Here is a 49,974-nt window from a genome sequence, read left to right on the forward strand (position 1 = left end):
TTGCAGTTCTTACTTCTTCAGGGGTAAGCGTATTAAGTGCAGTAGAGATAACTTCTAAAGTGCTTGAAAATGCTTATATAGAAACTAAATTAGAAAAAGCAAAAGAAGATATTAAAAAGGGTCATCCTATAGGAAAAACTATAGAAGACCTTAATATTTTCCCAGTTATGCTTACTCAAATGATAACAGTAGGTGAAGAAACTGGAGCTTTAGAAGATATTTTAATAAAAACTTCAGAGTATTATGACGGTGAAGTAGAAGCAGCTATAGAAAAGCTAGTTACTTTAATAGAGCCTATATTAATTATGGTTCTTGCAGTAATAGTTTTATTTATAGTAGCAGCATTACTTTTACCTATGTTTAATATGATGGATGCTATAAATGCTATGTAGGATGTGAATAAGATAAAGAAAATTAGGGGTTTTACACTTTTAGAATTAGTGGCTGTTATAGCTATTATATTAGTTCTAGTAAGTATATTTATGCCAAAGATTCAAGGATATTTTTTAGAAGCTAAAAAAGTATTAGTTATAGATCAAGCTAGAAATATAAGGATGTCAGTTATTATTTTTGAAGAAAGTAATAATAAAGAGTTTAAAGACATTTCTGTATTGGGATTTACTAATAATACAGTTGGAGCTGTTAAAAATTATTATGGGACAAGCAAACTATTAGAAGACCAAGAGATAGAAAAACTTTCAGATGATATAAGTTTAGATATAATTTATGAGATTGTTGAAAATAGACGAGATTTTAAAGTTAACTCTTCAGGTGAATTTGTAGGGCTAATTTAAAATAAATAAATTTTTGGAGGTATAATAATGGTTAAGTTAATTAGAAAGGGAAAGAAAAAGAAAGGGTTTACACTAATTGAATTAGTAGCAGTAGTTGCAATTATAGGAATACTTGCAGCAATTTTAGTACCAAAGATAGCAGGGTATATGAAAGAAGCTAAAAAGACAGCAGTTATAGATCAATCTAGAAAAGTTACAATGGCAGTTGACGCGTATAAAATGAAGGGTGGTAAAGACATAACTGATAGTACATCAGTTTATGTAGCTTTAGCAAAAGAATCTGTTGCAAGCTTAGCGTCTGGTAAAGAAGCTCAAGCAGATGCTGTAAAAGAATTAAACAAGCTTAAAATTGGAGCAGGTGCAGCGGGTGACATGACAATTAAGGATTGCTATGACATTGTAAATCAAAAAGCAGATTGTAGTGTTGATGATAATGGAGTATGGAAAAGTAATACACCAATAGCAACATCATAATAAATAAAATAAACAAAGCTCCTTTAAGGAATTAAAGGAGCTTTTTAAAAAAGAAAGGGAGAGATATGGAGTTAATTTTAGGAGTTATAATTTTTTGTTTTGGATGTATTATAGGTAGCTTTTTAAATGTTTGCATTTTTAGGATTCCAAAAGAAGAATCTATTGCATTTCCACCTTCACATTGCGGGTATTGTAAGCATAAGTTAGGTCCTAAAGATTTAGTTCCTATATTTAGCTTTTTATTTTTAAAAGGGAAATGCAGATATTGTAATACGAAGGTATCAAAACAACATCCTTTAGTAGAAGCTTTTACGGGGGTATTATTTTTAGTTTTATTTATTAAATTTGGATTTAGTTTAGAGTTTTTAAAGTTTATCTCTTTAACAGCAATTTTAATTGTTATAGGAATTATAGATTATAAGACTCAATTTGTTTATACAAGTAACATAATACTTGGAATTATATTTGGAGTTTTATTTATTATAATAAAACTTTTTACAGGAGGAGATATAAACCTTATAAATATAGCTTTAGGGGTTATAATTCCAGCACTTATTCTTTTGATTATAGTTGTTACAACTAACGCTATGGGTATGGGAGATGTTGAAATTATATTTATGGTAGGATTTTTCTTGAATATGAAGTTAAACTTACTTAATTTATTTTTATCTATAGTACTTGGAGGGATAGCTGCTATTTATCTTATGATAAGTAAAAAGAAAAGTGGAAAAGAAGAAATGGCGTTTGGTCCATACATAGCTATAAGTACCTACATTACTATATTGTTTGGAAATGATATTTTAAACTGGTATTTTGGCACGTTTTTTTAATGTAAAGGGGTGGGAGTAATGTTTGAGAAGGACTTAGTGGCTATAGATATCAATGAAGAAAGAATAGCTATTTTAGTAGGACAGAAATATAAAATTTTAGACGGTATTATCTTAGAAACACCGAGTGAAGCTTATAGTGAAGATAAAATTTTTAGCGTAGAAAAGCTTACAGAAGTTATTAAGCCTTTTATAGAAAAAAGGGCTAAGGTTAATGATTGTATGTTTGTAGTTCGTGGAAGTGATATTGTATCAAGGCATGTAACTATGCCTATGGCAAAAGAAGAAGCGATGAGAGATTCAGTAGAATTTGAACTAAAACAATTCGTAGGTGATAGGATTGAGGAATTTTATTTTGATTATGAAGTCATTCACTACGATAAAAATGAAAACAACGGTAATGCAAATGTTTTAATAGTTGCAGTTTTAAAAGAGAAAATTGATGCTTACATAGATTTAGGAAGAGCTCTTAAATTAAATGTTAAAGCTATAGATATATATGCAAATGCTTGTGCTAGAGTATTTAGAAATCTAAAAAATAATTTTAATAAAAAGATTAAATCATCAGGTGTTTTATGTATAGACGGGCATTCAAATTCAATGATTATAACAGAGTGGAATAAGCTTAATATTGAAAAATATCAAAGCTATGGGTTATATCAATCTACAGATAAATATATAAATAATCTTATAGAGTATAAAGAATATTTAGAATCAATAGATCTTATAGAAGTTCGTGAGGAAGAAGAAAAGTATGACAGATTCTTTAAATCCTTAGTAGATCAATACAACTCTCTTATTCAGTTTTACACATCAGGTAAAGTAAAAAAGAACTTAGATAGGATATACGTTTTAGGAAGCTCAACTATGATTAATGGTGTAGAGCAGTTTTTAGAAGTTAGTTTTAATACTAAAGTTTCAGACCTTCCAAGCTTTAATGATTTAAAATCTAGTGTCAAAGCACCTAAAAAAATCAATTTAAAAGACTATTTTTATGCTTATGGGTTGCTTTTAAGAAAGGAGTAATGTGATATGAGAGAACTTAATTTAGTACCACATACCTATAGTAACCAAAAGAAGCTTATAGATAGAAAAAAACATGTAGCTTTAAGTATAGCTTTAGCTTTAGTAGTTGTGGTTGCGTCTGGTGGATATATTTTTGGTAAAGAGGCACTTCTTAAGATAAAGAGAAATAATCTACAAGAGCAAGTAGACTCTAATAAAGAGCTAGTAGTTAAAAACGAAGCCTTAGTAAGAGATATAAATCTTACTAAGCAGCATATAGAAAAAGCAAAACAATTATCTGTTTTAAAAGGTAAAGATACAGACGGACTTATAGTAGAACTTTCTTCTTTATTCCCAAGTGGAGTTAAGATATCAAATATAACTTTTGCAAAGAGTGGTAATTTAGAGGCTGAAGGCTTAAGTGGAAGTTTAAATTTAACTTGTGAAGCTAAGAGCAAATCAGATGTTTCTCACCTTTGGGCTAACTTAAGAGAAAGTGATAAGTTTAGTAATTCACATATAAGTGGTCTAACAGGAAAGGACAAGGTTACATTTAACCTAAAAATAAATGCAAAAGGGGTGAATGGTGATGTTAAAGCTGAAGACAAGCAGTAGAGAGCTAACTAAAAGTGAAAAAATTATTCTAGCTTGTGCAGGGATTTTAGGAACTGTCTTTTTAATAAATACATTCATATTAACTCCTTTAAATAAAAAATTAAAACCATTAGAAGAAGATATAAAACGTCTTGAGGCTCAAGCAGAAGGACTTCAGACTATAAGTTTAGATATAGCAAAAAATGAAAAAGAGTTAACTGATTTAAAAGGAAAGTATGAGGAAGCTTCAAAAACTATTCCTAAAACTGATAGGTATCCAGAGATTATAGGAGACCTTGAAGATATGGCACTTCAAAGCAAAGTTAAGATAACAAACAGCTCTTTCGGAGAAGTTGCAGTAGTTGGAAATACAGAAAATACTAGTAATAGTACTAGTGAAAATCAAGAAAATAAGAATCAAGAAGGCGCTGAAACTTTAGGTGCTACAAGCGGGCTTTCTACTTTTACAGTAAATTTGACTTTAGACGGAAAGTTTAATGATGTTATGACATTTGTTGATAAATTAGAAACTGATAATAGAATCTTAGAAGTTCAAAATTTCACAAGTCAAAAGGACACATCAACTATAGGAGTTTTATATTATATTGCAGGTTCTAATGAAAAAGAAGATTATGACTTTAATAATGGAAGCTATGGTAAAGGTAATTTATTTGAATAACCTTCTAGTAATTTTTGGGGGTAAGCTATGAAAAATAAGAAAAAGCAAGGCTTTACATTAATCGAAATGATTGCAGGACTAACTGTATTTATTATAGTTAGTACAGCAATAATGAGTCTTATACTTACTACCTTTTCATATAATTCGATAAATAAGAAAACCTTTGATTCAAACAGTATGTCAAAAGTTTTTTATGAGGTAGTTAGAGGAAACAGACCAGGGGGAACACCTTATTTAACAAAGAATATATATAATGCGCCAGGGGCAAATTATTATATAGCATTTGATAACGAAGAGGAGTTAACTAAAGCTGTTAAAGAAAAAATTTTAAAAGAAGAAGTAATAAAGACAGGAGCACCTCAAGATACATTTACCATAGGAGATTGTTCTGATACAGATAATTTTAACTCCTTAAAAAATAAGGTGGGAGTAATGGATAATTCTTATTTAATGAAGCTTAATATAGTAAATAATCAAAACGAAAAGGTATATGAATTTACGACTACAGTTTGGAGTGTATCAAAAGGAGAGAATAGTTCTGTCCAAAGGAAATCACTTATTTCTACAGTAAGTTAGAGAGGTGAGAATTTTGAAAGTTAAGAAAAAAGGTTTTACTTTAATAGAACTTATAGCAGTTATGTTTATAGGGACTATACTTGGAAGTTTAATAATTTCTCTATACCTTTCATCTAATAGGATGCTAGTTACATCGAGTACAGAAAGTATTCTTCAAGATGAAGGTAGAATAGTTTTAGATGCTATAGAAAATGATTTAAAGGTAGCAAAAAAAGATACGATTAAAAAGTTACCTAGCGGGGATTTTGGAGTTACTTTTCAAGATAGTAGCGGGAAAATATTTTCATATGTAGCTGATTTAAGTAATAAGAAATTATCTAAAACTAAAGACAATCCGGGAGTAGAGATAGCAACGCCTACTTCAAATTTAGAAGCGTTTGAATTAAGTAAAGTAGATAATCAGTATAAATTAAAAATAAAACTTAAAAAAGGTGAAGTAGAAGAAGAATTTATATCTATGATTACACCGAGAAACAGTCAGGGAAGTCTTTAAGATACCAAAGATGCTTTAAAAATAAATAAAGCTATTTGGAGTTGTGATTAAATGAAGTATAAGAAGAAGCAAGGATCGAGTTTAGTTTTAGTAATAGGAATAGTAGCAATTTTAGTAGTGCTTTTAGGAATAGTTTCAAAAGCAATATTAAGCACAACGAGGTTAAATCAAACGACAAAAGACTCTGAAGATTTAATTTATGCAGCAGAGTCAGGGATAGAAATTGGTGTTTCTAGAATAATTAAAAATAAAAAGTTAAATTCAAATTGGGAACCTACGGCAGAAAGTGATAAAAAGATAATAGTAAGTGAATCTGAATTTAATAGTAATTCAATAAGTATTTATGCAGAAATAGAAAGATTAAAAGATAGTAATGGAAACATAAAACAAAATCATTATTTAATAGAAAGTACAGGAACTAATAGTGAGGGGAAATCTAAGACTGTTAAAGCAACCTTTGGTCAAAATTATGGTAGCGAAAGTATATTCAAAAATGTTTTATGCGCTGATAGTGTAACTATGAGTGGAGGGTCTATAAACGCTGATCCAAGCCCTATAAATATACGAGATAAAGATAATATTACAGGTGGAACAGTAGGTAAAACTGTAACTAACTATGCGTTTACTTTGCCACAATTTAATTTTGAAAAATTAAAAGATACAGATAAGAATGCTGTAGTGAAAGATGTAAATGAGATGTTATCTTATCTAAATAGCAAAATAGGACAAGGAGTAGTGAAAATAGAATTAGATTTAAGTCACCCGTACTCTGGTAAATATCCTGTCTATTTATTAAATTCAGATACTATAAACTTTAAATTTAAAGATGCAACAAGCCAAGGTGAAAAGTTTATAGTAATGTCAAATGGAGATATAAATTTTGATTTTGAAAATAGAGGTACAATAAATTTATCAAGGGCTAGTATAATAGGTAAAAGCCTAAATCTAGGGTCTAATGGTGCTATAACTTTTAACTTTGCACCACAAGGACCAGATGATAATCATCCTTTAAAGGAAAGCGATATAAGGAAACTTAATTTAGAGATAGCAAAATATGCTAGTAACTGGGAAAACAACAGTGATGTTGGAGGAAGTGGTACTGATTATTGGGGTACTATAGAATATGAATATTAAAGTTAGGGCTTAGTTTTTACTAAGCCCTAAGTTAAAAGTAATGGGGTGGATTAATGAGAAAGAAGAGAGGTAGTTCTTTATTATTAGTTTTAGGGATAACATTTATTTTAATAACAGTAGGGGGAATAGTTACAACCTCTGTTATGCATACAACAGGTCAACATAATAATGTTAAAGTAGAGAGTGACTTAACTTACGCTGCAGAAAGTGGAATAGAAAGTGCTTACTCTAGAATAAAAAGTGGGGCAATAACTTTAAAAAATGGGGATCCTAAGAAGGAATATGAAATCAATGATATATTTAATAATGAAAATATTGAGGTAAAAATTTAAGTAAGCAGAAATGATAATAAATATTTAGTAGAAAGCGAAGCTACTAAAGGAACTAAAAAGAGTAAGGTGAAAGGGACTTTAAGTGTAAATAAAAACTTTGTAGCTGGCGATAATAGTGTATTTAAATATGTTTTATGTACTAAAAAAGCAGATATAGAGTGTGGTGGAGGATTAGATGGTGTAGTTACACTTTGGAATGTTAGAGATGTAGACAACAGTAATTTTATCCAAAATGCATATGCTACTCCTTCAAATGTAACTGTAAATATGGCTAAAGAAGATTTTGTAGAACCTAATTTTACTTTCGAGAAGAGAGGTACATTAGAGATTAACAAAATTAGTGATTTAGATAGGTATGCAGATGCAAGTAAGAATCTCGGCGTTAGAAAAATTACTAAAAAAGGGATAAATATATACTTAATTAATTTAAAAGATGATAATTCATATTTAAAAATTAAGAGTAGCCCATTGATGATATTAAATACAGTAATAATAACTAATGGTAAAATTAAGGTTGGTAATGATGATTTTGGAATGACTAGTGCGCCAGGACTAACATTATCAAGTTCAACTATCCTTGCTGAAGAAATAGATATGAGAATTTCAACTTTTCATTCAGTTTATAGATTGATAGATAATGATGTTTCGGCGAATGATATTCTTACTGATAATGATATAGTACAAATAAATAATGAATTAGATGGATTTATAAATAACTGGAATAGTAATACTGGAAGCTCAGATAAAGAAGATATAATTATCGGAGATGTAGAATATATAGAATAAAAATTGCAATTTTGCCTTCAAAGTTATTGACTTTGAAAAATATCTAATTTATAATTAGTTTAATTTAATGATGGATGCACATCGAAACTCGTATATCCCCTGAATACGGCAGGGAGTATCTACCGGGAACCATAAATTTCCGACTATGAGTGAATTTGATATACAGGACAAGTCCTATTTTTTAATAGGACTAGATTTTGCATATTAACTTCACTTATGAGGTTAGTGTGCTTTTTTTATACAAAAAATTAAAGTGAAATTGCAATTATTCTTGCAAAAATAAAATTTAATGCAAGAAATATATTCAAAATAGGGAGGATCTACAATGGCAAAAATTTTAAAGCAAGCTTATACTTTTGACGATATGTTATTAGTACCAAACAAATCAGAGATATTACCTCACGAGGTTTCATTAAAAACAAAGTTAACAAAAACAATAACTTTAAACATACCACTATTAAGTGCAAGTATGGACACAGTAACTGAATCAAAAATGGCTATAGCTATGGCTAGAGAAGGTGGAATCGGAATAGTCCACAAAAACATGAGCATAGAAGCACAAGCTAAAGAAGTTGATAAAGTTAAAAGACAAGAAAACGGAGTAATAACTGATCCTATATTCTTAACACCTGATAACACTTTAGAAGATGCAGAAGAATTAATGGGTCAATACAGAATTTCAGGAGTTCCAATAACAGTTGACGGAAAACTAGTTGGAATCTTAACTAATAGAGATGTAACTTTTGAGACAGACTATACTCAAAAGATTCAAGATGTTATGACTAAAGAAAATCTAATAACAGCTCCAGAAGGTAATTCAATAGACGAAGCAAAAGAGATTTTAAGAAAGCATAAAATAGAAAAATTACCATTAGTAGATAGCGAAGGAAATTTAAAAGGGCTAATAACTATAAAAGATATAGAAAAAGCTAGAATTTTCCCAAATGCAGCAAAAGACTCAAAAGGTAGATTACTTTGCGGTGCAGCAGTAGGGGTTACAGGAGATATGATGGAAAGAGTTGATGCTCTTTACAAAGCTAAAGTTGATGTAATCACTATAGATACAGCACACGGTCACTCAAGAGGAGTTCTTGAAGCTGTTAAAAAAGTAAAAGATAAATACCCTGATTTACAAATTATAGCTGGTAACGTAGCGACTCCAGAAGCAGTTGAAGATTTAATAAAAGCTGGAGCAGATTGCGTTAAAGTTGGTATAGGACCTGGATCTATCTGTACAACTAGAGTTGTAGCAGGAGTTGGAGTTCCTCAATTAACAGCAGTTATGGATTGTGCAGAAGCTGGTAAAAAACACGGAGTTCCTGTAATAGCTGATGGAGGAATCAAATATTCGGGAGATATAGTTAAAGCTTTAGCAGCTGGTGCTTGCGCAGCTATGATGGGATCATTATTTGCAGGTTGCGAAGAGTCACCAGGAGAAATAGAAATGTATCAAGGAAGAAGCTACAAAGTTTATAGAGGAATGGGTTCTTTAGGTGCTATGGCAGCTGGTTCTAAGGATAGATACTTCCAAAGTGGAAATAAGAAATTAGTTCCTGAAGGAGTAGAAGGAAGAATACCATTTAAGGGTTCTGTGACTGATACTATATTCCAAATACTTGGTGGATTAAAATCAGGTATGGGATATCTAGGATCTAAAGATTTAGATACATTATACGAAACTGCAACTTTTGTAATTCAAACATCAGCAGGATTTAGAGAAAGTCATCCTCATGATATAAATATAACAAAAGAAGCACCGAACTATAGCGTAACTCATTAATAAAATATTCGTAATTTGAAGATTTATAATGAGAAATATGTTATAATCATCTAGTAATATTGACGGAAAACATAAAATAAACGAAAAATCTAGGAGGAAGCCATGAAAAAAGATTTAGTTTTAATAGTTGATTTTGGTGGACAATACAATCAGCTTATAGCAAGAAGAGTAAGAGAGTGTGGAGTTTATTGTGAAATTATTTCATATAAACGTACTATAGAAGAAATTAAAGAAAAAAATCCTAAAGGAATAATATTTACAGGAGGACCAAACAGCGTTTACGGTGAAGATTCTCCAAAAGTATCAGAAGAAATATTTGAATTAGGTGTTCCAGTACTTGGAATATGCTACGGAGACCAATTAATGGCTCACACTTTAGGAGGAAAAGTTTCTACAGCTCCAGTTAGAGAGTACGGAAAGACTTCTATAAACCTTGATAATACTTCAAAATTATTTAAAGGAATAAAAGAAGAAGACATTTGCTGGATGAGTCACACTGACTACATTTCAGATGCTCCAAAAGGGTTCAAAATCATAGCTAACACAGAAGTGTGTCCAATCGCAGCTATGGAAAACGAAGAAAGAAACCTTTACGGAGTTCAATTCCACCCAGAAGTTGAACATACACCATTTGGTCAAAAAATGCTTCAAAACTTCTTATATGAAATATGTAACTTAGGTAAATCATGGACTATGGCTTCATTTGCTGAAGATAAAATAAAAGAAATAAAAGAATTAGTTGGAGATAGAAAAGTTTTATGTGCATTATCAGGTGGAGTTGATTCATCAGTTGCAGCTATGATAGTTCATAAAGCTATAGGACACAACTTAACTTGTATCTTTGTAGACCACGGTTTACTTAGAAAAGACGAAGGGGATACTGTTGAAAGAGTATTCAAAAAAGAATTTGATATGAATATCATAAGAGTAAATGCTGAGGATAGATTCCTTGGAAAACTTAAAGGTGTTTCAGACCCTGAAACTAAGAGAAAAATAATCGGAGAAGAATTTATAAGAGTATTCGAAGAAGAAGCTAAAAAAGTTGGAGAAATAGACTACTTAGTACAAGGAACTATTTACCCTGATATAGTTGAAAGTGGAACTGAAACTTCAGCTGTTATAAAATCTCACCACAACGTAGGTGGTCTTCCAGAAGATATGGAATTCGATTTAATAGAGCCTTTAAGAGAATTATTTAAAGATGAGGTTAGAGCTGTAGGTGAAGAGCTTGGAATCCCTCACAAATTAGTATGGAGACAGCCTTTCCCAGGTCCAGGACTTGCAATAAGAGTTCTAGGAGACATAACTGAAGAAAAGCTTGAAATCGTAAGAGAAGCAGATGCAATCTTCAGAGAAGAAATAGCAAACGCTAACTTAGATGAAACTATATGGCAATACTTTGCTTGTCTTCCAAACATAAAATCAGTTGGAGTTATGGGAGATGAAAGAACTTACTGTCACACAATAGCTTTACGAGCTGTTACTTCAAGTGATGCTATGACTTCAGAGTGGGCTAGAATCCCTTACGAGTTATTAGATTTAGTAAGTAGAAGAATTGTAAATGAAGTTAAAGGAGTAAACAGAATTGTTTATGATATAACTTCTAAGCCACCAGCAACTATTGAGTGGGAATAAGATATATAAGTAATTAGAAATAATAAAGCCTGTTTTATAGAGTTTATTTTAATCGATAACCTATAAAATAGGCTTATTTTTATATAGTTCACCACCAAATTGCTCACCAAAACTATTGAAAAGTGGAGTAATAGCTATAATTAAAATTAATAAAACTATTTTGGCTATTAGAAATTAAATAAAAAAATTTTAAAAATCTAGACTAGAAAAGATGTCAAAGCACACCTTTTAGTAACTGCCTAACCAAAAAGTGCCTTCTTTTTTTTGTTAAAACCCTGTCTTATACTAAGTTTGTGCTTAGGGAATAGGCAAAAAATTTTAAAAATAAATTTTAATATATAAAGAGGTGTATTTACATGCAAAGATTTACAATACCAAGAGACTTATATTTTGGAGAAGACGCAGTAGATTATTTAAAAAATGCTAAAGGATCAAAGGCTATGATAGTTATTGGTTCAGAAAGATTAATAAAGGACGGAACAGTTCCTAAAGTGAGAGAAAATTTAAAGGCAGCAAATATTGAAACAATAGTTTTTTGTGGAGTTGAGAATGATCCATCAGTTGCAACAGTAAGAAAAGGTGTTGAAATGATGAATGAATTTAAGCCAGATTTAATAGTAGGTATCGGAGGAGGTTCCCCTATAGATGCTGCCAAAGCTATGTGGATTTTTTATGAGTATCCAGAGTTTACTTTTGAAGAGGCTGCTAAGCCATTTAACTTACCAGAACTAAGACAAAAAGCTAAATTCATAGCTATACCTACTACAAGTGGTACTGCTACAGAAGTTACTGCATTCTCAGTAATAACTGACAATGAAACAGGAGTTAAATATCCAATTGCAGACTATAATATAACGCCAGATATAGCTATAGTTGATACTAATTTAGTACAAACTATGCCTAAAGATTTAGTTGCAAATACTGGTATGGATGCTTTAACGCATGCTATAGAAGCTTATGTTTCAAATGCTAGAAATCCTATAACAGATGCTTTAGCAATGAAATCAATAGAAATGATCGTATCTAATTTATATAATTCATTTGAAGGACAAAATCGAGCTAGAAAAGATATGCATATAGCACAAAACTTAGCTGGAATGGCATTTTCAAATGCTATATTAGGAATAGTTCATTCAATGGCTCATAAAACAGGAAAAATATTTAATGTTCCTCATGGATTAGCTAATGCTATATATTTACCTGCGGCTATTCAATTTAATGCTAAAACTGCAAAAGATTCGTATGCAGATATTGCTAGAAGATTAGGATTAGAGGGAGATACAGAGGATGAATTAGTAGAATCATTAATTAAATTAGTTAAAGAATTAAGAACTAAAATGGGAATGGTTAATTCATTGAAAGAGTTTGGTATTTCAGAAGAAATGTTTAGAGAAAATTTAGATTCAATATCTGAAACTTCAGTTGCAGACCCTTGTACTGGTACTAACCCAAGAGAAATATCAGTAGAAGAAATGAAGAATTTATTCGAAGCTGTTTATTATGGAGAAGATGTTAATTTTTAAAGTTCACTTTAAATAAATTTAAAGTATTGTGATTAAGAGGAGATTATTTTAGGATAATCTTCTTTTTTTCTAAAGGAGGTAAAAAGAATGGAAAGATTAGAAAAATTGCAGTTAGAATCAAATAGATGCTTAAGATGTAGAAATGCAAAATGTAGTAATAATTGTCCAATAAACACACCTATACCAGAAATAATTAATTTATTTAATGATGGGAAAATAAGAGAAGCAGGTGAAATTTTATTTTGTAACAATCCACTTTCACTTGTTTGTTCGATTGTATGTCCTCATGAAAGACAATGTTACGGAAATTGTATAAGAGGAATAAATGGAGAACCGGTGAGGTTTTATGATATAGAAAACTACATATCAAAAATGTATCTTGAGAATATTGCATTAAGAGTTAATAAAAGGTTAAATGAAAAAATTGCAATAATAGGTGGAGGCCCAGCAGGTATAAGCCTAGCATTTAAATTAGCATTAAAGGGATATAACATAACTATATTTGAGAAAAATCAACAAATAGGAGGAGTTCTTAGATATGGTATACCAAACTTTAGATTAGATAAAGAAATTATAAACTTAATAGAAGGTAAATTAACTGAATTAGGCGTTAAAATAAGAACTAACGTGTCTATTTTAGAGAGTATTGAAATAGAAGATTTATTTAGAGACGGATACGAGGCGATTTTCCTTGGAATAGGTTTAGAAGAAGCTAAATCGATAAAAATAAAAGGCGAAACTAGATACAATGTTCATTATGCTATAGATTATTTAAAAGAACCAAAATCATTTAATTTAGGAAAAAATGTAGGTGTTATAGGCGCAGGTAATGTTGCGATGGATGCAGCTAGGACTATAAGAAGAACAGGTGCTAATACTACTATTTATTATAGAAGAGATTTTAGCGATATGACGGCAGCTCTAGAAGAAATAAATTCGGCTAGAGAAGAGGGGGTGAACTTCAAGGTTTTTGAATCACCAGTGGAAATAGTTGATGAAGGGCTAGTTACTATAAGTACTAAAAAGATAAAAGACCATGACTCAAAAATAGTTAGTATTGATGGTTCAGAAAAATTAAATAGATTAGATTCAGTAATAATTGCTATAAGTCAACAAGCTAAAAAGTATAATCAAAAAAGATTAGAGTTTAATGAGTTTGGATTAATTAAAACTGATGAAAATGGACAATCATCAATAGCTGGGGTATTCGCAGCAGGCGATATAGTAAGTGGGGCGAAAACTGTAGTTGAAGCAGTTAATAATAGTAAAATTATTGCTGAAAATATACATCAGTATATTGTTAATAAAAAACAATTTAAATTATGTATATAGTTTTTGAAAAGTTTAAGTATAAGATTAAAGGATTTATAAATATTGAAATGTTTATAAATCCTTTTAGTTTAAATTAAAACATAGTTACAAATTCTTTCCCCCATAAATCCATTTCTTTTAAAATAGGAAGTAGTTTTTTTCCCATATCAGTAAGTGAGTACTCTACCATAGGAGGAACTTGGTTATATATTTTTCTATTAACTAATTTATTTTTTTCTAAATCTCTTAATTGTTGAGTCAGCATTTTTTGGCTTATTTCTGGTATTATGTTTTTAAATTCGTTAAATCTAATAACATCATGTAGGCCAAGTGTCCAAATTATAAGTGACTTCCATTTACCACCTATTACTTCTAGCGTGACTTCAATTTCACATCTATAACTATGACAGCTAACTTTATTAGTTCTATCTGCAGGCATTATATCACTCCTTAAGTTTAAAGATATAATCATTATAACAAAATATAATCTATTATAAAAATAAATCATAAGTTCTAAAATATTAAGTGTATTGCATATGTAACAAAATTATATTATTATCGTATATTTTAATTATATAATATATAAAGGAGACGAAATAAAAGTACCTATAGGAACAGATGTAAGAAATATAGAAATTGATATAAAAAACTTAGGGCTTGATTCAGGGAAGGAATTGTTTAAAGGTCATACTTTCGAGGTTGGTGTAGATGAAAAATCGGATTATAATAGTTTATTTGTAGATGGTATAGCAAAAGTTAAGGGTAAAACAAATATTTTTATTAAAACTACTCAATCTAGTGTAGATAATATGAAAGCAAGAGCATTGGTGCCAGTAGAAGTAATTAGTTATAGTAAGCCAATAATAAACGGTGCAAATAATTGCAATATAACACAAGGAAATGAATTCGATCCTATGGCTGGAGTAACAGCAAAAGATACCGAGGATGGAGATTTAACAAAAGATATAAAAGTAAGTGGGGAAGTTAATACTAAAAAGCCAGGAAGCTATGAAATAACATACGAAGTAATAGACTCAGACGGTAATAAAACTACAGTTAAAAGAATAGTTAAAGTAATACTAAAAGTAGTTCAAATAAATAATGCACCTATAATATATGCAAAGGATAAAGTGTTAAAGTTAGGTGATAAATTTAATGAAATAGATGGAGTTACAGCTTTTGATAGAGAAGATGGGGATATAACTAAAAATATAAAAGTTATAGAAAATACGGTAGATACAAGTAAGGCGGGAAAATATAAAATTGTTTATGAAGTTAGTGATTCTAAAGGAGTTAAAACTATTAAAGAAGTGAGTATTGTAGTAAAAGATAATGATTATATAAATAATAATAATAATAAGCTACCTAAAACAGGATATTCATCATTAATGGTACTACTTGGAACAATAACAACAGGATTAGGAATAGTATTTTTAACTAAGAAAAAGTAAGATATACTTTTTAAATAGTACAATTTATTAGAAGTGTTAATTCTATATAGAAAAAAATGTATTAATTTTAAAATATTTAAAAAAATAAAAAAGCTTGTAAGTAATTAAATAATATGTTATACTAAATTAGTAGCGAATAGCTAACAAAAAAAGTTTCATTTAGGTAAATAGTTCTCAAAATTAGAGATTATATATCAATTTAGAATCTTTAATTTTAGGAGGAATGTTTATGTCAGATAAAACATTAAAATGCAGAGATTGCGGAAGTGAATTCATATTTTCAGTAGGAGAACAAGAATTCTACAAAGAAAAAGGATTTGAAAATGAGCCAACAAGATGTGTATCTTGTAGAAGAGCTAAGAAAGAACAAAATAGAAGATAATTTTAGATTGTTATAGGTTGTAGTTTAAACTACAACCTTTTTTTATATAAAAAAATAACTATTAGATAATTCAAGATATAGATATTTAGTGTGTATATGTAACAAAATTATATTATTATCGTATATTTTAATTATAATAATAAATTTAAGGGTAGATATGAGAAATATATTAAAAGGATTAAAAAGATTCAAAAGAAATAGATCTGAAGCTAAAAAAGTACCTAAAATAAATGAAGTTAATTATAAGTGGGCAAAACCTTTAACGTATACTTTAAAACCGACTACTATAATATATCATCATATAGCAGACGATAATATTACACCTGAAAAAATACATCAGCTGCATTTAGATAGAGGGTGGGCTGGAATAGGATATCATTTTTATATAAGAAAGGATGGTACTATATATAGGGGAAGACCTGAAAATGCAGTTGGATCACATGCTCCAGGTTATAACTCAAAAGCATTTGGTATAGCTTTAGAAGGGAATTTTAATAATCAAAAACCTACAGAAAAGCAAATTCAAAGCTTGATTGATTTATCTAATTACTTAATAGATAAATATAATATAAAAGAAATTAAAAGACATAAAGATGTTAAAAACACAGAATGTCCAGGCAGTAAGTTCCCATTTGAAGAAATTAAAGCGAAACTTAATATATGAAATAATTTTAGATTATAAAATAAAGATATCATTGATTAGAAAGCTTAATTAATGATATCTTTTAAATTTATAAATATAAAAGTAACTACAAATATAATAATAAAGTGGAATTAATATAAAGTATAATATCGATAAAGGTAATTATAGATGTGAGAACAGAGCAGGTGAAATTTAAATGTATAAACAGGTAATTAATAAATTGGAAAGCAAAGGAGTAGAATTTGAAATTGGATTATCAAATGATGAGATTAAAAGAATAGAAGAAGTTTTTAATATTGAATTTCCTAAAGAATTAAAAGAGTTATATAAAATAGCATTACCTATATCAAAAGGATTTTATAATTGGAGAAATTTTAATTATGAAAATATAAAGTTTATAAAGGAAGTTATAAAAAGACCAATAAAAGATATATATGAATTAGCGAATGAAGTATATTGGTGTGAAAAGTGGGGGGAAGAGCCTAATAATGAATTAGAAAAAGTCGAAATTATTAGAAATTTATTAAAAAAAGCTCCTAAATTAATACCCATATATGCTCATAGATATATGCCACAAGTTAATAGGATAGATACGCCAATATTTTCAATACATGATACTGATATAATTTGTTATGGCGAAAATCTAAGTTCATATTTAAAAATAGAATTTGGATATAAAAATCAAAGTGATATAGATTATGAAAAATTAAATTATATTCCTTTTTGGAGTGATCTTTTATAAAAAATAATTAATGTATATTGTTTAAATAAAGTTATCTTTTGGATATAGATTTATTTAAAAAAATTAAATGCTAATAATATTAAAAGAAATAAATTTATTGTTATAAATGTTTATATTTTACTATCTGGTTGTTACTGAGGGTTAGATAGTTGTCATAAAGCTGTAATTGTTGTTCCTCTAGTTTATTATTCAGATGGGAAAATGTATGAAAATTCATTTAAATAATGATATATAAGATATTATGCTCAAGATGTGTATGAAATATTATGTAGTACACATGGTGTATATAATCAAACAAGAGAAAAATACGTGTATGGGTAAACAGTATTTTCAATAATTAAATAATTATATGAATATTGAATAAAATTGATATTATACAAATTGAAAAGTATAAATATTATTTATCTAAAGGTTGTAGAGAATATGAAGGCGGAATATAGCATAGTTTATTTAGTATGTAATCACTGATTCTATTAATAGAAAATATAATTTAAATTATAAAGAAATAGGAATTGTTAGTAAACTTAAAAAATTATTATTTGATAGTAAATATTGGTAATTATTTGTAGGCATAAAGGTCACGTGACTAAAGGTAATAATTATATTGGTAAGGTTATAAAATGGAAATATAATTCTTGGTTAAATAGATTTATTAAGTTATTAGCTGATATTAGTAGTGATAAATATGTATTTGTGGGAATCGATAGATCAATTGAAAATTATTACAACATTTCATATTAGGACTGTATTAAAATTATTAAATAAAGCTCTAAGTTTAGGAATTATTAAATAATAAGGAGGATAATATGCTTAAAATAAAAAATATAAATATGATTTCAGAAAGTGCATTAGAAGCAGAAGTTTCAATTACAGATGGGGTTAATGAGTTGATATGTTTTTCTCAGCCATGTAATCTAGCTGTAAATCAGGTAATAACAGAGCCTGTGTATTGTTTTAATAATAGAAATGTAATTAAATCCGATAATGAAAAATTCTATATAGAAAAGCAAAAAGAAGAGTTATCTTATAATATAATTGCTAAACTAATAGCTAAAAAAAATAATTTAGCTAAGGTAGGTGAAATAGTACTACAACTAGAAGATGGTACTATTCCTATAGATATTTTAGAAGGTGAATATATAAGTTTTTATTGTCAAAGGATAGATATTTATTAAAATGAGTAAAATATTTGTAAGTATTTTTACATATAAGTATTTATACAAATTAAATATATATAAATAATTTAATGAAAGTATTAAGTAATGAATCAGTTAAAATTTAAGGAATCTGATTCATTACTTTTTTATTATAGGTTAAAATTATAGGAATCACACAAGTAGAATAAAGCATATGGTTGAATATATTTAAAATTTCCTAAAGATACCTATAAATAGTTAAATTTTACTTTTAGAATTTGAAAATTAAATTTTATATGCAATTAAACAATGCAGTAAAAATTATAAAATTATGAATGGAGGAAATTGGGAATTGATTTTTAGTAAACGAAGAGAAGCGGGATTATTGCAAGCAATAAAACATGCTGTTTATAAACCATAAATAAATGGGAGGAGTTTTTATAGTATGCTAAAAGTAATCCATAAAGAAATAGTTAAAAAAGAAAGTATTAAATTTGATATATATGTTCCAATAAATATAGAGTTTGAAGTAGAAAATATTTCAGAAGAACCAACTATATATTGGAGGACAGGGAATTTTATCGATTCATTGATTGAAATAGGAGTAGGAAAATATAAAAAAAGCAAAGAATTAAAACTTTGCTCTTTTTGTTATCCTTAATTAGAATTATCTTGGGTTTGAGTTTCTTGCTCTGGAGATGTGTTTGAAGAGCCTGAATTACTTCCGTTTGAATTGTTATCTCCACCAGTATCAGGTTTAGAGGTATTATTATCCTCGTTTGAATTATCGTTATTATTACTATTATCATTGCCATTAGAGTTATTATCGTTAGATTCATTATTATCATCTGTTACAGGTGGTTTTACAGGTTTAGTTGGTTTGTTATTTGAGTTATTGCCATTATTATTAGTATTAGACCCTGTATTTCCGCTAGGGCGATTAGGCCTATTATTAGGTCTAGTTTGAGTAGTGCTATTGTTTTGGTTTGGTCTAGTATTTGTAGTTACGTTTTGGTTAGTATTTTCTTCTGGAGCTTGGTTAGTTAAATCATTTGTATTTTCTGTTTCTTCTTCATTTTCCTTTTTTTCTGCATTGTTTAACTCTATATTTAAAGTATCCTTTATTAAAGAAGATTTAATTATGATTTGATTTTCTTCGTTTCTTTTAAATTTCGCTTTGAAACTAGGCAGTTTTAAACCGTTTATTTCTTCCGTTTCTAATGGAATTATTTTATCATTTATATTTATAAAAGGTGATGTAAAATCAATTTTTATTATGTTATCTGAAAACTTATATTCTACAGTATCTTTAGAAGGGTTTGTTATAGTTCCTTCTTTTGAAGTTGTAAGTTTTGAAAGTGAAATATAATCTGAATCTTCCTCATTAGGAGTAGCGTTTGCAGGGATAGTTACCATTCCTATAATAAAAGAAAAACAAACTAAAGAAGACAGTATTAATTTTTTTGTATTCATAATTAACCTCCAATTTTAATATTCTATAGTTTCTGAGATTCTAACTATATTAGGGTTACTTGAAGCTATACCGTAAGTAAGGTTTTCTAGGTTTGCAGTAAGTATTACGTTTTTAACTTTTGGATTTTCATCTTTTATTATCTTACTTAATAGATGTAGCTCTTCATTAAGATTATTTTCGTTTAAATCCTTTGAAGAGACTGAAACTTCTGAGATATCTCCTGTATTTGTTACGTTTTTATATTCTATATCTTTTAAAGATAAATTTTTAAAAGAGTCGTCTAATTTATCTTCTTTAAATTCATTAAAATAAAGCTTTCTATGATCTTTATTTATTTCTAATTCGTTAGTCATTCCTTCAGTATAAAAGCCATTTGAATCAGCTGAAGGGTTATCTTTATAATAAGAAATCTTTACTTTTTTGCTTTCTAATTCGTTATTTATTCTCTTAGCTAAAATTATAGAATTATGTTTATCTAAATCAGCTTTTATATTAAGTGTTGTAGTTCCATCTGTTGTATTTAAATTGATTATTTCGTAAGGCTTGTCCATAAGAGAACTTAATTTTTTAATTTCATTTTTACTTGAATTTTTATTTAAGAAAAGATAAGTGCCTAAAGAAAGGCAAATAATTAAAATAATTGCTATTGGTATAATAATTTTCTTTTTACTCATGATTACTCCTTTTTATATTAAATTTAGTTAAATTATACCATATATCTAATTTATTTTTAATTGTTCAAATAGAATTATAATTATATAAAAATCTAAATTTAAGATAATTTGTAATTTAGATAAGCTTTAAGTAAATATATTAAAAAGCTTCCTAAAAATTATTAGGAAGCTTTATCTTATTCAAATGATTTTATAACGCTTAATCTATCTTTTAACTTTTCAGAAGGTGATTTTGAGTAATCATAACTATAAATAGCACCTTCAAAATCTCCGTATGCTGAATTAGGAAGTACTATATACTTAGTTCCAAAGTTATCTTTTTCTTTAGAAACTATTTCATTTCTCTTTTCATTTGATTGTTTATCATATCCGTTTGGGAAGTCCCCTAAATTATCTCCGCAATAGATAGCTAAGTTATATTTTTCTTTAATTTTATCCCATCTTCCCTTTTATTTAAAATAAAGTCAGTTATATTTTATTTTAAAAATATAGATATTATATTGACTATATATTAAGAAAAAGAAAATTAGTAAACGTTACCAGTTTAATTTTCAAATTGATTAAAATTTTAAGAAATGGTAAACAGTTTATAGCTATAATTAAAATATGTTTAACAAATTTGATATTTATTGTACAATGTAAAGGTAATAGATTAAAACGTTATTTATATTAATTTCAAGTTATAAATATACTACATAAAGCATAATATACATTTATGTAGATTAATATTTTTAGGGAGGCAACTATTATGACTAAAAGACTATCATTAGATTTATCTAAAGTAGCTCCATATCTTCAAATGGAAGAAATAGAATATATGAGCGACTTAGTTGAATCATCACACAAAAAGTTACACGAAAAAACAGGAGCAGGAAGTGATTTCTTAGGATGGATCGACCTACCTGTAGATTACGACAAAGAAGAGTTTGCAAGAATCAAAGGCGCAGCTAAAAAGATTCAAGAAAACGCTGATGTTTTAATAGTTATCGGAATAGGTGGATCATACCTAGGAGCTAGAGCAGCTATAGAAATGTTAACTAACAATTTCTACAACGTATTAAACAAAGAAGATAGAAAAACTCCACAAATCTTCTACGTAGGAAACAACATAAGTTCAACATATATGGCTCAATTACTAAAAGCTGTAGAAGGAAAAGATATTGCAGTTAACGTAATATCAAAATCAGGAACTACAACTGAACCTGCAATAGCATTTAGAATCTTCAAAGACCTATTAGAAAAGAAATATGGTAAAGAAGAAGCTAAAAACAGAATTTTTGCTACAACAGACAAAGCTAAAGGAGCTCTTAAAACTTTAGCAGACGCTGAAGGATACGAAACTTTCGTAATCCCAGATGATGTTGGTGGAAGATTCTCAGTATTAACACCAGTTGGATTACTTCCAATTGCAGTAGCTGGAATTAATATAGATGAAATGATGCAAGGTGCAGCTGATGCTAGAGAAGAGTTTAGTAACCCTTCATTAAAAGAAAATGCATGCTACAGATATGCAGCTGTAAGAAATGCTCTTTACAATAAAGGAAAAACTATTGAGTTATTAGTTAACTACGAACCATCATTACACTATTTAAATGAATGGTGGAAACAATTATACGGAGAATCAGAAGGAAAAGATAACAAAGGTATATTCCCAGCAGCTGTTGACTTCTCAACAGACTTACACTCAATGGGACAATACATCCAAGAAGGAAGAAGAGATCTTTTCGAAACTGTTATAAACGTAGAAAGCCCTGAAGAATCAGTGACTATCGAAGCTACAGAAGATGATTTAGACGGATTAAACTTCTTAGCTGGAAAAGACATGAACTTCGTAAACCAAAAAGCTTTCCAAGGAACTTTACTTGCACACAACGATGGAGGAGTACCAAACATGGTTCTTAACGTACCAGAATTAACTCCTTACTACTCAAATAGTATACTTCTTCGAAAAAGCTTGCGGAATTAGCGGATATCTTTTAGGAGTAAATCCATTTAACCAACCAGGAGTTGAAGCTTACAAGAAAAACATGTTTGCTTTACTTGGAAAACCAGGTTATGAAGATATAAAAGCTGAATTAGAAAAGAGATTATAATCTTAGGATTTATGAAAATTTTAATTGATGGAGATGCTTGTCCTAGCATCTCCAAAATTGAATCATTAGGAAAAGAGTATTCTATAGAAGTAGAAATCTATTGTGATATAAACCACTACATAAGAAGTGATTACGCAAAAGTAATAGTTGTAGATTCAGGTTTTCAAAGTGCAGATATGTTTATAATGAATAATGTTAAAAACAAAGATATAGTTATAACTCAAGACTACGGAGTTGCGGCTATATGTTTACCTAAAGGGGCAAAGGTTTTAAGTCCTAAAGGATATATTTATTCAGAGGATAATATAGACTCTATGCTTTCACAAAGACATATACATTCTAAGCTTAGAAAAGCAGGTGTAAGAACTAAAGGTCCTAAAAAAAGAAGTATAGAAGATGAAAATAGACTAATTAAAAACTTAAGAGTTTCAATAGAAAAGAATTTAGAAAGTTAGTATTTATGTTTTTACATATAATATTAGCTTTTTTTATTATAAAAAATTCAAAATTAAATTTATAATAATAATTACATAAAAGAAATATTGTATAATAATAGAATAATCTACCTTTAAAATATTTACAAAAAATGGTATAATTTAAAATAGAATTTAGAGGATCTATTTAAAAGGGGGATTTTTTAGAAAATGAATATTTTGCTTAATAAAAGAAGTCCGCAGTCAGTAGGTAGTAATATAAAAGTAGATATAGATTGTGATGATATAATTGATTATAAAGTTCTTATAGGAAATTTAGGTCTTTGGAGCACTATAAAAGAATTTAACGAAAGTGGACAAGGGCTTTGGGTGCCAGAAGAGCCAGGAGAATATATGATTATGGTTCAAGGTAAGAAGAGAAATTCAAATAAGCCGTTTGATTTATTAGCAAAAGAAGAGTTTGAAATATTTGCCAAGGAAGAGGAATGTAAATTGATTAAAGATATAATTGTAGAGAAAAAAGAATTTATTGAAGGCGAAAAAATAAATATAAAAGTAATTACTGATGAAAAAGAAGTACTTTTTAGATTTTCTAAAAAAATCAATGACGAGTGGGAAGTTGTACGTGATTATTCTGGAGAAGATACTATTTCATATTCAGCACACGGTAATGGGGAAGAAGAAGTTTTAGTTGAATGTAAGAAAATAGATTCAGCTAAAAATGTAGATGACTTTAAAACTCTAAAGTTTAATATAAAAGAAAAAAATAAAGGTGAAATAACAGATTTTAAATGCCTAACTGAATCATTATTAGTAAATGAAGAGTTAGTTTTTAAGGTTTTTGCAAATCTTGATGAGACTAGACCACTTCTTTTTAAATTTATTAAAATTGATGAAGATGGAAGAAGCACAGTAGTTCAAGATTTCTCTTCAAGAAGAGTAGTAAGTTTTTCAGAAACAACAGAAGGACGATATAAACTTCTTTGTTATATGAGAGATATCTTTTCAAATAAAGAATTTGATGATAGAGCCCTTATGGTTTATGATGTATCTTTATATGAACCTATCAAAATCAGAAGCTTTTCAGCAGATTTAAAATCACCACAAGTATCAGGAAGTAAAATTAATTTTAAAGTTAATGCAGAAGGTGGTCGAGAATTAGTATATAGATATATAGTAGATGGACCTATTTCAGATGATTCTTGTTATACTAGAAACTCAGAATTTACTTGGGAAACTTCAAAAGAAGGTGAATACAGGATAACTGTTTATGCTAAGGATGCTTCTTTTAATGGAGATTTTGAAGTAAAGAAAACTATACTTTTTGATATAGATAAAAAGGCAGCTAAACCAGTTAGGATAGTTGATGTTATAGGCGATCAAAAGGGAGAAGTTTTAATTGGAAAACCTGTTAATGTTAAGATAATTGCAGAAGGCGGAACTTATCTATCTTATTCATTTACTATATTAAATAATGGTGTTGAACTTGAAAGAATAGATTTTAATGAAGCGAATTGGATAAACTTCACTCCAAAAGAAAAGGGAGATTACGAAGTTAGGGTAGAAGTTAAAGATAAATATTCTAAAGAGTCTTATGATGCGAGTATGAGTTATTTTGTAAAAGCTCGTGATTATTTACCTGCAAAGATTGAACACATATTATTCCCTCATAAAAGCATTTATTTAATAGGAGACCCTATAGAAATAGAAGCTATAGTAAAGCAAACTAAAAATGTTTTAATAAATTATATAACTAAGATAAATGGACATGTAGTCGAAGAAACAGGCTACATAACTAATAAAAAGTTAAAGTTTGTTCCAAAGGTTTCAGGAAAATATACTTTTGAAGTTTTTTCAAAACATATAAGATGCCAAGAGGAATTTGATTCTAGAAAAGAATTAAGTTTTTATGTTCACGAAGCAACACCTGTAACTGATACTAAAATTAGTATAGATAAAAAGGTTATTGAAATAGGAAAAGAAGTAACTTTTAAAGTAAGTAGTAATGGCGGAAAAGATGTTTGCTACGAGTTTTATATTATGGAAAAAGGGAATTGGATAAAAGCGCAAAGCTATAGTAAGAAAAAATATTATACATTTATGCCTTTTTCAAAGGGATATTATAGAATGATTGTACTTTCTAAGAGTTATTACAAGAGAGTAAATTATGAGGATTACTCAGAAATAGAATTTGAAGTTTAAAGTTAACTTAGGAGGATTAGAATGGAATTAAACAAAATCAGTACTGATATGATGGTTAAGATGGGCCTTATGAGTAAAGTTTTAAAAAGTGCAGCTGGAGACGGAATGCAATTTGACGTTCTTTACCAATCACTTTTAAAGGCTGTATCTCAAAACGAAGATTCACAAAAGTTAAGTGATAATATAATGAGCAGTATCCCTGGACAAAACTTACAAGCTATGGATATGTTAATTGGTCAAGCTGATTATAAAAACCAATATGCAAGTGAAAAGCTAAGTGCGAGTTCTAGTAATAATATTAAAGGGCAAGAACTAAGTAATATTAAAGAAGTAAATCCAGTTACAGAGGATGCTAAAATGAAACAAATCTATGCATCAGTAAATAAATATTCAAAACAATATGGGGTGGACCCAAACTTTGTACTTGGAATAATTAAAGCTGAATCAAATTTTAATCCTAAAGATACTTCACCAGTTGGTGCTATGGGGCTTATGCAACTTATGCCTGAAACTGCAAGTTATTTAGGGGTTAAAAATCCTTACGATATAGATGATAATATAAAAGGCGGAGTTAAATATATAAGCCAAAAAATAAAGCAATATAACGGAAGTAAAGAGATGGCACTTATGGCATATAACGCAGGTTCTGGAACAATGCAAAGAAGAGGCGTAAGTTCAACGAGTGACCTTTATAAAATGCCAAGTGAAACTAGAAATTATGTCCCAAAGGTTATGGGATACTATAGAGATTTTGGTACTAAAAGTATTTAATAAAAAGATGTTGGATTTAAATCCAACATTTTTTTTGATTATAGAAAAGTATAAAATTAAGTAAAGGTACTTTTATTTGACCATAATAACAATAAGTAATAGAATAGATAAGAGATTTAGAAAGTATGAGGTGTTTCTATTGGAAAGATTAGATAAAATTATTTCTAACTTAGGATACGGAAGTAGAAAAGAAGTTAAAGATCTTGTAAAGAAAAAGTTAGTAGAAGTTGATGGAGAGATAGTTAAAGACAACAAAATGAAAATAGATCCTGAAAATTCAGTTATAAAAATTAATGGGGAAGAATTATTTTATAGAAAGCATATTTATCTTATGATGAATAAACCAGATGGAGTGGTTTCAGCAACTCACGATAGTAGAGACGAAACTGTAATTGATTTATTATACGTTGACCACCAAGCATTTGATCCATTCCCAGTAGGGAGATTAGATAAAGATACTGTAGGGCTTTTATTTTTAACAAATGACGGTGAGTTAAATCACAGACTTATATCACCAAAATGGGGAGTAGACAAAGTTTACTTTGCAAAAATAGATAAAAAAGTAACAGAATCAGATATTGAAAAGTTTAAAAATGGTATAACTTTAGATGATGGTTATCTTTGCAAGGAAGCGAAACTTGAAGTTCTAAATTCTTCAGATGAAGGTTCAGAAATTCACATAACTATACACGAAGGAAAGTTCCACCAAGTTAAAAGGATGTTTGAGGCTGTAGGCAAGTCTGTCACATACTTACAAAGAATCGAATTTGGCGGTTTAAAGCTTGATCCTGAGCTAGAAGAAGGCGAATATAGAGAGCTTACAGACGAGGAAATAACTCATTTAAAGAGCTTTTAACGAAAGTTCTTTAATAATGCAAGAAAAACATTCATAATTTACCAAAAGTTGAATATATTTTACAAAAATACTTGCATTTAATTAGTGATTAACATATAATATTTGTTGCAAGGATAAATAAAAGGATATATAGCCCCCTTTTTATTTATTGCTTATTGATTGAACGTAACCCGGCCCCAAGGGTTACGTTTTTGTTTTGCGCAAAAGAAAAAGTTTACATTAAACGTCTTTTGTTAAATTTGTAAAAAAGTGAGATAATATTGATAAATTTTCAATGAAAGTTATCTTGCAAAAAAATATTAATACGAGAATTACCTTGCAGATATTAAATCGACAAATTACGATAAAAAATAAAGAAGAAGTATAATATATTTACAACTACTTATAATATATGTATAATTATATGAGTTAAAAGAATAAATTTTGCATTGATTAAGAAGAGTATATGTAACTTCATTTAAAAGCGAGTTAGGGATGGTTAGAGCCTAATATTTGAAAGCATAGAAGGAAGCTTAGGAGCATAAAACTGAAAGATAATTTCGTAGTAAGTTTTGGGATTTACCTCACCTTAAAGAGGTCTTAAGAGAGTTAGCTTAAGCTAACTAAATTAGGTGGTACCGCGTAAAGTGTAGCTTTTCGTCCTATTTTTTGGATGATAGGCTTTTTTTTATAAACTTTTATAGAAAGAGGGAGATAAGATGAGTAGAGAACAATTAGCTAATTTAATCTTTAAAGATGAATTAAAAACACCAAACGATTATTTAGAAATGTATCCAAAGAGAGACATTAAAGAAGGAGCACACGTAGTAAGATATGCTCCAAGTCCTACAGGATTCCAACATATAGGAGGAGTATATGCTGCTCTTATAAACGAAAGATTAGCTCACCAAAGTGAAGGAATCTTTTACTTAAGAATAGAAGATACAGACCAAAAAAGAGAAGTTGAAGGAGCAATCCAAGATACTATAGAAACTATGCATAACTTTGGTATGGAATTTGACGAAGGTCAAACTGGAGAAGAAACTTCTAAAGGTAACTACGGTCCATACAGACAAAGTAAAAGAAAAGAAATTTATCACGCATTTGCAAAAGACTTAGTAAAAAGAGGTTTAGCGTACCCTTGCTTCTGTACTCCAGAAGAATTAAACGATATAAGAGAAAAGCAAATGGCAGAAAAAATAACTCCAGGATACTACGGAGAGTATGCTGTTTATAGAAATCTTCCAGTAGAAGAAGCTATAAAGAGAATCGAAGACGGAGAAGAATATATCTTAAGATTAAAATCTCCTGGAAAAGAAGAAAACAGAGTAGAATTCCACGATTTAATAAAAGGAGATATATCTTTCCCAGAGAACGTTCAAGATATAGTTATAATTAAATCAGACGGACTTCCAACTTACCATTTTGCACACGCTATAGATGATGCTTTAATGCACACAACTGACGTTATAAGAGGAGAAGAGTGGTTATCATCATTACCTATCCACCTTCAATTATTCGAAGTTTTAGGATTTGAAACTCCAAACTACGCTCACGTTCCAACTATAATGAAATCAGAGAACGGTTCAAAAAGAAAACTTTCAAAAAGAAAAGATCCAGAAAGTGCTGTAAGTTACTACAGAGAAGAAGGATATCCAGCTGAATCAGTTATAGAATACCTTCTAAACATCATAAACTCAAGCTACGAAGAGTGGAGAGCTGAAAACCCAGATGCTGATTACCACGACTTCAAAGTAGAACTTGACCACATGAGTAAATCAGGTGCTTTATTCGATATAGTTAAATTACACGACGTTTCTAAAAACGTAATCTGTAAGATGAAAGCAGAACAGGTTTATGATAAATACACTACTTGGGCTAAAGATTTCGATAAAGAAATGTATGATTTAGTAGTAGAAAACGAAGCTATGATTAAAGCTGCATTTAATATAGAAAAAGACGGTCCTAAACCTAGAAAAGACTTTGGAAAATGGAATGAAGTTAAAGAAAAGATTTTCTTCTACTTTGACGAGTTATTCGATAAAGAAAAAGCTGAAGAAATAGAACTTCCTAAAACTGTAGATTTAGCATTAGCTAAAGAAGTAGTAGAAGGATACAAAAAAGCTTATAACTTCAACACTGATAAAGATACTTGGTTTGAAGAATTAAAAGCAGTAGCAATAGACCTTGGATTTGCTACAAACAGAAAAGAATTCAAAGCCGAACCAGAAAAGTTTAAAGGAATGGTTTCAGACGTTGCAGGTTCAGTTAGAGCTGCAATCACTCACAGAACTAACACTCCAGACCTTTACATCATAATGCAAATTATGGGAGAAGAAAAAGTAAGAGAAAGATTCGATAAATTCTTAAACTTATAAAATATATTTATTAATAAAGGGATATTAAACTTATTTTAGTTTGATATCCCTTTTAAGTTATCAAAAATTTCAACTATTTTTAATAGGACATGTTTATGATATACTATTGATTAATTGACTAGGGGAAGTCTTTTAAGGAGGAATAATAATGTATACAAATTTAAATAGCAGGCAAATTAAAGCTATAGAAACTAAGAAAAAAATATATGATACAGCTATGGAGCTAATGCAAACTATAGGTTTTGAAAATATTACTATAAATAAGATTTGTAAGGGAGCAAATGTAGCTGTTGGAACTTTTTATTACTACTATAAATCTTTAGATTTTATAATAGTAGAGGCTTATAAAGAGTTAGATAAGCATTTTGAAAGGCTAGAAAAAGAAGGGTATTTTGAAGGGGACTATAAAGATAAGATATTAAAAATAGTTTCAGAGCAGATAAGTTATCCTATAAGAAAAGGACTTAAAATAACTACTCAGTTTTATAAAAGTCAATTGACTAGTGATAATGATTATTTCACATCAAACGAAAGAAAATCGCCTATGCTTTTAAGAAGTGCAATAGAAGAAGGACAAGATTTAGGAAAGATAACTAAAGATGTAAGTAGTTTAACTATTTCAAACGAGATAGCTAATATAATAAGGGGAACTGTTTACTCTTGGTGCTTAAGAAACGGAGATTTTGATCCTATAAAAGAAGGACTTAGTACTCTTGAAAGATACTTTAAAGGAATAGAAATTTAGATATAAAAAAAGGCTTTGAAATTTCAAAGCCTTTTTTATTATAATTTGAATGATGATTTTAAAGGTACTATTCTGTTGAAAACTAATTTGTCAGAAGTAGTAAGTTTGTTATCTACTGAGAAGAATCCGTTTCTAACCATTTGAACTTTGTCTAATGGGTTTAATCCTTTGATTCCTTCAGGTTCTACAAAACCTTCTAAAACTTCTAAAGAATTAGGGTTTATTTGCTCTAAGAAATGTTTTCCTTCGTTTTCAGGTTCATCATCTAATATTAAAGGTTCAAATAATCTAAATTCACAAGGAATAGCAGTACTAGCTTCAACCCAGTGGATTGTTCCTTTTACTTTTCTTCCTGTAAATCCTGAACCACTCTTAGTTTCAGGGTCGTAAGTACAGTGAATTTCTTTTATTTCACCATTTTCATCTTTAATTACTTAAGTGCATTTTACGAAATAAGCTCCTCTAAGTCTAACTTCGTTACCAGGGAATAGTCTGAAATATTTCTTTGGAGGATTTTCCATAAAGTCATCCTTCTCGATATATATTTCTCTTGAGAATGGAACCATTCTTTTTCCCATAGTTTCGTCTTTTGGGTGGTTAGACATTTCAAGCATCTCTACTTGACCTTCAGGGTAGTTAGTTATAACTACTTTAATAGGATTAGTTACTCCCATTATAGCGTGAGCTTTAGGTTGAAGGTCTTCTCTTAAGAAGTAATCAAGCATTTGAGAATCAACTGTTGAGTTGTTCTTTGCAACACCTATAGCTGAGCAGAAGTTTCTAATTGAGTTTGGAGTGTAACCTCTTCTTCTAAGGCCTGATATAGTAGGCATTCTAGGGTCATCCCAACCGTCAACTACAGCTTCATCAACTAATTGTTTAAGTTTTCTCTTACTCATAACTGTGTTAGTCATGTTAAGTCTAGCAAACTCTATTTGTCTAGGTGCTGATTCCATTTCACATTCTTTTACTACCCAGTCATATAAAGGTCTGTGATCTTCGAATTCAAGAGTACAGATAGAATGAGTAATGTTTTCTATAGCATCTTCTAAAGGATGAGCATAGTCATACATAGGGTAGATGCACCATTTATCACCTGTGTTGTGGTGAACTGAATGAGAAATTCTATAGATTATAGGGTCTCTCATATTAAGGTTTGGTGAAGACATATCTATTTTAGCTCTTAAAACTTTAGAACCGTCTTCAAACTCACCGTTTTTCATTCTTTCAAGAAGGTCTAAGTTTTCTTCTACACTTCTATCTCTATAAGGACTGTTCTTACCAGGTTCAGTAAGAGTTCCTCTGTATTCTTTCATTTCTTCAGGGCTTAAGTCACAAACATAAGCTAAACCTTTTTTTATAAGAAGCTGGGCTTTTTCATACATTGTTTGGAAGTAGTTTGAAGCAAAATGAAGTTCATTCCAGTTACAACCTAGCCATTTAACATCCTCTTCTATAGATTTAACATATTCAGTATCTTCTTTTAATGGGTTTGTGTCATCAAATCTTAAATTAGTTCTTCCGTGGAATTCTTTTGAAAGTCCAAAGTTTAATAATATAGATTTAGCGTGACCTATATGTAGGTAACCGTTAGGTTCTGGTGGGAATCTAGTAATAATACTATCGTGCTTACCAGTTTCTAAATCTTCTACTATTATGTTTCTAATAAAGTTTGATGAGATATTCTCATTTGACATAAAAGTATACCCCTCCTGTAATTTATTTGATAGAGTTAAAAAAACTCTAAGTTCATGTCTTTATATTATACATTTACCTTTAATTTTAATCCAATCTAGACAAAAAATAAAGTGAAAGTTTTCCTTTAGTACCCCATTTTATACAGATTTCCTATAAGACGCAGGGGAACTTCCCGTAAATGATTTAAAAATCTTTATAAAATACGAAACATCGGAAAATCCTGTCTCAAAACCTATGTCCGTTATGGAAAGATTTGTAGACTTTAATAGATTTATAGCTTTTTCTATCCGTATTGAATTTATAAAGTTTGTAGCTGTTTTTCCTGTTTGATTTTTGAAAAATCTTATAAAATAATATTCGCTATAGCCTGAGATTTTAGCTAAGTCTTTTATTTTAATAGGATTATTGTAATTATTTTTAATATACATAATTACAGATTTAATTTTTTCTAACTTCTCATTATTAATAACAGAACTTTTATTATTTGAAATTATATTATCTTCAAATAAAATAGAAAATAATAAAAAGAAATAGCCTTTAATTTTAAGCTGATAAGAGTAATCTTTAGATTTAAATTCAGAAGATATCTTTAAAATATATTCTAAAAGTAAATTATAGTTTTTAAAATTATCACTATTAATTATCGGGTATAATATCTTATCATTTATAAGTGATTTAATAAAAATAGAAGAAGACGAGTCTAATTTAGAACTTAAAAACATACTTAAATCAAAAACTATAGCCTCGTATTTTAATTCTTCTGTGCTAGAACTACTCATATAATGCAGGGAAGTTGGGCTTATAAATATTAAATCGTTAGGCTTTACGTAATATTCTTTTAAATCTACGTGGATTTTCCCAGTCCCAGAATGTATATAGACTATCTCCATTTCATCATGCCAGTGAAGGTAGTTGTCCTTTGCAGAAACTGAAACCCCCTCATAAATATCCATAAATATATCAAAGTCACCGTGAGTTTTCTTTTCTTTTAAATCTACATATTTTGAATTTTTCAAAGCAAACACTTCCTTATAGCAATATAGTTATATTGGTTAGCATAAATGTTCGAGAAATAATAATTAGATGTCATTATAATACTATAATAGCAGAAGAAATAGGGAAGGGGGATATAATTTTGTTAGATAAAAAAATAACTACTAATTTAAAAGATATAACTTGGCCAATTTTCATAGAAACACTTCTTATGTCGCTGCTTGGAAGTATGGATACCTTAATGCTTGGAAGGTATTCAGATTCAGCCGTTGCAGCTGTCGGGATAACAAATCAGATTATTTGGCTAATAAATTTAATGTTTGGAATTATAACAGCAGGAACTGCAATACTTTTAGCTCAAAATATAGGAGCCAAAAGCTCTAAAAAAGATATTTTAAATATAAGTGGGATTTCTATAGGAGTTAACTTTATTTTAGGTGCAATTATAAGTATTTTATTATTTTTAGGAGGAAGAGAACTTTTAAAATTATTAAATAGCCCAGATGAACTTGTAACTTTAGGGACTCAATATATTGATATAGTCGGAGGGTTCACTTTCGTTCAAGCAACTCTTATGACTTTAACTGCTATTTTAAGGTCTCACAGTTTAACTAAGGTTTGTATGAAGATAACATTTATAATGAATATAATAAATGTTGTTTTAAATTATATATTTATTTTTGGAAAGTTTGGGTTCCCATCACTTGGAGTAAGCGGAGCAGCCCTTGGAACTACAATAAGTAGGATAATAGGATTAATAATAGCTTTTGTTGTATGTTATAAATACATCTTAAAAGATTTTAAATTTAAAAATCTATTCCCTTTTCCAAAGTTACATTTAATAAATATATTTAAAATTGGGATACCATCAGCTGGAGAACAGATATCTTATAGCCTTTCTCAACTTGTTATAACTGGATTTATAAATACTATAGGGGTAGAGAGTGTGGCTACAAAAAGTTATATATCAACTTTATCTACATTTGCCTTTATCTTTGCGGTAGCTATGGGACAAGGTAGCAGTATTATAGTTGGGAAGTTAGTTGGAGAAAGAGAAAATGATACGGCATATAAAGTCTATCTCTATGCTTTAAAGAAGTCTTTAATAGTAACTATAATAATAAGTGGAGCTTTAGCTATATTTAGTCATCCTTTATTAGAAATACTTACAGACAGCCCTGAAATAGTTATATTAGGAGGCTATATTCTAATTGTAGACTTTATATTAGAACAAGGAAGAACTATGAATATAGTAGGGATAAATGCACTGCGTGCTACAGGTGATGTTAAATTCCCAGTTTATATTGGAATATTTTCTATGTGGTTTTTTGCTGTAGGACTTGGATATATCTTGGGGATAAAACTCGGGCTAGGTCTTGTAGGGATGTGGATTGCATTTACTATAGATGAATGCTTTAGAGGAGTTTTAGTTTTCTCTAGGTGGAAAAATAGAAAGTGGGAAAATAAAAGCTTTATTAAGTATTAAAATAAAAATAGGTCTATAACATTAGAACAAATAGTGTTATAGACCTAAATTTTTAATTATAATCTTGTAGCAAGATCGAATCTTTCTGATACTATATTCCAATTTATTATATCGAAAAAGTTATCTAAGTATTCTGCACGCTTGTTTTGATATTTTAAGTAATAAGCATGCTCCCAAACGTCTACAGTTAAAAGTGGAACTTCATCTGTAGACAAAGGGCAGTTTTGGTTTGGAGTTTTGATTATTTTTAGTGAATTAGTTTCATCTAAAATTAACCAAGCCCAACCTGAACCAAATTGAGTAAGTCCTGCATCTTTAAATTCTTTTTTAAACCCTTCAAAAGATCCAAAAGCTTTTTCGATAGCTATTCTTAAAGAACCAGTTGGTTCTTCTTTAGAAGGACTCTTTAGCCCTTCCCAGTAGAATTCGTGATTATAAACTCCACCAGCGTTATTAATAACTGCTGCATTTATATCATCTGGAACCTTATCTAAATTTTTTAATAATTCACCTAAGCTATAATTAAAAAGGTCTGGATGTTTTTTTAATGCGTTGTTTAAGTTATCAACGTAAGTTTGTTGATGCTTGTCGTGGTGTATAGTAACTGTTGCTTTATCTATTACAGGTTCTAAAGCATCGTATTCAAATGGTAATGGTTTTAAAGTAAATTCGTTTGTCATAAATATCACCTCAGTATTATTATTAATAATTTATAATTAAAAATACATTAATTATCTAATCCTTGAAAGTTAAATGATGGTACATATTCAGTAGAACTAGATTCACTATCTTGTATAAAAGCGTTTTTAATCCCAAGTGATGCAGCATAATCAATTAAGGTATCGTAAACCTTAGGATTTAAAGGTTTAGAAATTTCTTTATATGAAAATGCGTTATACATAGGGGTGTATTGGCTCATTATACTAATATATACATCATCTTTAAACATGCTATAAATAGTATCTATTATTTTTTTTGAATCAAATAAAAGCCCAGGAAGCATTAAATGCCTTATAATCATTCCTTTTATCATTCTTCCATCTTCATCGAATTGATTTTTAGAAACTTGCCTAAACATCTCTTTAAGTATTTCTATAGCGTTGTCTTTATAACCTTTTACTTTTGAGTATTTAATTGCAAACTTTTCGTTAAAATACTTAAAATCGGGAAGGTATATATCTATAAACCCATCTAAAGCTTTTATAGTTTCTAAAGAATCATAGCTATTTGTGTTATAAAGAATAGGTAAATTTAAACCTTTAGATTTTGCGATTTTTAAAGCTTCTATTATTTGAGGAACATAATGAGTTGGTGTAACTAAGTTTATATTACTTGCACCTTTTTCTTGAAGATTTAAAAATATATTTGATAAATCCTCTATAGAAATCTCTTTTCCTTTATGTTCTTGACTTATTTCGTGGTTTTGACAAAACACACATTTTAAATTGCAGTTTGAAAAGAACACAGTTCCAGAACCTTTTCCAAAAGATATAGGAGGTTCTTCAAAAAGGTGAAGCTCTGCTCTTGCTGCCATTATTTTATCAGAAGAGTTACATACTCCAAGTTTTTTAGATGTTCTATCTACATTACAGTTTCTAATACATAAATTACAGTTTTTTAATGAATCTAACATATTTATCCCTCTTAAAAAATAAGTTTGTTTTAAGTAGATTATATTCCTATAAAATTATATAATCAAACTAATATAGAGATAATACATATAATTAAATTATGTTATGAAAGGGAGTTTAAAATTATGGAAGAAAATTTCTTTGAGTTTGAATATGAAGGCGAAGAGTTTAAAAGGGTTGAGGGAAGAAATAAAAATATTATAGATAGAGTATTTGAAAATTGCATTTTTAGAAATTGCGACTTTTCTTCAGCAGATTTTAGAGAGACTACTTTTGATAACTCTGAATTTATAGAATGTAATTTAAGTTTAACTAAATTTAATGATTCGAAATTAAGAGGAGTACTTTTTAAAGACTGTAAGCTTGTAGGAATTGATTTTACTAAATGTGATAGATTTATTTTAGATTTTGAATTTTCAAAGTGCTTAATACAAAACTGTAGCTTTGCTGATTTAAAGGTTCCAAAGATAAGATTTATAGAATGTAATGTGTTTGGGACTGATTTTATAAATGCAGATATGAGAGAAGCAAATTTTAACAAATCTAGTTTAGAAGAGAGTATTTTTGAAAATACTAATTTATGTAAGGCAAACTTTATGGAGAGCTTTAATTATAGGATTAATCCAGTTAGAAACAATATAAAGAAAGCAAAGTTTAGTATGCCTGATGTTTTAAGTCTTCTAGATGATTTTGATATAATCATAAAATAAAAGACAGGAGATTATATAAATGGGAAGAATAGAAAAAATAATTAAAGAAACTAAAGTGCCAAGCACTAGAAAATCCTTAAGAGAAGAATTTATAAATATGGGACTTAAAAAAGGTGATACAGTTTTAGTTCATTCATCGCTAAGTTCTATAGGGTATGTGCTTGGTGGAGGAGATACTGTAATTAGAGCTCTTATAGATGTAGTTACAGAAGAAGGAACTATCGTTATGCCAACTCACTCTGGAGATTTATGTGACCCTGTATTTTGGAGTAACCCTGAAGTTCCAAAAGAATGGTTTGAATTAATTAGAGAAGAACTACCAGCTTTTGACCCTAAAACTACTAAAACCTTCGGGATGGGAGAAATAGTTGAGTGTTTTAGAAACTTTGAAGGTGTAAAGAGAAGTTATCACCCTACTGTTTCTTTTGCAGCTTACGGTAAAAATAAAGATTTCGTAACAGATAATCACAGTTTAGATTATTCCCTTTCTGATACTTCACCTTTAGGTAGAGTATACGATTTAGACGGGAAAATACTTTTAATAGGTGTAGATATGGAGAGAAATACGTCTTGCCATTTAGGAGAGTATAGGGCAGGGAACTTTGAAAAGTCAAAAAACGCTGCACCTGTAATTATTGATGGAAAAAGAGAATTTAAAGTTTTTGATGATATAGATTTTAGAACAGAGATGTTTTACTTTATAGGAGAAGGTTTAGAAGAAAAAGGTAAGATAAAAGAATATAAGCTTGGAAACTCAAAAACTCTTGTAATGAGTCAAAGAGATTGTGTTGATTTTTCAGAGGAATTTTTTACAAATAGAGAGTATTAATTAATTAAATTAAAAATCGATAATTATATGAGATGTATTCTTAGAATATAAGGGGGAATATAATATGATGATTGATAAAGTAAAGAATATTTACAAAGGGGAAGTAAATACATTAAACAATACTGATAATATAAATAGAATAAGTATACCTAAAGGCGAAGATTCTTTATTAAAAAAAGAAGAGGTAGGAGATTCTATCGATATATCAAACAAAGGGAAAAAGATTTTAAATATAAGTGGAAAACTAAATCAGCACGTTCCTATAAACTCAACTGTGTACGTTGATACAGGTACTATATTAAAAATTATGGACTTTTCAACAAACAACAAAGAATACCAGTGGAGTGAGATGGGAAAAGATACAGAAAAACGCTGGGTAGTTATTAACGGACAAAGGTTTGAATCACCCCTTAGTGAAGAGGAAAAAAGGCTTATGAGAAATGCTTCTAAAACTATGCTAGATTATATAAAAGAAGCAGAAGATGAGAGATTAGAAAGAGATAGAAAAAGAGGAATAAAAACTAACCTTTCATTAGGAGAAGACGGAAAATTAAACACTTCAGATAATATAGAGGATCCTAATATAAAAAATCTTATGAATAATGAAGTTGTTTGCAATATGCTTTCTGAAATGATTGGTAAAGGAATATTAAGTAATATAAGTATATCAGTATAAAAAAAGATGCCTATTTTAAGGCATCTTTATTATTTTTAGCTAGTTCTTGTATCTTTGGTGAGTTTATATAAAGTTCTTGGATTTTATGTTCTTTATCGTCATCTTTAAAAGTAACTGAAATCATAACAGGCTCTTTTTCAGAAGAGAAATTAGCTTCGTAAAGCATGCTTATATAATCCTTTTTCTTCATAGATTCAACAAACTTTAAACTTCCAGCTTCATAATCACCTATCTTGCCTTTTATAGGCATCATTAAAGAAATAAAACTTTCTTTATCTTTCATCATTTCAAGCATTTCTTTTGATAGTTTATCTTTTAAAGAATCGTAATCTAAACTGTTAACCGATTCTAAAACATTCTCTACAATAGGAGTTGAATATTTTAAAACTTCGTCAGTATTTTCTTTAGAATTTGTGCATCCTACAAAGGAAAACAAGCTTAATAAAATAAATAAAATAGGTATGATTTTTCTAAGTTTCATTTAAATCCTCCAAGATAATTAATATGTACAAGTTTACAGATAAATTATATCATAAGACTTTATTATTTAATTAATATGTATGATATAATATTTTAATAATCAAGAAAGGAGGAAATGGTTTGGATTTAAAATCATTATTAAATAAAGAACAATATGAGGGTGCAACAACTGTTGATGGGCAAGTACTGATTCTTGCAGGGGCAGGTTCAGGAAAGACAAGAGTTTTAACATATAGAATGGCTCATATGATAGAAGACCTTGGGATTTTCCCGTGGAAAATATTAGCCATAACATTTACAAATAAAGCAGCAAAAGAGATGAGGGATAGGGTTAGGTCTATAGTCGGTGAAAAAGCTGATGATATGTGGATTTCAACTTTCCACTCAACTTGTGTAAGAATACTTAGAAGAGATATTGATAAATTAGGATATAAAACTAGCTTTACAATATACGATACATCAGACCAAAAGGTTTTATATAAAGAATGCATGAAAGCTCTTCAAATAAACGATAAAGATATAACTCTTCAAGAGATTATGGGTAAGGTTGGAAGAGCTAAAGATAGCATGATTTCACCAGCTGCATTTAAAAGAGAACACGAGTCTAATTTTAGAGAAAATAAAATTGCAGATGTATACGAAATGTATCAAAAGAGGCTTAAAGAAAATAATGCTTTAGATTTTGATGACCTTATAGGAAAAACAGTAGAGTTATTTAAAAAGAACCCTGATGTTTTAGAATTTTATCAAAATAAATTCAAATATATTATGGTTGATGAGTATCAAGATACAAACGGTGCTCAATACGAATTAGTAAGACTTTTAGCAGAAAGAAATAAAAACATTTGCGTTGTAGGAGATGATGACCAATGTTTAAAAGAAGGTAGTTTTATAAACACTTTAGATGGACTTAAAAAAGTAGAAGATTTAAAAACTACAGATAAAATACTTTCAGCTATAGGAAATGGAAAAGTAAGTTCAAAAGAAATCTCAGAAATTAAAAGTAGAGAATATGATGGAGACTTAATTAAAATTACTACTGATAGTGGAAACATTATAGAAGGTACTCCAAATCACATTACTTTTTCTAAAATAAATTTAGAAGAAAATAAATACTATGTTTATTTAATGTATAAAAAAGGCTTTGGATATAGAATAGGAAGAACTTCTTCAATAATAAGTAGAAGAGAAAACAGAAAAGCTAGCGGATTAGCTGTAAGACTAAATGGTGAAAAAGCTGATAAGATGTGGGTAATTAAGGTTTGTGATAGCGTAGGTGAAGCTAGTTATTACGAAGAATTTTTTGCGGCAAAATATGGGCTTCCAACTTTAGTGTTTGAAGCTAAGGGCAAAAGACTTCAAATACCAGAAGAAAAGATAAAAGAGTTATTTGAAGATATAGATACTATATCTAGAGCTGAAAAGCTTATGGATGAAAACTATCTATACAAAGAATACCCTCACCATTTAAACGGTGCAGTTATAAGAGGGCAATCTGTTAGAAAGAGAATAAACTTAACATTCTTTGGAGGAAAAACTAATAGTGAAGGTATCTTTAGTCATAGAATCGGACTTAATACATCAGACGATGAAAGTAAAGAAAGATTTATAAAGGCTGGTTTTAAAGTAAGAGATGGTAAAGCAAAAACTTTCAGAATTGAAACTGAAAGAGCGGTTTATGATGAAGCTGAAGTATTTACAAGAAGACTTTTAGAAACAGATGATACTTTTGAAATTCATAAGAGAGCAAAAATTACAGAAGATAGCAGTTTTGCTTTTATGCCTTTAGGTAGTATAAAAGAAGGAATGTTTGTAGCAAGGTTTGACGGAGAAAAAATAGTTAGTGAAAAAGTTAAAAGCGTAGAATTAGTTCCATACAAAGGTAAAGTATATGACTTAAATATAGAGGGAACTAGAAACTATATCTCAAATGGGATAGTAGTTCATAACTGCATCTATCAATGGAGAGGCGCTGATATAACTAATATATTAGAGTTTGAAAAAGACTATCCAAACTGTAAAGTTATAAAGCTTGAGCAAAACTATAGATCAAAGGGAAATATATTAGATGCAGCAAATGTTGTTATAGTTAATAACTCAAGAAGAAAATCAAAAGCTCTTAGAACAGTTCAAGAACCAGGAAGCAAAGTTAAGATTTATAGAGCTTATTCAGATAGAGAAGAAGGAGACTTTGCAGGTAGAGAGATTCAAAACATAAGAGCTAGAGAAAGTGATAAAAACTACAACGATTTTGCAGTTCTTTACAGAACTAATGCTCAGTCACGTATATTTGAGGAAGGGTTTAGAAGAAGAGGTATACCTTATAAGATAATCGGAGGAACTAAGTTCTATGATAGAAAAGAAATTAAGGATATCTTAGCTTACCTTAAAATATTAGTTAACCCTCAAGATGATATAAGTATAAAAAGAGTTATAAACGTACCAAAGAGAAGTATAGGTGATGCAACTGTTAATAAGGTTTCAGAATTTGCAGAGATGTACGAATTAAACCTTTGGGATGCACTTACAGAAGCTAGAACTATTCCAACTCTTACTCCTAGAAACTGCGGTTCTATTGAAAAGTTCACAAGTGTTATGGAAAACTTAATGATAATGGCAGAAACTATGACGCCATCTATGATTATAGAAACTATTTTAAAAGATACTGGATATTTAGAAGAGCTTAAAAAATCTCAAGAGATAGAAGATAAAGCTAGAATAGAAAACTTAGAAGAACTAGTTTCAGATGCTGTTGATTTTGAAAAAGGAAATGACGAAGATAAATCATTAGCTGCGTATTTAGAAAAAGTATCGTTAGTTCAAGACACAGATAAAATCGAAGAGGAAGAAGATGCTGTAGTTATGATGACTATCCATAGTGCTAAAGGATTAGAGTTCCCGTATGTATTTATGGTAGGAATGGAAAATGGCTTATTCCCAAGTAAAGGTGATATCGAAAGGGAAGAGCAGATGGAAGAGTCTAGAAGACTTTGTTATGTTGGAATTACAAGGGCAAAAGAAGTTCTTTATATGACATCAGCAGAAGTTAGAAGGGTGTTTGGTAGAACAGTTTCATACAGCCAATCAGATTTTATAAATGAGATTAGAACTGACTTAAAAGAATATATAAACGAAAGAAGCACAAACGGAGCTTCAAGAGAAGGGTTCTTTGGATCACCAGAAAAACCTATGCATGGAAACCCTCACGGATTAAGAAGTGGCTTTAAGAAGAATACTTCAAGTCTTTATGGAAATACTTCTAATAGTGCACCTTCAAATGGTGGAGATTTAGATAGTAGTAATTTAAGCCTTGGAAAAAAAGTTAAGCACGAAAAATTCGGTGTTGGAACTATAGTTTCAATAACTCCTTCAGGAGATGATAAAAAGCTTACTATAGCCTTCGATAAACAAGGTGTTAAGATGCTTATGTTATCAATGGCAAAACTTGAATTAATTTAATATAAGGGGAATCGAAAATGGATAATATGGATAAACAAAAAAGAATGGAAGCTCTTATAGAAGAGTTAAATAGATATTCATATGAGTACTATACATTAGATAATCCAACAGTTACAGATAAAGAATACGACGTAAAATACGATGAATTAAAATTATTAGAAAAAGAATTAGGTTTAGTTTTACCTTATTCACCAACAGTTAGAGTTGGAGATACTGTTTTGGAGGGGTTTGTAAAATACACTCACAAAGGAAGACTTTGGAGCTTAGATAAGGCTCAATCTATAGAAGAGATTAAAGAGTGGCATAACAGAAACCTTAAATTCCTTAAGGAAATGAGAGAAAGAGGGCATAACCTTCCAGACCTTAAATATATAGCTACTAAAAAGTTTGATGGACTTACAATCAACTTAACTTATAACGAAGAGGGGATTTTAGAAACTGGTGCTACTCGTGGAACTGGAGAAATCGGTGAAAATGTTACGGCGCAAGTTAAAACTATAAAATCTATCCCGCTTAGAGTAGATTACGACCACGTATTTGAAGTTCACGGCGAAGCTATTATGACAACAGAAGCTTTAAAAAAGTATAACGAAGAATCAGAAACTCCTCTTAAAAACTTAAGAAACGGAGCAGCTGGTGCTTTAAGAAACTTAAATGTTAAAGAAACAGCTAAAAGAAACCTTTCTGCATTTTTCTATGATGTAGGATATGATGAAGGAAACGGATTTAAAACTTACACAGAAATGCTTGAGTTTATAAAAGAAAAAGGTTTCCCTGTAGATAGTTATATAAAAGAATGCAAAACTATAGAAGATATAGAAAAAGAAATATCTTATATAGAAAATATAAGATTTGATTTAAATTACGATATAGACGGATTAGTTTTAGCTATAGATGATATGGAAACACGTGAACTTTTAGGGTACACAGTTAAGTTCCCTAAATGGGCTATAGCTTACAAATTCGAAGCACAAGAAGCTACAACAACTCTTTTAGATGTAGAATGGAACGTTGGAAGAAGCGGAAGAGTAGCACCAACAGCTCTTTTAGACCCAGTTGAATTAGCTGGAGTTACTGTAAAGAGAGCAACTTTAAATAATATGGACGATATTAAAAGAAAAGGCGTTAAAATCGGTGGAGAAGTATTTGTTAGACGTTCAAATGACGTTATTCCTGAAATAATGGGAATGGTTAATAAAGATCAAGAAAACACTACAGAAATAACACCGCCAGAAAACTGCCCAGCTTGTGGAAGTCACTTAATAGAAGAGGGAGCGCATATCTTCTGCGAAAACACTTTATCTTGTAAGCCACAGCTAGTAAAAACTATAGTTCATTACGCTTCTAGAGAAGCTATGAATATAGCAGGGTTTTCAGAAAGAACAGCAGAGCAGCTTTTTGAAAAGTTAAATATAAAATCAATCTGTGATTTATATAAATTAAACAAAGAAGATCTAATAGGACTTGAAAAGTTTGGTCCTAAAAAGGCTCAAAACCTTTTAGATTCTATAGAAAATAGCAAAGACTGCACTTTAGAAGCATTTGTTTATGCTTTAGGAATAAAAAATGTAGGATATAAAACGGCTAAAGACTTAGTTAAAACTTTCAAAAGCTTAGAAGGTTTAAAAGAAGCAAAATTCGAAGAGTTAGTTGCAATTTCTGATGTTGGAGATATAGTAGCTAACTGTATAGTAGAATTTTTTAATACTGAAGAAGTATTAAAAACTATAGATGAACTTTTAGAACTTGGAGTTAAACCTAAGTACACAGAAAAAGAGATTATAGAAAGTGTATTTGCTTCAAAAACTTGCGTTGTAACTGGTACTATGGAGAAATACTCAAGAAAAGAAATAAAAGAAAAACTTGAGAGTTTAGGTGCTAAAGTTTCAGGAAGTGTAAGTAAGAAGACAGATTACGTTATAGCAGGAAAAGAAGCAGGTTCAAAGCTTACTAAGGCAGAAGAACTTGGAGTAACTGTACTTAGTGAAGATGATTTTGAAAAGATGATAGGTGAGTAATAATGAATAAAAAAGTTATTAATACACTTACTATAATATCAAGTATAATAGCTTGCATAACTATAATCTGTACATTTTTAACATCATACAAGTTCATATATATAGGAGATATATTTAATTCATACTTAGGAGTTCAAATAGTTTTAGCTATAACTATGATAATTTGGGCTATAAGATTTTGGTATGAAGAACACGGTAATAAAAGATATATTTACACTGGATTTTGTTTAATAATTTCAGTTGCTTCTATGTTTTTTATTGCAAGTTTTATAAGATAAAAAAAAGCGGGTAGATTAATTTCTACTCGCTTTCTTTATCTAAATGTTTATTATCTTTTTCTGCATTATAAGAATCTTCGAATTTTGTGCTGTTATTAAGATGAAAATCACCTGTTAAGATGTTTTGAATATAATCTTCTTCATCTTCTTCACTTTTAAACTTTAAGTCTGTGATTTTACTTCTTTTTGCGATAATACTAAGGTTTTGGTTTATCTTCTCTAAAATATAGTTTTTATATCTTATTTGGCTAAAAGTTTTTAAAGCTATTATAAATAACCATATTCCGATAAACATAAAAGTTAGCATAAAAATTATTCCGATGATTGAAGTTGCACCTATTATAAAACTCATTAGTAATACCTCCTAAAATATATCATTATTATATCACACCTACTTATTAATTTTAACTAAGGCATAGAAAAATATTCAGCTTATGATTAAGCTTATAAAATTTGGTTAATAATTAAATATAAGAAAAAGGAGGCGTTTTATGAAGAGGATAATTTTATCTGCAGTTATAACTTTAATTATTTTAATTACCGGTTTAAGTTTTATAGATATAGAAAAAAATACTGTAGTAAAAGAAGAAAATTCAATAATATATGCTTTAGATAAGATTCCAACTACTATAAAAAATGTCAGCGCCTTGACTGTACGAGAAAAGGATATAATCTGTGCAACTAGTAAGGGGCTAGTTCAAAAGACAGAAGAAGGTAAGATAGAACCGTCTTTATCTAGTGAGATTAATATTCGAGATAATGGAATCGAATACGAGTTTAAAATCAGAGATGACGTTTATTGGAATGATGGAAGAAAGATTACTCCAAGCGAAGTTGTAGACTTTTTTAGAGAACTTTTAAAAGAGGAAAGTGATTCGAATATAGAAGCTTTACTTAACGTTTATGGAGCTAAAGAATATAGAAAAGGTACTGTTGATTTTGAAAATGGTGTTGCTATTAATAGCACTGAAAACAGTGTAATTATAAGGCTTAATAAAAAAGATGATAAATTCCTAGAAGAACTTACAAAACCTGAATACAGGGTTAGAAAGTTTTTAGTTATGTGGGAAGATTTAAATAACAACTACTCTAACATACCTTATACTGGAGACTTTTATATCTCTAATATAAGAGACGGAAATATGGAACTTAAGTCAAACGAGCACAACTTTAAAAACAGCAGCATCTCTAAAATAGAGTTAGTTGAAGACAAGAACGTAGAACTTGCTATGGCTGCGTATGAAGTAGGGGAGAGGGATATAGTAGTAGATCCTCCAAAGAGTCAGTTAAACAGACTGGCTAGCGAAAATAAGCTTATAACATCACCTTCAAACAAAGGTAAGTATCTTTGGATAAATAACGAAAGTGAAGAATTACCTTTAAGTTCTAGAAGAACTTTATATAGCAATATCTACGAAGCGCTATCAGAGTACAGTACTTCTAACTCTCACTTTGCAGAAGCTTCAGAGGGGAGTTACTTTAGAGAAGATAAGGGTGATTTAACTAAGCTTCAAGCAAGAAAGGTTATGAGTAACAAAGATAAGGGAAGTTTACCTGACGTAGTTACAATGCTTGCAGAAGACACTATAGAAAATAGAGTTATATTAAAAAGTATTCAAGATTGGTATAAAGTGAATTCTAGTATAAGTTTTAGATACTCTCTAGTCTCTAAGGAAGAGTTTAAGAGCAAGGAATTAAGAAAGAGGTATGATATGGCTATAGTGGATGCTGAAGCCGGTTCTAAGGACAGAGAGGCCTATTATACTTCAATAAAAGAATGGTTTACTAAAGATCAATTAAAATTATCAGAAAAAGAGAAGTTTAATGAACTTGAAGAAAGCCTTTTTTCAAATTATACTTTGCTGCCTCTTATTTTTGAAAATAGAAACATAGCAATCTCAGGAGATATAAAGAATCTTAAATTCGATTTTTATGGAAACTTAGATTTTTCAAAACTTAAAAATAAAGAATAAAAACAAGCCTTATTAGCGGACTTTAATCCACTAATAAGGCAAAATTTTTAAAAATTATCTTATTTATTTTTATCATTAACTTTATCTTCTTCATTTTGATTACCGCTAAGTTCTATTTCTAAAGGAGTATAAGATTTTTTATTAATCTTATCTTTTATATCCAATTCATCATAATATCCATCTTTTAAAGTATGAATCATCAAAAAGAAAATAAGCATATTTCTTCCACTATCAAAGGTTCTTCTTGAAGAAGAAAATTCATCTTTCTTTATAGAATAAGATATTTCTTTCAAAAATGAAGGTGAAACTCCTGAAGATTCAGGTGAAGGAAGGTTTGGCATCCTAAAGAAAGTCTCATCTATCATATCTTTTGAAAGAAGTGAGAAATTCCTGTATCTTTCACTGCTATCTAAGTTTGGAGCTTCAGGCCAGCTTGTAATTATATTAGAATTTAATATAAATTTTTTATAAATACTAGATATCATAGGCTTAAATTCAGATTCACTATTAGTCTTTTTTGAGTAAAGAAGTATTGATAAAAAGTAAAAGCAAATATCAAAAGAAGAATATTTAAGTTCTTTTTTTGTATTTAATTTTTCTATTAGACCATTATCTTCATCATAAAGAGATATTAGCTTATCAGATATCTCAGTATATTTTTCTTTAAACATCAAAATATTAGTGTGTTCGAAGGAGTACATTAGATTTATTGAAAGCAAGGCACAACAATCTAAAGACTCTTCAAAATAATCTTTTTCACTAAACTTATCGCACAAGAATTCGCTTAAGTCTGTAATTAAAGGAAGCACGTCCTCACGGTTTGAATAATCATAAAAAACATTAAAAGCAAGTAATGTTTTTAACCCTTCTTCAAAAGATAAATTATATAAAGCATCCTTATAATCTAAAAACATTTGTAAAATTTGAAGGGAAAAGCTTTTAAATTCAGATTCCAATTCAGGGTCGTCAGCATATGTTGAATACAGATAATAAGCATTCATCATAAAAGCTTGGTCGCTAAAGATAAATTTCCTATTTTTATCTACAAGACTCATAACTTTTGATGAATTATTTATATTATTTTTTTTAGTAACAAAGATACCTTCAGAGTTTCTTAGATTTTCGTAGTAGAAATCTAATTGCTCTTTGCAAAGCTCTCTATAGCCTAAACAGTATTCATTTTCTAAAGAATTATCATTAAAGGCAGAGTAGAAATCACTAAGTTCTAATAATGATAATGTCATTAGTGCATTTGTATATGGAATTAATTCACGTTTAAAAGAAGATGAATCAAAACCATTAGAAATTTTACCATGCACAAATTCAGGAGTAGCTTTTTTGTATAGGCATAATAGTGGTGAAAATTTACTTAATATGCTAATATCTTTGTTAGATGAAGTTTTTTTCGTATTTCTTGAAGAGTAGATAAAACCGCATTTTGAATTCAAAACTAAAGTTTTAACTGCTTCTTTAGAGAAATAAAAAAGCTGACCGCAGATTTCCTTTTGTGAAAGGCTATTCATACGGAAAAAAGGACCTATATATCTCAAAAAATATCACCTCAATATAATTTCTCATATTAATTAATATGAGTCGGTTTTAAAAAAAGTGCATAAAACTTAAATTTTGTGTGAAGGTAATATAAGAGAGAGTAGAAATTAAATTAGGATGGTGAAATTTGTGCGAATAGATGGCAGAAAAAATGATCAATTAAGAAATATAAAGGTTACAAGAAATTATACTAAATATGCTGAAGGTTCAGTATTTATAGAAGTTGGAGATACTAAAGTCTTATGTAACGTTTCAGTTGAAGATAGGGTACCCCCATTTTTAAAAGGAACAGGAGAAGGTTGGATAACTGCTGAATACAACATGCTTCCTAGAGCTACAGGAAACAGAAAAATAAGAGATATAGCTAGATTAAAAGTTGATGGTAGAACTATGGAAATCCAAAGACTTATAGGAAGAGCTTTAAGATCTGTTGTTGATTTAAAAGCACTAGGAGAGAGAACTCTTTGGGTTGACTGTGATGTTATACAAGCTGATGGAGGAACTAGAACAACTTCAATTAGCGGAGCTTTTATAGCTTTAGTTGATGCTATAAATAAACTTCACAAAGAAAGACCTTTTAAAATTTATCCTATAAGAAGTTTTGTTGCAGCTACAAGCGTTGGAGTTTTAGGAGAAGAAAAAATATTAGACCTTTGCTACGAAGAAGATTCAAATGCTAAGGTAGATATGAATATAATAGGTACAGATTCAGGAGAGTTTGTAGAAGTGCAAGGAACTGGTGAAGAAAGTCCTATGACTAGAACTGAACTTAACGACCTTTTAGATTTAGGTGAAAAAGGCTTAAAGCAAATGATTCAAATCCAAAAAAACGCATTAAAGATGGATGCGTTATGGATAGGTACAGGTGGTAATTAATTATGAAAAAGTTAATACTAGCTAGTAATAATTCTAAAAAAATAAAAGAAATAAAAGAAATTTTAAAAGATATCCCTCTTTCTATAAAGTCTTTAAAAGAAGAGGGTATAGATATAGACGTAGTAGAAGACGGAAAAACTTTTGAAGAAAATTCAATGAAAAAAGCAAAAGAAATAAAAGAATATCTTTTAAGTAAAGGGCAAAAAGATTTTATAGTTATGGCTGATGACTCAGGTCTTTCTGTTGACTCTTTAAACGGAGCGCCAGGAATCTATTCAGCTAGATACTCTGGAGAACACGGAAATGATTTAGAAAATAACAAAAAACTATTAAGAGAACTTAAAGACTCTAAAAATAGAGATGCTAAATTCGTTTGTGTAATATCTCTTATAAACGATAAGGATAAAGAAATCGTAGTTAGAGGTGAAGTTGAAGGTAAAATTACTGAAAAGCTTAGCGTAGAAGGCGGATTTGGATACGACCCTCTATTTTTCTACGAAGGATTTAATAAAACATTTGGAGAAGCTACAAGTGAAGAAAAAAACAGTGTTAGCCATAGAGGAGTAGCTTTAAAAAAATTAAGAGATAAAATAAACGAAGTTTTATAATAACACTATAGAAATTTAATGATAAAAGGAGAGGTCTATATGTTAGTTGCAGTAGTAAGTGATACACATAGGGTAGATTCATACATAAATTTAGCACTACAAAAGATAAAGGATGCAGACATACTTATACACTTAGGTGATAACGTAGAAGACGTTAGAAGGTTTGAGGAAGGTTTTAAAGGAGAAGTGTTTGCTGTTTCAGGAAACTGTGATTACAGCGACTTATACCCTGAGGAGAGAATAGTTAAAATAGGGGACAAAAGATTATTTTTAACTCATGGTCATAGATATGGAGTTAAGAGTGGATTAAATTCATTATTTTATAAAGCTAAAGAACTAGAAGTAGATGCAGCTTTATATGGACACACTCATCAAGAAATAATTTTAAAAGAAGATGGAATACTTATTATGAATCCAGGAAGTGTTTCTTTACCTAGAGGTGAGGGGAGATTTGTAGGATTTTTAGAGATTGAAGAGGGAAAAGAAATAAAAGCGTACTTAAAAGAGCTTTAAATTCACCTTTTAAAATCGTTAACAATAATATTAATCTATAATTATTCAAATATGGTAAATGGCTCAAATAAAGGCTTGTACGAATTTGTAGTCTCAATTGATATAAGAAATTAAATTTAATTATAAAAAAGTGTTGACGAATATAAAAATATGATGTAGAATAATTTTTGTCGTCACGGGGCAAACAAAACAAAGCACCGAAGCGGCAAAGATTATCGGGGTGTGGCGCAGATGGTAGCGCGCATGGTTTGGGACCATGAGGTCGCAGGTTCGAGACCTGTCACCCCGACCA

At 29.4% G+C, this 49,974-nt stretch carries 47 protein-coding genes, 1 tRNA gene, 3 pseudogenes, 1 riboswitch and 1 other annotated feature; of the genes and pseudogenes, 41 read left to right on the forward strand and 10 right to left on the reverse strand.

Annotation, left to right across the window (positions count from 1 at the left end):
- The 16 genes and pseudogenes from M4I33_RS08030 to M4I33_RS08105 all read left to right on the forward strand — a co-directional run.
- Nucleotides 1-392 (forward strand): type II secretion system F family protein (locus M4I33_RS08030; protein ID WP_257916304.1); only part of this gene is annotated, 392 nt, incomplete at its 5' end.
- A 3-nt stretch (nucleotides 393-395) separates the two neighbouring features.
- Nucleotides 396-794 carry a type II secretion system protein gene (locus tag M4I33_RS08035; RefSeq protein ID WP_257916305.1) on the forward strand — a complete coding sequence of 133 codons (399 nt, stop codon included), beginning with the start codon at nucleotides 396-398 and terminating at the stop codon, nucleotides 792-794.
- Nucleotides 795-821: 27 nt separating this feature from the next.
- Entirely contained in the window at nucleotides 822-1,268 is a 447-nt protein-coding gene (locus M4I33_RS08040; protein WP_257916306.1) for a type II secretion system protein, read from the forward strand.
- Between the two features lie 65 nt (nucleotides 1,269-1,333).
- Complete coding sequence (locus M4I33_RS08045; protein WP_257916307.1) at nucleotides 1,334-2,098, forward strand: A24 family peptidase; 765 nt, start codon at nucleotides 1,334-1,336, stop codon at nucleotides 2,096-2,098.
- Between the two features lie 18 nt (nucleotides 2,099-2,116).
- Nucleotides 2,117-3,121 (forward strand): pilus assembly protein PilM, encoded by a 1,005-nt coding sequence (gene pilM, locus M4I33_RS08050; RefSeq protein WP_257916308.1) that lies wholly within the window; start codon nucleotides 2,117-2,119, stop codon nucleotides 3,119-3,121.
- Between the two features lie 6 nt (nucleotides 3,122-3,127).
- Nucleotides 3,128-3,715 (forward strand): PilN domain-containing protein, encoded by a 588-nt coding sequence (locus tag M4I33_RS08055; protein ID WP_257916309.1) that lies wholly within the window; start codon nucleotides 3,128-3,130, stop codon nucleotides 3,713-3,715.
- Nucleotides 3,690-4,373 carry a hypothetical protein gene (locus M4I33_RS08060; protein WP_257916310.1) on the forward strand — a complete coding sequence of 228 codons (684 nt, stop codon included), beginning with the start codon at nucleotides 3,690-3,692 and terminating at the stop codon, nucleotides 4,371-4,373. Before M4I33_RS08055 ends, M4I33_RS08060 begins: the two co-directional genes overlap by 26 nt.
- Nucleotides 4,374-4,400: 27 nt before the next feature.
- Nucleotides 4,401-4,949, forward strand: coding sequence for a type II secretion system protein (locus M4I33_RS08065; RefSeq protein WP_257916311.1), 549 nt, complete (start codon nucleotides 4,401-4,403; stop codon nucleotides 4,947-4,949).
- Nucleotides 4,950-4,962: 13 nt separating this feature from the next.
- The gene (locus M4I33_RS08070) at nucleotides 4,963-5,442 is read left to right on the forward strand and encodes a prepilin-type N-terminal cleavage/methylation domain-containing protein (protein ID WP_257916312.1); all 480 of its coding nucleotides are present in this window, start codon (nucleotides 4,963-4,965) and stop codon (nucleotides 5,440-5,442) included.
- Nucleotides 5,443-5,493: 51 nt separating this feature from the next.
- Nucleotides 5,494-6,576 (forward strand): hypothetical protein, encoded by a 1,083-nt coding sequence (locus M4I33_RS08075; protein WP_257916313.1) that lies wholly within the window; start codon nucleotides 5,494-5,496, stop codon nucleotides 6,574-6,576.
- Nucleotides 6,577-6,629: 53 nt separating this feature from the next.
- Nucleotides 6,630-6,908, forward strand: coding sequence for a hypothetical protein (locus M4I33_RS08080; RefSeq protein WP_257916314.1), 279 nt, complete (start codon nucleotides 6,630-6,632; stop codon nucleotides 6,906-6,908).
- Between the two features lie 66 nt (nucleotides 6,909-6,974).
- Nucleotides 6,975-7,694 (forward strand): hypothetical protein, encoded by a 720-nt coding sequence (locus M4I33_RS08085; protein ID WP_257916315.1) that lies wholly within the window; start codon nucleotides 6,975-6,977, stop codon nucleotides 7,692-7,694.
- 68 nt (nucleotides 7,695-7,762) lie between these two features.
- Nucleotides 7,763-7,860: riboswitch (purine riboswitch) on the forward strand.
- A 159-nt stretch (nucleotides 7,861-8,019) separates the two neighbouring features.
- On the forward strand, nucleotides 8,020-9,474 hold the full coding sequence (gene guaB / locus M4I33_RS08090) for an IMP dehydrogenase (protein ID WP_257916316.1): 1,455 nt from the start codon (nucleotides 8,020-8,022) through the stop codon (nucleotides 9,472-9,474).
- Between the two features lie 102 nt (nucleotides 9,475-9,576).
- A complete protein-coding gene (guaA, locus tag M4I33_RS08095; RefSeq protein WP_257916317.1) occupies nucleotides 9,577-11,109 on the forward strand; it encodes a glutamine-hydrolyzing GMP synthase in 1,533 nt (510 codons plus the stop codon).
- A 356-nt stretch (nucleotides 11,110-11,465) separates the two neighbouring features.
- Nucleotides 11,466-12,632, forward strand: coding sequence for an iron-containing alcohol dehydrogenase (locus M4I33_RS08100; RefSeq protein WP_257916318.1), 1,167 nt, complete (start codon nucleotides 11,466-11,468; stop codon nucleotides 12,630-12,632).
- A gap of 84 nt (nucleotides 12,633-12,716) precedes the next feature.
- Nucleotides 12,717-13,964 (forward strand): annotated as a pseudogene (locus tag M4I33_RS08105) (FAD-dependent oxidoreductase); the annotation flags it as partial.
- Between the two features lie 73 nt (nucleotides 13,965-14,037).
- Here M4I33_RS08105 and M4I33_RS08110 read toward each other — a convergent pair.
- The gene (locus M4I33_RS08110) at nucleotides 14,038-14,382 is read right to left on the reverse strand and encodes a helix-turn-helix domain-containing protein (protein ID WP_257916319.1); all 345 of its coding nucleotides are present in this window, start codon (nucleotides 14,380-14,382) and stop codon (nucleotides 14,038-14,040) included.
- 235 nt (nucleotides 14,383-14,617) lie between these two features.
- Between M4I33_RS08110 and M4I33_RS08115 the strand changes: the two genes are divergently transcribed.
- The 6 genes from M4I33_RS08115 (at nucleotide 14,618) to M4I33_RS08140 (ending at nucleotide 18,958) form a co-directional block, all read left to right on the forward strand.
- Nucleotides 14,618-15,394 (forward strand): immunoglobulin-like domain-containing protein, encoded by a 777-nt coding sequence (locus M4I33_RS08115; RefSeq protein ID WP_257916320.1) that lies wholly within the window; start codon nucleotides 14,618-14,620, stop codon nucleotides 15,392-15,394.
- A 229-nt stretch (nucleotides 15,395-15,623) separates the two neighbouring features.
- Entirely contained in the window at nucleotides 15,624-15,776 is a 153-nt protein-coding gene (locus M4I33_RS08120) for a zinc-ribbon domain-containing protein (RefSeq protein WP_257916321.1), read from the forward strand.
- A 157-nt stretch (nucleotides 15,777-15,933) separates the two neighbouring features.
- Complete coding sequence (locus M4I33_RS08125) at nucleotides 15,934-16,440, forward strand: peptidoglycan recognition family protein (RefSeq protein WP_257916322.1); 507 nt, start codon at nucleotides 15,934-15,936, stop codon at nucleotides 16,438-16,440.
- A gap of 175 nt (nucleotides 16,441-16,615) precedes the next feature.
- Nucleotides 16,616-17,161: an SMI1/KNR4 family protein gene (locus tag M4I33_RS08130; protein WP_257916323.1), complete on the forward strand. Its 546-nt coding sequence runs from the start codon at nucleotides 16,616-16,618 to the stop codon at nucleotides 17,159-17,161.
- Nucleotides 17,162-17,967: 806 nt separating this feature from the next.
- Nucleotides 17,968-18,336 (forward strand): hypothetical protein, encoded by a 369-nt coding sequence (locus M4I33_RS08135; protein WP_257916324.1) that lies wholly within the window; start codon nucleotides 17,968-17,970, stop codon nucleotides 18,334-18,336.
- Between the two features lie 406 nt (nucleotides 18,337-18,742).
- Entirely contained in the window at nucleotides 18,743-18,958 is a 216-nt protein-coding gene (locus tag M4I33_RS08140; protein ID WP_257916325.1) for a hypothetical protein, read from the forward strand.
- Here the strand turns inward: M4I33_RS08140 and M4I33_RS08145 are convergent.
- Entirely contained in the window at nucleotides 18,955-19,770 is an 816-nt protein-coding gene (locus tag M4I33_RS08145; protein WP_257916326.1) for a hypothetical protein, read from the reverse strand. The genes M4I33_RS08140 and M4I33_RS08145 overlap by 4 nt on opposite strands.
- A 15-nt stretch (nucleotides 19,771-19,785) precedes the next feature.
- Complete coding sequence (locus M4I33_RS08150) at nucleotides 19,786-20,445, reverse strand: hypothetical protein (RefSeq protein ID WP_257916327.1); 660 nt, start codon at nucleotides 20,443-20,445, stop codon at nucleotides 19,786-19,788.
- 748 nt (nucleotides 20,446-21,193) lie between these two features.
- Here M4I33_RS08150 and M4I33_RS08160 point away from each other — a divergent pair.
- The 7 genes and pseudogenes from M4I33_RS08160 (at nucleotide 21,194) to M4I33_RS08190 (ending at nucleotide 29,903) form a co-directional block, all read left to right on the forward strand.
- Nucleotides 21,194-22,538 (forward strand): annotated as a pseudogene (locus M4I33_RS08160) (glucose-6-phosphate isomerase).
- 11 nt (nucleotides 22,539-22,549) lie between these two features.
- Entirely contained in the window at nucleotides 22,550-22,993 is a 444-nt protein-coding gene (locus M4I33_RS08165; protein ID WP_257916328.1) for a YaiI/YqxD family protein, read from the forward strand.
- A gap of 189 nt (nucleotides 22,994-23,182) precedes the next feature.
- Nucleotides 23,183-25,174 carry a triple tyrosine motif-containing protein gene (locus M4I33_RS08170; protein ID WP_257916329.1) on the forward strand — a complete coding sequence of 664 codons (1,992 nt, stop codon included), beginning with the start codon at nucleotides 23,183-23,185 and terminating at the stop codon, nucleotides 25,172-25,174.
- Between the two features lie 21 nt (nucleotides 25,175-25,195).
- Complete coding sequence (locus tag M4I33_RS08175; protein WP_257916330.1) at nucleotides 25,196-25,945, forward strand: lytic transglycosylase domain-containing protein; 750 nt, start codon at nucleotides 25,196-25,198, stop codon at nucleotides 25,943-25,945.
- Nucleotides 25,946-26,084: 139 nt separating this feature from the next.
- Nucleotides 26,085-26,801, forward strand: coding sequence for a pseudouridine synthase (locus M4I33_RS08180; RefSeq protein ID WP_257916331.1), 717 nt, complete (start codon nucleotides 26,085-26,087; stop codon nucleotides 26,799-26,801).
- Between the two features lie 419 nt (nucleotides 26,802-27,220).
- Nucleotides 27,221-27,448: a binding site (T-box leader), on the forward strand.
- 51 nt (nucleotides 27,449-27,499) lie between these two features.
- On the forward strand, nucleotides 27,500-29,158 hold the full coding sequence (gltX, locus tag M4I33_RS08185; protein ID WP_257916332.1) for a glutamate--tRNA ligase: 1,659 nt from the start codon (nucleotides 27,500-27,502) through the stop codon (nucleotides 29,156-29,158).
- A 148-nt stretch (nucleotides 29,159-29,306) separates the two neighbouring features.
- On the forward strand, nucleotides 29,307-29,903 hold the full coding sequence (locus M4I33_RS08190) for a TetR/AcrR family transcriptional regulator (protein ID WP_257916333.1): 597 nt from the start codon (nucleotides 29,307-29,309) through the stop codon (nucleotides 29,901-29,903).
- Nucleotides 29,904-29,941: 38 nt separating this feature from the next.
- Here M4I33_RS08190 and M4I33_RS08195 read toward each other — a convergent pair.
- Nucleotides 29,942-31,600: pseudogene (locus tag M4I33_RS08195) on the reverse strand (glutamine--tRNA ligase/YqeY domain fusion protein).
- Nucleotides 31,601-31,738: 138 nt separating this feature from the next.
- Nucleotides 31,739-32,617 (reverse strand): AraC family transcriptional regulator, encoded by an 879-nt coding sequence (locus tag M4I33_RS08200; RefSeq protein WP_257916334.1) that lies wholly within the window; start codon nucleotides 32,615-32,617, stop codon nucleotides 31,739-31,741.
- 119 nt (nucleotides 32,618-32,736) lie between these two features.
- Here M4I33_RS08200 and M4I33_RS08205 point away from each other — a divergent pair, with 119 nt between their 5' ends.
- Nucleotides 32,737-34,080 carry an MATE family efflux transporter gene (locus M4I33_RS08205; RefSeq protein WP_257916335.1) on the forward strand — a complete coding sequence of 448 codons (1,344 nt, stop codon included), beginning with the start codon at nucleotides 32,737-32,739 and terminating at the stop codon, nucleotides 34,078-34,080.
- 56 nt (nucleotides 34,081-34,136) lie between these two features.
- Here the strand turns inward: M4I33_RS08205 and M4I33_RS08210 are convergent, their stop codons facing one another.
- Both M4I33_RS08210 and M4I33_RS08215 read right to left on the reverse strand, forming a co-directional pair.
- Nucleotides 34,137-34,760 carry a superoxide dismutase gene (locus M4I33_RS08210; protein ID WP_257916336.1) on the reverse strand — a complete coding sequence of 208 codons (624 nt, stop codon included), beginning with the start codon at nucleotides 34,758-34,760 and terminating at the stop codon, nucleotides 34,137-34,139.
- A 47-nt stretch (nucleotides 34,761-34,807) separates the two neighbouring features.
- The gene (locus tag M4I33_RS08215; RefSeq protein ID WP_374707705.1) at nucleotides 34,808-35,713 is read right to left on the reverse strand and encodes a radical SAM protein; all 906 of its coding nucleotides are present in this window, start codon (nucleotides 35,711-35,713) and stop codon (nucleotides 34,808-34,810) included.
- 123 nt (nucleotides 35,714-35,836) lie between these two features.
- Between M4I33_RS08215 and M4I33_RS08220 the strand changes: the two genes are divergently transcribed.
- The 3 genes from M4I33_RS08220 to M4I33_RS08230 all read left to right on the forward strand — a co-directional run bounded on the left by M4I33_RS08220 (nucleotide 35,837) and on the right by M4I33_RS08230 (nucleotide 37,926).
- The gene (locus M4I33_RS08220; RefSeq protein WP_257916337.1) at nucleotides 35,837-36,421 is read left to right on the forward strand and encodes a pentapeptide repeat-containing protein; all 585 of its coding nucleotides are present in this window, start codon (nucleotides 35,837-35,839) and stop codon (nucleotides 36,419-36,421) included.
- A 19-nt stretch (nucleotides 36,422-36,440) separates the two neighbouring features.
- The gene (locus M4I33_RS08225; RefSeq protein ID WP_257916338.1) at nucleotides 36,441-37,250 is read left to right on the forward strand and encodes an aminoglycoside N(3)-acetyltransferase; all 810 of its coding nucleotides are present in this window, start codon (nucleotides 36,441-36,443) and stop codon (nucleotides 37,248-37,250) included.
- Nucleotides 37,251-37,314: 64 nt separating this feature from the next.
- A complete protein-coding gene (locus M4I33_RS08230; protein WP_257916339.1) occupies nucleotides 37,315-37,926 on the forward strand; it encodes a hypothetical protein in 612 nt (203 codons plus the stop codon).
- 10 nt (nucleotides 37,927-37,936) lie between these two features.
- Here M4I33_RS08230 and M4I33_RS08235 read toward each other — a convergent pair whose 3' ends face one another.
- The gene (locus M4I33_RS08235) at nucleotides 37,937-38,407 is read right to left on the reverse strand and encodes a hypothetical protein (protein ID WP_257916340.1); all 471 of its coding nucleotides are present in this window, start codon (nucleotides 38,405-38,407) and stop codon (nucleotides 37,937-37,939) included.
- A 119-nt stretch (nucleotides 38,408-38,526) separates the two neighbouring features.
- On the opposite strand from M4I33_RS08235, the gene M4I33_RS08240 reads away from it, so the two are divergent.
- The 3 genes from M4I33_RS08240 to M4I33_RS08250 are packed head-to-tail and all read left to right on the forward strand — an operon-like array spanning nucleotide 38,527 to nucleotide 44,161.
- On the forward strand, nucleotides 38,527-41,865 hold the full coding sequence (locus tag M4I33_RS08240) for a UvrD-helicase domain-containing protein (protein ID WP_257916341.1): 3,339 nt from the start codon (nucleotides 38,527-38,529) through the stop codon (nucleotides 41,863-41,865).
- 26 nt (nucleotides 41,866-41,891) lie between these two features.
- Entirely contained in the window at nucleotides 41,892-43,883 is a 1,992-nt protein-coding gene (gene ligA, locus M4I33_RS08245) for an NAD-dependent DNA ligase LigA (protein WP_257916348.1), read from the forward strand.
- Between the two features lie 2 nt (nucleotides 43,884-43,885).
- The gene (locus M4I33_RS08250) at nucleotides 43,886-44,161 is read left to right on the forward strand and encodes a hypothetical protein (RefSeq protein ID WP_194191861.1); all 276 of its coding nucleotides are present in this window, start codon (nucleotides 43,886-43,888) and stop codon (nucleotides 44,159-44,161) included.
- Between the two features lie 22 nt (nucleotides 44,162-44,183).
- Here the strand turns inward: M4I33_RS08250 and M4I33_RS08255 are convergent, their stop codons facing one another.
- Complete coding sequence (locus M4I33_RS08255; RefSeq protein ID WP_194191862.1) at nucleotides 44,184-44,513, reverse strand: hypothetical protein; 330 nt, start codon at nucleotides 44,511-44,513, stop codon at nucleotides 44,184-44,186.
- A 139-nt stretch (nucleotides 44,514-44,652) separates the two neighbouring features.
- Here M4I33_RS08255 and M4I33_RS08260 point away from each other — a divergent pair, with 139 nt between their 5' ends.
- A complete protein-coding gene (locus M4I33_RS08260; RefSeq protein WP_257916342.1) occupies nucleotides 44,653-46,134 on the forward strand; it encodes an ABC transporter substrate-binding protein in 1,482 nt (493 codons plus the stop codon).
- Nucleotides 46,135-46,193: 59 nt separating this feature from the next.
- On the opposite strand, the gene M4I33_RS08265 is transcribed toward M4I33_RS08260, so the two are convergent.
- Nucleotides 46,194-47,684 (reverse strand): hypothetical protein, encoded by a 1,491-nt coding sequence (locus tag M4I33_RS08265; RefSeq protein WP_257916343.1) that lies wholly within the window; start codon nucleotides 47,682-47,684, stop codon nucleotides 46,194-46,196.
- 130 nt (nucleotides 47,685-47,814) lie between these two features.
- Here M4I33_RS08265 and rph point away from each other — a divergent pair, with 130 nt between their 5' ends.
- The 4 genes from rph (at nucleotide 47,815) to M4I33_RS08285 (ending at nucleotide 49,974) form a co-directional block, all read left to right on the forward strand.
- Complete coding sequence (gene rph, locus M4I33_RS08270; protein ID WP_257916344.1) at nucleotides 47,815-48,561, forward strand: ribonuclease PH; 747 nt, start codon at nucleotides 47,815-47,817, stop codon at nucleotides 48,559-48,561.
- A gap of 2 nt (nucleotides 48,562-48,563) precedes the next feature.
- Nucleotides 48,564-49,169: an XTP/dITP diphosphatase gene (locus tag M4I33_RS08275; protein WP_257916345.1), complete on the forward strand. Its 606-nt coding sequence runs from the start codon at nucleotides 48,564-48,566 to the stop codon at nucleotides 49,167-49,169.
- Between the two features lie 39 nt (nucleotides 49,170-49,208).
- Complete coding sequence (locus tag M4I33_RS08280) at nucleotides 49,209-49,682, forward strand: metallophosphoesterase (RefSeq protein ID WP_194191867.1); 474 nt, start codon at nucleotides 49,209-49,211, stop codon at nucleotides 49,680-49,682.
- Between the two features lie 216 nt (nucleotides 49,683-49,898).
- Nucleotides 49,899-49,974: transfer RNA gene (locus tag M4I33_RS08285), tRNA-Pro, on the forward strand.

Source organism: Clostridium sp. LY3-2, from assembly GCF_024705715.1.
In the GTDB taxonomy this organism is placed as follows: domain Bacteria; phylum Bacillota; class Clostridia; order Clostridiales; family Clostridiaceae; genus Clostridium.

Excerpts from the sequence above, each read along its gene's own strand:
- M4I33_RS08040 (WP_257916306.1), top strand. The coding sequence starts at position 822 with ATGGTTAAGTTAATTAGAAAGGGAAAGAAAAAGAAAGGGTTTACACTA.
- M4I33_RS08045 (WP_257916307.1), top strand. The coding sequence starts at position 1,334 with ATGGAGTTAATTTTAGGAGTTATAATTTTTTGTTTTGGATGTATTATA.
- pilM (WP_257916308.1), top strand. The coding sequence starts at position 2,117 with ATGTTTGAGAAGGACTTAGTGGCTATAGATATCAATGAAGAAAGAATA.
- M4I33_RS08055 (WP_257916309.1), top strand. The coding sequence starts at position 3,128 with ATGAGAGAACTTAATTTAGTACCACATACCTATAGTAACCAAAAGAAG.
- M4I33_RS08060 (WP_257916310.1), top strand. The coding sequence starts at position 3,690 with ATGTTAAAGCTGAAGACAAGCAGTAGAGAGCTAACTAAAAGTGAAAAA.
- M4I33_RS08065 (WP_257916311.1), top strand. The coding sequence starts at position 4,401 with ATGAAAAATAAGAAAAAGCAAGGCTTTACATTAATCGAAATGATTGCA.
- M4I33_RS08075 (WP_257916313.1), top strand. The coding sequence starts at position 5,494 with ATGAAGTATAAGAAGAAGCAAGGATCGAGTTTAGTTTTAGTAATAGGA.
- M4I33_RS08080 (WP_257916314.1), top strand. The coding sequence starts at position 6,630 with ATGAGAAAGAAGAGAGGTAGTTCTTTATTATTAGTTTTAGGGATAACA.
- guaB (WP_257916316.1), top strand. The coding sequence starts at position 8,020 with ATGGCAAAAATTTTAAAGCAAGCTTATACTTTTGACGATATGTTATTA.
- guaA (WP_257916317.1), top strand. The coding sequence starts at position 9,577 with ATGAAAAAAGATTTAGTTTTAATAGTTGATTTTGGTGGACAATACAAT.
- M4I33_RS08100 (WP_257916318.1), top strand. The coding sequence starts at position 11,466 with ATGCAAAGATTTACAATACCAAGAGACTTATATTTTGGAGAAGACGCA.
- M4I33_RS08110 (WP_257916319.1), bottom strand. The coding sequence starts at position 14,382 with ATGCCTGCAGATAGAACTAATAAAGTTAGCTGTCATAGTTATAGATGT.
- M4I33_RS08120 (WP_257916321.1), top strand. The coding sequence starts at position 15,624 with ATGTCAGATAAAACATTAAAATGCAGAGATTGCGGAAGTGAATTCATA.
- M4I33_RS08125 (WP_257916322.1), top strand. The coding sequence starts at position 15,934 with ATGAGAAATATATTAAAAGGATTAAAAAGATTCAAAAGAAATAGATCT.
- M4I33_RS08130 (WP_257916323.1), top strand. The coding sequence starts at position 16,616 with ATGTATAAACAGGTAATTAATAAATTGGAAAGCAAAGGAGTAGAATTT.
- M4I33_RS08135 (WP_257916324.1), top strand. The coding sequence starts at position 17,968 with ATGCTTAAAATAAAAAATATAAATATGATTTCAGAAAGTGCATTAGAA.
- M4I33_RS08140 (WP_257916325.1), top strand. The coding sequence starts at position 18,743 with ATGCTAAAAGTAATCCATAAAGAAATAGTTAAAAAAGAAAGTATTAAA.
- M4I33_RS08145 (WP_257916326.1), bottom strand. The coding sequence starts at position 19,770 with ATGAATACAAAAAAATTAATACTGTCTTCTTTAGTTTGTTTTTCTTTT.
- M4I33_RS08150 (WP_257916327.1), bottom strand. The coding sequence starts at position 20,445 with ATGAGTAAAAAGAAAATTATTATACCAATAGCAATTATTTTAATTATT.
- M4I33_RS08165 (WP_257916328.1), top strand. The coding sequence starts at position 22,550 with ATGAAAATTTTAATTGATGGAGATGCTTGTCCTAGCATCTCCAAAATT.
- M4I33_RS08170 (WP_257916329.1), top strand. The coding sequence starts at position 23,183 with ATGAATATTTTGCTTAATAAAAGAAGTCCGCAGTCAGTAGGTAGTAAT.
- M4I33_RS08175 (WP_257916330.1), top strand. The coding sequence starts at position 25,196 with ATGGAATTAAACAAAATCAGTACTGATATGATGGTTAAGATGGGCCTT.
- gltX (WP_257916332.1), top strand. The coding sequence starts at position 27,500 with ATGAGTAGAGAACAATTAGCTAATTTAATCTTTAAAGATGAATTAAAA.
- M4I33_RS08190 (WP_257916333.1), top strand. The coding sequence starts at position 29,307 with ATGTATACAAATTTAAATAGCAGGCAAATTAAAGCTATAGAAACTAAG.
- M4I33_RS08210 (WP_257916336.1), bottom strand. The coding sequence starts at position 34,760 with ATGACAAACGAATTTACTTTAAAACCATTACCATTTGAATACGATGCT.
- M4I33_RS08215 (WP_374707705.1), bottom strand. The coding sequence starts at position 35,713 with ATGTTAGATTCATTAAAAAACTGTAATTTATGTATTAGAAACTGTAAT.
- M4I33_RS08220 (WP_257916337.1), top strand. The coding sequence starts at position 35,837 with ATGGAAGAAAATTTCTTTGAGTTTGAATATGAAGGCGAAGAGTTTAAA.
- M4I33_RS08225 (WP_257916338.1), top strand. The coding sequence starts at position 36,441 with ATGGGAAGAATAGAAAAAATAATTAAAGAAACTAAAGTGCCAAGCACT.
- M4I33_RS08230 (WP_257916339.1), top strand. The coding sequence starts at position 37,315 with ATGATGATTGATAAAGTAAAGAATATTTACAAAGGGGAAGTAAATACA.
- M4I33_RS08235 (WP_257916340.1), bottom strand. The coding sequence starts at position 38,407 with ATGAAACTTAGAAAAATCATACCTATTTTATTTATTTTATTAAGCTTG.
- ligA (WP_257916348.1), top strand. The coding sequence starts at position 41,892 with ATGGATAAACAAAAAAGAATGGAAGCTCTTATAGAAGAGTTAAATAGA.
- M4I33_RS08250 (WP_194191861.1), top strand. The coding sequence starts at position 43,886 with ATGAATAAAAAAGTTATTAATACACTTACTATAATATCAAGTATAATA.
- M4I33_RS08255 (WP_194191862.1), bottom strand. The coding sequence starts at position 44,513 with ATGAGTTTTATAATAGGTGCAACTTCAATCATCGGAATAATTTTTATG.
- M4I33_RS08260 (WP_257916342.1), top strand. The coding sequence starts at position 44,653 with ATGAAGAGGATAATTTTATCTGCAGTTATAACTTTAATTATTTTAATT.
- M4I33_RS08275 (WP_257916345.1), top strand. The coding sequence starts at position 48,564 with ATGAAAAAGTTAATACTAGCTAGTAATAATTCTAAAAAAATAAAAGAA.
- M4I33_RS08280 (WP_194191867.1), top strand. The coding sequence starts at position 49,209 with ATGTTAGTTGCAGTAGTAAGTGATACACATAGGGTAGATTCATACATA.